Origin of the sequence: Chromobacterium sp. S0633, assembly GCF_024158805.1 — a bacterium.
Taxonomy (GTDB): domain Bacteria; phylum Pseudomonadota; class Gammaproteobacteria; order Burkholderiales; family Chromobacteriaceae; genus Chromobacterium.
Window position 1 is genome coordinate 1 of the sequence record NZ_JAMZGH010000029.1, and the last position, 57,671, is coordinate 57,671.

The 57,671-nt window shown below is 64.9% G+C and carries 46 protein-coding genes and 6 tRNA genes (1 of these 52 running past the window's edge); 21 read left to right on the top strand and 31 right to left on the bottom strand.

Annotation, left to right across the window (positions count from 1 at the left end; translation table 11 throughout):
* Positions 1–6,310 (bottom strand): DUF4214 domain-containing protein (locus NK214_RS17035; RefSeq protein ID WP_253315056.1); only part of this gene is annotated, 6,310 nt, incomplete at its 3' end.
* Positions 6,311–6,665: 355 nt separating this feature from the next.
* On the opposite strand from NK214_RS17035, the gene NK214_RS17040 reads away from it, so the two are divergent.
* The 6 genes from NK214_RS17040 (at position 6,666) to NK214_RS17065 (ending at position 7,155) form a co-directional block, all read left to right on the top strand.
* Positions 6,666–6,742, top strand: a tRNA-Arg gene (locus tag NK214_RS17040).
* A gap of 10 nt (positions 6,743–6,752) precedes the next feature.
* Positions 6,753–6,827 (top strand) — tRNA-Glu (locus NK214_RS17045).
* Positions 6,828–6,830: 3 nt separating this feature from the next.
* Positions 6,831–6,907 (top strand) — tRNA-Arg (locus NK214_RS17050).
* Positions 6,908–6,917: 10 nt separating this feature from the next.
* Positions 6,918–6,992: transfer RNA gene (locus tag NK214_RS17055), tRNA-Glu, on the top strand.
* 3 nt (positions 6,993–6,995) lie between these two features.
* A tRNA-Arg gene (locus tag NK214_RS17060) sits at positions 6,996–7,072 on the top strand.
* 8 nt (positions 7,073–7,080) lie between these two features.
* Positions 7,081–7,155 (top strand) — tRNA-Glu (locus tag NK214_RS17065).
* A 402-nt stretch (positions 7,156–7,557) separates the two neighbouring features.
* Here the strand turns inward: NK214_RS17065 and NK214_RS17070 are convergent.
* Positions 7,558–8,244 (bottom strand): 4'-phosphopantetheinyl transferase superfamily protein, encoded by a 687-nt coding sequence (locus NK214_RS17070; protein ID WP_253315057.1) that lies wholly within the window; start codon positions 8,242–8,244, stop codon positions 7,558–7,560.
* 163 nt (positions 8,245–8,407) lie between these two features.
* On the opposite strand from NK214_RS17070, the gene hemP reads away from it, so the two are divergent.
* The 6 genes from hemP (at position 8,408) to NK214_RS17100 (ending at position 14,543) form a co-directional block, all read left to right on the top strand.
* A complete protein-coding gene (hemP, locus tag NK214_RS17075) occupies positions 8,408–8,581 on the top strand; it encodes a hemin uptake protein HemP (RefSeq protein ID WP_107801622.1) in 174 nt (57 codons plus the stop codon).
* 81 nt (positions 8,582–8,662) lie between these two features.
* Positions 8,663–10,867 (top strand): TonB-dependent hemoglobin/transferrin/lactoferrin family receptor, encoded by a 2,205-nt coding sequence (locus NK214_RS17080; RefSeq protein ID WP_253315058.1) that lies wholly within the window; start codon positions 8,663–8,665, stop codon positions 10,865–10,867.
* A gap of 60 nt (positions 10,868–10,927) precedes the next feature.
* A complete protein-coding gene (locus NK214_RS17085) occupies positions 10,928–11,971 on the top strand; it encodes a hemin-degrading factor (protein WP_107798071.1) in 1,044 nt (347 codons plus the stop codon).
* The gene (locus tag NK214_RS17090; protein ID WP_107798070.1) at positions 11,961–12,752 is read left to right on the top strand and encodes a hemin ABC transporter substrate-binding protein; all 792 of its coding nucleotides are present in this window, start codon (positions 11,961–11,963) and stop codon (positions 12,750–12,752) included. The genes NK214_RS17085 and NK214_RS17090 overlap by 11 nt, the downstream gene beginning before the upstream one ends.
* Positions 12,749–13,735 carry an iron chelate uptake ABC transporter family permease subunit gene (locus NK214_RS17095; protein ID WP_253315059.1) on the top strand — a complete coding sequence of 329 codons (987 nt, stop codon included), beginning with the start codon at positions 12,749–12,751 and terminating at the stop codon, positions 13,733–13,735. The genes NK214_RS17090 and NK214_RS17095 overlap by 4 nt, the downstream gene beginning before the upstream one ends.
* Complete coding sequence (locus NK214_RS17100) at positions 13,728–14,543, top strand: ABC transporter ATP-binding protein (RefSeq protein ID WP_107798069.1); 816 nt, start codon at positions 13,728–13,730, stop codon at positions 14,541–14,543. Before NK214_RS17095 ends, NK214_RS17100 begins: the two co-directional genes overlap by 8 nt.
* Before the next feature lie 224 nt (positions 14,544–14,767).
* On the opposite strand, the gene NK214_RS17105 is transcribed toward NK214_RS17100, so the two are convergent.
* From NK214_RS17105 to NK214_RS17125, 5 genes are all read right to left on the bottom strand, one after another.
* On the bottom strand, positions 14,768–15,310 hold the full coding sequence (locus NK214_RS17105) for a hypoxanthine-guanine phosphoribosyltransferase (RefSeq protein WP_019103182.1): 543 nt from the start codon (positions 15,308–15,310) through the stop codon (positions 14,768–14,770).
* 64 nt (positions 15,311–15,374) lie between these two features.
* Positions 15,375–16,247 (bottom strand): UTP--glucose-1-phosphate uridylyltransferase GalU, encoded by an 873-nt coding sequence (gene galU / locus NK214_RS17110; RefSeq protein ID WP_107801619.1) that lies wholly within the window; start codon positions 16,245–16,247, stop codon positions 15,375–15,377.
* Between the two features lie 72 nt (positions 16,248–16,319).
* Entirely contained in the window at positions 16,320–17,744 is a 1,425-nt protein-coding gene (locus tag NK214_RS17115; protein ID WP_107798068.1) for a tetratricopeptide repeat protein, read from the bottom strand.
* 197 nt (positions 17,745–17,941) lie between these two features.
* Positions 17,942–20,353 carry an NAD-dependent DNA ligase LigA gene (gene ligA, locus NK214_RS17120; RefSeq protein ID WP_253315060.1) on the bottom strand — a complete coding sequence of 804 codons (2,412 nt, stop codon included), beginning with the start codon at positions 20,351–20,353 and terminating at the stop codon, positions 17,942–17,944.
* A gap of 127 nt (positions 20,354–20,480) precedes the next feature.
* Positions 20,481–21,659, bottom strand: coding sequence for a cell division protein ZipA C-terminal FtsZ-binding domain-containing protein (locus NK214_RS17125; protein ID WP_227106779.1), 1,179 nt, complete (start codon positions 21,657–21,659; stop codon positions 20,481–20,483).
* A gap of 583 nt (positions 21,660–22,242) precedes the next feature.
* Between NK214_RS17125 and NK214_RS17130 the strand changes: the two genes are divergently transcribed.
* The gene (locus NK214_RS17130) at positions 22,243–22,710 is read left to right on the top strand and encodes a MarR family winged helix-turn-helix transcriptional regulator (RefSeq protein WP_019103187.1); all 468 of its coding nucleotides are present in this window, start codon (positions 22,243–22,245) and stop codon (positions 22,708–22,710) included.
* A gap of 107 nt (positions 22,711–22,817) precedes the next feature.
* Here the strand turns inward: NK214_RS17130 and NK214_RS17135 are convergent, their stop codons facing one another.
* The 3 genes from NK214_RS17135 to smc all read right to left on the bottom strand — a co-directional run bounded on the left by NK214_RS17135 (position 22,818) and on the right by smc (position 28,699).
* A complete protein-coding gene (locus NK214_RS17135) occupies positions 22,818–23,543 on the bottom strand; it encodes a TonB family protein (protein WP_253315061.1) in 726 nt (241 codons plus the stop codon).
* Complete coding sequence (locus NK214_RS17140) at positions 23,504–24,880, bottom strand: nitrite extrusion protein (RefSeq protein WP_227106777.1); 1,377 nt, start codon at positions 24,878–24,880, stop codon at positions 23,504–23,506. Before NK214_RS17140 ends, NK214_RS17135 begins: the two co-directional genes overlap by 40 nt.
* A 333-nt stretch (positions 24,881–25,213) precedes the next feature.
* A complete protein-coding gene (gene smc, locus NK214_RS17145) occupies positions 25,214–28,699 on the bottom strand; it encodes a chromosome segregation protein SMC (protein WP_253315062.1) in 3,486 nt (1,161 codons plus the stop codon).
* Between the two features lie 133 nt (positions 28,700–28,832).
* On the opposite strand from smc, the gene NK214_RS17150 reads away from it, so the two are divergent.
* The 4 genes from NK214_RS17150 to NK214_RS17165 are packed head-to-tail and all read left to right on the top strand — an operon-like array spanning position 28,833 to position 30,795.
* A complete protein-coding gene (locus tag NK214_RS17150; RefSeq protein WP_107798062.1) occupies positions 28,833–29,396 on the top strand; it encodes a YqgE/AlgH family protein in 564 nt (187 codons plus the stop codon).
* Positions 29,380–29,817, top strand: a complete 438-nt coding sequence (ruvX, locus tag NK214_RS17155) for a Holliday junction resolvase RuvX (protein ID WP_107798061.1) — start codon at positions 29,380–29,382, stop codon at positions 29,815–29,817. The genes NK214_RS17150 and ruvX overlap by 17 nt, the downstream gene beginning before the upstream one ends.
* 7 nt (positions 29,818–29,824) lie before the next feature.
* Positions 29,825–30,343: a DUF3592 domain-containing protein gene (locus NK214_RS17160; protein ID WP_107798060.1), complete on the top strand. Its 519-nt coding sequence runs from the start codon at positions 29,825–29,827 to the stop codon at positions 30,341–30,343.
* A complete protein-coding gene (locus NK214_RS17165; protein ID WP_107798059.1) occupies positions 30,340–30,795 on the top strand; it encodes a DUF3592 domain-containing protein in 456 nt (151 codons plus the stop codon). The genes NK214_RS17160 and NK214_RS17165 overlap by 4 nt, the downstream gene beginning before the upstream one ends.
* A 69-nt stretch (positions 30,796–30,864) precedes the next feature.
* On the opposite strand, the gene mdcH is transcribed toward NK214_RS17165, so the two are convergent.
* From mdcH to mdcA, 13 genes are all read right to left on the bottom strand, one after another.
* Complete coding sequence (gene mdcH, locus NK214_RS17170; RefSeq protein WP_253315063.1) at positions 30,865–31,779, bottom strand: malonate decarboxylase subunit epsilon; 915 nt, start codon at positions 31,777–31,779, stop codon at positions 30,865–30,867.
* The gene (locus NK214_RS17175) at positions 31,776–32,405 is read right to left on the bottom strand and encodes a malonate decarboxylase holo-ACP synthase (protein ID WP_253315064.1); all 630 of its coding nucleotides are present in this window, start codon (positions 32,403–32,405) and stop codon (positions 31,776–31,778) included. Before NK214_RS17175 ends, mdcH begins: the two co-directional genes overlap by 4 nt.
* A complete protein-coding gene (locus NK214_RS17180) occupies positions 32,406–33,869 on the bottom strand; it encodes an amidase (RefSeq protein ID WP_253315065.1) in 1,464 nt (487 codons plus the stop codon).
* Positions 33,862–35,187: an MFS transporter gene (locus NK214_RS17185; RefSeq protein WP_253315066.1), complete on the bottom strand. Its 1,326-nt coding sequence runs from the start codon at positions 35,185–35,187 to the stop codon at positions 33,862–33,864. Before NK214_RS17185 ends, NK214_RS17180 begins: the two co-directional genes overlap by 8 nt.
* 122 nt (positions 35,188–35,309) lie before the next feature.
* On the bottom strand, positions 35,310–36,074 hold the full coding sequence (gene madM / locus NK214_RS17190) for a malonate transporter subunit MadM (RefSeq protein ID WP_253315067.1): 765 nt from the start codon (positions 36,072–36,074) through the stop codon (positions 35,310–35,312).
* 2 nt (positions 36,075–36,076) lie between these two features.
* On the bottom strand, positions 36,077–36,454 hold the full coding sequence (madL, locus tag NK214_RS17195) for a malonate transporter subunit MadL (RefSeq protein ID WP_235084565.1): 378 nt from the start codon (positions 36,452–36,454) through the stop codon (positions 36,077–36,079).
* Positions 36,448–37,278: a biotin-independent malonate decarboxylase subunit gamma gene (mdcE, locus tag NK214_RS17200; RefSeq protein ID WP_253315068.1), complete on the bottom strand. Its 831-nt coding sequence runs from the start codon at positions 37,276–37,278 to the stop codon at positions 36,448–36,450. Before mdcE ends, madL begins: the two co-directional genes overlap by 7 nt.
* Before the next feature lie 51 nt (positions 37,279–37,329).
* Positions 37,330–38,649 (bottom strand): MFS transporter, encoded by a 1,320-nt coding sequence (locus NK214_RS17205; RefSeq protein WP_253315069.1) that lies wholly within the window; start codon positions 38,647–38,649, stop codon positions 37,330–37,332.
* A gap of 75 nt (positions 38,650–38,724) precedes the next feature.
* Entirely contained in the window at positions 38,725–40,143 is a 1,419-nt protein-coding gene (locus tag NK214_RS17210; RefSeq protein WP_253315070.1) for a M20 family metallopeptidase, read from the bottom strand.
* Entirely contained in the window at positions 40,140–41,012 is an 873-nt protein-coding gene (locus NK214_RS17215) for a biotin-independent malonate decarboxylase subunit beta (RefSeq protein ID WP_253315071.1), read from the bottom strand. Before NK214_RS17215 ends, NK214_RS17210 begins: the two co-directional genes overlap by 4 nt.
* On the bottom strand, positions 40,999–41,322 hold the full coding sequence (locus NK214_RS17220; RefSeq protein WP_253315072.1) for a malonate decarboxylase subunit delta: 324 nt from the start codon (positions 41,320–41,322) through the stop codon (positions 40,999–41,001). Before NK214_RS17220 ends, NK214_RS17215 begins: the two co-directional genes overlap by 14 nt.
* Positions 41,253–42,197, bottom strand: coding sequence for a triphosphoribosyl-dephospho-CoA synthase (locus tag NK214_RS17225; protein ID WP_253315073.1), 945 nt, complete (start codon positions 42,195–42,197; stop codon positions 41,253–41,255). Before NK214_RS17225 ends, NK214_RS17220 begins: the two co-directional genes overlap by 70 nt.
* The gene (gene mdcA, locus NK214_RS17230) at positions 42,197–43,852 is read right to left on the bottom strand and encodes a malonate decarboxylase subunit alpha (protein ID WP_253315074.1); all 1,656 of its coding nucleotides are present in this window, start codon (positions 43,850–43,852) and stop codon (positions 42,197–42,199) included. Before mdcA ends, NK214_RS17225 begins: the two co-directional genes overlap by 1 nt.
* A 132-nt stretch (positions 43,853–43,984) precedes the next feature.
* On the opposite strand from mdcA, the gene NK214_RS17235 reads away from it, so the two are divergent.
* The 3 genes from NK214_RS17235 to NK214_RS17245 all read left to right on the top strand — a co-directional run bounded on the left by NK214_RS17235 (position 43,985) and on the right by NK214_RS17245 (position 47,640).
* Complete coding sequence (locus NK214_RS17235) at positions 43,985–44,926, top strand: LysR family transcriptional regulator (RefSeq protein WP_253315075.1); 942 nt, start codon at positions 43,985–43,987, stop codon at positions 44,924–44,926.
* Between the two features lie 133 nt (positions 44,927–45,059).
* Positions 45,060–46,976, top strand: a complete 1,917-nt coding sequence (locus NK214_RS17240) for a sensor histidine kinase (protein WP_253315076.1) — start codon at positions 45,060–45,062, stop codon at positions 46,974–46,976.
* Complete coding sequence (locus tag NK214_RS17245; protein ID WP_253315077.1) at positions 46,954–47,640, top strand: response regulator transcription factor; 687 nt, start codon at positions 46,954–46,956, stop codon at positions 47,638–47,640. Before NK214_RS17240 ends, NK214_RS17245 begins: the two co-directional genes overlap by 23 nt.
* Before the next feature lie 63 nt (positions 47,641–47,703).
* Here the strand turns inward: NK214_RS17245 and ylqF are convergent, their stop codons facing one another.
* From ylqF to NK214_RS17285, 8 genes are all read right to left on the bottom strand, one after another.
* Positions 47,704–48,639: a ribosome biogenesis GTPase YlqF gene (gene ylqF / locus NK214_RS17250; RefSeq protein WP_107798056.1), complete on the bottom strand. Its 936-nt coding sequence runs from the start codon at positions 48,637–48,639 to the stop codon at positions 47,704–47,706.
* 4 nt (positions 48,640–48,643) lie between these two features.
* A complete protein-coding gene (locus NK214_RS17255) occupies positions 48,644–48,856 on the bottom strand; it encodes a DUF3820 family protein (RefSeq protein ID WP_019100859.1) in 213 nt (70 codons plus the stop codon).
* 251 nt (positions 48,857–49,107) lie between these two features.
* A complete protein-coding gene (locus NK214_RS17260) occupies positions 49,108–49,446 on the bottom strand; it encodes a DUF4870 domain-containing protein (protein WP_107801617.1) in 339 nt (112 codons plus the stop codon).
* A gap of 43 nt (positions 49,447–49,489) precedes the next feature.
* Positions 49,490–50,056: a hypothetical protein gene (locus NK214_RS17265; RefSeq protein ID WP_253315078.1), complete on the bottom strand. Its 567-nt coding sequence runs from the start codon at positions 50,054–50,056 to the stop codon at positions 49,490–49,492.
* 287 nt (positions 50,057–50,343) lie between these two features.
* Positions 50,344–51,963, bottom strand: coding sequence for an electron transfer flavoprotein-ubiquinone oxidoreductase (locus NK214_RS17270; RefSeq protein WP_253315089.1), 1,620 nt, complete (start codon positions 51,961–51,963; stop codon positions 50,344–50,346).
* Between the two features lie 101 nt (positions 51,964–52,064).
* On the bottom strand, positions 52,065–54,449 hold the full coding sequence (locus NK214_RS17275; RefSeq protein ID WP_253315079.1) for a mechanosensitive ion channel domain-containing protein: 2,385 nt from the start codon (positions 54,447–54,449) through the stop codon (positions 52,065–52,067).
* Positions 54,450–54,509: 60 nt separating this feature from the next.
* On the bottom strand, positions 54,510–55,703 hold the full coding sequence (locus NK214_RS17280; protein WP_253315080.1) for a CaiB/BaiF CoA-transferase family protein: 1,194 nt from the start codon (positions 55,701–55,703) through the stop codon (positions 54,510–54,512).
* Positions 55,704–55,814: 111 nt separating this feature from the next.
* Positions 55,815–57,002, bottom strand: coding sequence for an acyl-CoA dehydrogenase (locus NK214_RS17285; protein WP_227106762.1), 1,188 nt, complete (start codon positions 57,000–57,002; stop codon positions 55,815–55,817).
* Positions 57,003–57,163: 161 nt separating this feature from the next.
* Here NK214_RS17285 and NK214_RS17290 point away from each other — a divergent pair, with 161 nt between their 5' ends.
* Positions 57,164–57,671 carry the 5' portion of an IclR family transcriptional regulator gene (locus tag NK214_RS17290; RefSeq protein ID WP_253315081.1) on the top strand. 260 nt of this gene lie beyond the right edge of the window, so 508 of the gene's 768 nt are visible here — the first part of the coding sequence; its start codon is at positions 57,164–57,166; the stop codon falls past the right edge of the window.

The window sequence follows — 57,671 nt, forward strand, 5'->3', positions numbered from 1 at the left end:
CGGTGACGGTGACGCCGCCCAGCGCGTCGGTTTCGCGGATCAGCCGGCCGAGCAGGTCGTAGTCGCGGCGGGTGGTGCGGCCGCCCGCGTCGGTTTCGGCGACGCGATTGCCTTGGGCGTCCAGTTGATAGCGGGTGGTAGCGGCCAGCTTGCCGCCGTCGCCGCGGGTTTCCTGGATCAGGCGGCCGGCGGCGTCGTAAACGCTCCGGCTAACTTGATCTTGGGCGCTGGTTTTGATTTGAGCCAGCACGCTCCAGTCGTTCAGCGCCTGACGTACGTCCAGCGCGGCCGGACGTTTGAGCGCCAAGCGCCAGCCCATCAGATATCTGGCCAACTCGCCCCGGCTTCTGCCCTTTGACCCCAGGTTTTCCTGCCAGGTGGCTTTTTCAGCCTCGGACGGGCTACGTGTGACAATCCGGCGAAACGCCCAATCTATGAAGCCGGCCTCATCCAATTTGCCGTATCGTTTTTCGAACTCTGGGCTGCTGAGCAGAGCTTGCGCCCGCTCGCTTTGACTCGCCGCTCTGGCATTGAGCTCATCCAGGTTTGCCGGAGCCCGTCCCAGGACATAAGCGTACAGGCGCTTATTGTAGTCCGCCCATTCTGCGTTGGCCGCCGCGCTGGTCTTGGCATCCGCTTCCGGCCATAGCCGCTGGGCGTAACGCCGCGTTTCCGTCACTTGGCCCGCCGCGTCGTAGCGGTAGGCGGTCACATAGCCGCTGGCGTCCACGCTATGGCTCAGCCGCCCTGCCGCATCGTATTGCTGGCGGCTGACCTGGTCGCCATTGTGGTAGCCGGTGCCCTCCGCCAGCACGCGCCAGTCGTTCAAGGCCTGGGCAATGGCGGCGGACGGCGCCACCTGCTGTACATCGGCCTGCTGCAGCAGGCTCCAAAAAACGCCGCCACGGCTTTCGCCCTTGTCCAGCCGCGCTTTGGCCTCCTCCAGTTCTTGCGCGGTGCCGGCTCGGCTGTACACCGTCTGGTAGATCCAGGCGGCGAGTTGGGCGTTGTCTAGTTTGCCCACTCGCTTTTCGAATCCGGCGCTCGCCATCAGTTCGCTGGCCCGCGCCGCTGGGTCCGCCGCGGCTTTGTCGTGCAGGGCGCTGGGCGAGTCCGCCGCCCGACCGTACAAATAGGCGTACAAGGCCTGATTGAGCTGCATCCAGGCCAGGTTGGCTATGCTCCGGTTGGCGTGCCGACGCGTCTCCACGATATTGCCCAGCCCATCGTAGCTGCGGCGGGTGGCGTAGCCTTCCGCATCCACGCTGAATACGGCGCGGCCGGCGGTGTCGTAAGCGAAGAATTCCTTGCGGTCCGCGGCGGAGCGCAGAATGTAGCCGCGGCCATCCGCGGGTGCCTGCTCAATGAGGTCGATCCGCGCCGGCATCTGATTGGTGCTGGTCTTCTTTTGCACCGGGTTGGCGTATTGGGTCCGCTGCTGCAACTGGCCGGCCGCGTCGTACTGGTATTCGGTGGCGTAGCCGCGCGCGTCCCGGCTCAGCTGAAGCCGCCCAAGCGCGTCGTACAGCTGAAACTCTCCCCGGTCCGCACTGCCCGTCAAGAGATAGGCGCCGGCCGGCGCGCCGCTATCCGGGAGGCTGCCCAAGCGGGCGACGAGCTGGCCGTCGATGAACGTCCCTTGCACCGCATTGGCGAAGCGCGAGACCCAGGCCAGATTGCCGCCTTTGTCGTAACTGTATTGGGTCAGATAGCCTTGAGGGTCTATCCGCTGCAGCAGCCGGCCGGCTTTGTCGTAAACCCGCCGTTCGGTTTGGTCCGCCGCGCTGGCCTTCAGTTGCGGGCCAAGATCGGCCAGGTTCTCTACTGAGGCGAGAACGCCTGGTTTGAGCGCCTGGGCGTAACGGGTGGTGCGCAGTATGCGTCCCTCGGCGTCGTAACGGGTTTCACTGACATAGCCCAACGGATCGACGCTATACGTCTGCCGCTGATTGGCATCGTACGCATAGCGCGTCACCTTGCCGCCGGCATCGGTCTTGGACGTCACATTGCCGTTGCCGTCGTATTGGTAGCGGGTGCTGAGTTTGAGGCCATCGGGGTCCACGGTCTCTCTTACTCGTCGGCCGGCATTGTCGTATTGGTATTCGGTGGTCTTGGCCTGAGGGCTGCCGACGGCTTCGGTCACGCGGATCCGCCGTCCCTGGCCATCATAATGGTAGGCGGTGAGGAGTTTGAGGCCGGTGGCGTCGCGCACGGTTTCAATGACGCGGCCATTGCCGTCGTAACGGGTCTCGCTCACGCTGCCGTTGGCGTCGATCTGTCTCAACACCCGTCCGCGGCTATCGTATTCCGTACGGGTGCTTAGGTTCAGGCCAGTCGGGTCAATCGTACGCTGCAAAACACGGCCCACTGCGTCGTAAACGTAGGCGGTGCGGACGCCGTTGGCGTCAAGGCTTTCAAACAGGCGCCCGGCGCTGTTGTAACGCCATTGTTCGCCGTAGCCCAGCGGGTTGTTTTGACGGATGAGACGGCCGTCGCGGTCGTATTGGTAGGTGGTGGCGTGACCGCGCCCATCGGTCACGATGACGATCTCGCCGTGGCCGTTGCGCTCTGTGACGGTGGCGATGCCGTTGGCGTCGGTGACGGTCAAGCGGCCGGTCTTGTCGTCATAGACGGTGGTGGTGACGGCGCCCAGCGCGTCGGTCTGGGTCAGCGCGCGGCCGAAGGCGTCGTAGACGCTGCGCCGCCGGCCGCCCAGAGCGTCCTGGCTGACGATTTGCCGGCCCAGTTTATCGTATTCGCTGCGCTGAACCTGCCCTTGCGGATCGGTCTGTTCCAATGCGCGGCCAAAGGCGTCGTAGCGGGTGTGCCGCAGCAGCTTCAAGCCGTCTGCATCGTCTTGCTGCTGGATATTGAGGCCGCGGCGGTCGTACAGCAATTGCTGGCGGCCGCCGTCCAGGCGGGTGTGGTCCTGGCGTTCGCCAAAGGCGTTGTAGCTCCAGCGATCCGTCACGCGTCCCAAGGCATCGGTCTGGCTGGCCAACTCGCCGCGCCGGTCGTAGCCATAGCTTTGGCGGCTGAAGCCGGCTTGGGCGAGTGAGGCCAGCAGCGGAGTGAGTTGGGATTGCGGCCCGCCGTTCAGGCCGGCCAGCTGCGCCGCGCTAAGCCGGCGCTCATAACTCAGTTGTCCTACGATTTGGCCGAAGGCGTCGTAGCGGGTGTCGCTGACTTCGCCCAGCGCATTGACGATGTGGGTCTGGAGGCCGGCTGCGTTATAGAAGTAAAGGGTGCGTTCGCTCTGGCCGTCTGCCCCGTTGGGGCGAAGGGTGGCGATGCGTTGGCCGGCGGCGTTGTAGTAGTGGCGGCTGCCCCAACGTTCCCACACGGCGTCCACCCTGGCTTGGCTGGGCGCTCCGCCCAGCGCCGCCAGCGCTTGGGCGCCTTCGCCGGCCAGTTCGGCGGTCAACCGGCCCTGTTTGTCGTAACGTTGCAGTTGGCTGCGACCATCCGTCCCCGCCTGGCGGGTGGTCCGGATCAGCCGGTCTTGGCTATCGTAGGCGTAGCTGGTGATCAGACCATCGGGTTGCCGGACCTGGCGAGTGAGCCGGCCGGCGGCATCGTACTCATAGAGCAAGCCTTGGTCGTTGCCATGGACGGCGGGACGGCGCGCGGCCAGGGTGGCCCCGGTTTTAGCTCGGTTGGCGTAACGGATTTGTTGTTGGACGCGGCCGGCGGCGTCGTAGCGGGTTTCGCTCAGATAGCCTTCGGCGTCGACTTCAGCCACTTGCTGACCACGGCCATCGTAATAATAGGAAGTGGTCTGGTCTTGGGCGTGGGTCTGCGGCCGCAGCGCGCTCAAACCGCCGGCCGCGCGTTCTGCGCCGGCGGTCGCGTTGGCGTAACGAATGGAAGCAAGCCGTTGACCGACGCTGTCGTAACGATGCTCGATCAGATAGCCTTCGCCATCCAGTTCCGCCTGCAGCCGCCCCGCCGCATCGTAGAACCGGCGTTCGGTCCTATCTTGCCCGCTGGCGGCAACGCGGGCATTGGCCTCATCAAGGCTCAGCTCGCCGTCACGGGCTTGCAAGGCTTGTTGTTTCTTGGCGCCCAGCCACGCGGCGTAGCGAGTTGTGCCGATGATCCGGCCGCTGCCGTCGTAATGGGTGTCGGCGACCGCTCCGCTGGCGTCGATGCTGCGCGCCAGACGCCCGGCGGCATCGTAGAGCAGGTGTTCAATGCGGTCGTCCGCGTGACCTGTGGGGCGCAAGGCGTCCAGCGTCCATTGCGACGGATCGGCGTTCAAGCGGCTCAAGTCGATGCGATTGGCGTAGCCGGTTCGGCGGATGAGTTGGCCTGCGGGGTTGTAACGGTATTCAATGAACGCGCCGGTGGGATCGATGTCCGCCTGCTTGCGCCCTTGCGCATCATAAAGCTGGTATTGCCGTTGACCGGTGGGATCGGTGCTGCGCAGCAGCCGGCCCATGGCGTCGTAGAGATAGTGGGTGCGGCCCAGCGGGCCCCCGGCGTCTTGTTCGGTTTGGGCGATCAGCCGGCCGGCGCTGTCGTACTGCCTTAGCGTGCTCAGGCCGTTGGCCAGGGTGACCTGGGTTTGCCTTTGCGCGTCGAGGTAAACGGTAACGGTGCTGTTGCCCAGCGCATCGGTCTGCCGCGTCAGGCGGTTAAGGCCGTCGTAACGGTATTGCACGCTGGCGCCGCGGCCATCCCATTGTTGCAGCACATTGCCGTTCTGGTCGTATAGATAACGGACTCTTTGCTCGCTGCCGTCGCGCAGCCCCTGGCCCTTGGCGTCTAGCTGGGCATAACGCACGGTTTCACTGACCAGGCCTCGCAAATCGTAAACGCTGTCGCTGCGTTGGATCTGCGCCGGCGGCTGGCCGGCCGCCCAGGCCGTCAGTTTGGCGGTGTCGGCCTTCTGCTGACCTGCGCTGTTCAGATAGCTCAGCTGGCTGACAGGCCGGCCCAGCGCGTCATAGCGCCATTCGGTGACGCCGCCGGCGGGGTCGATCCGGAAACGCAGCCGGCCCTTTTCGTCGTAAGCGTAGCGCGTCGTCTGCGCGCCGTCCGGGACTTGCGGACCCGCGCCGTCCGGGTCCAGCCCGGTATGGCGGGTTTCGCTGAGCAGCCGGTTGGCGGCATCGTATTCCCGGAGCACGGTCTGGCCCAAGGCGTCTCGCTCCAAAATGCGGTTGCCTTGTCCATCATATTGGTAGTGGGTGGCTTGTCCGCGCGCGTCGGTCAGGCGTAGCAAGCGCCCTTGGGCATCATAGCTTGCGCGCAATTGAAGCTGCCCGCCTCTGCCGGCTTCCAGCAAACGGCCTTGCGCGTCATAACGCCAAGTGCTCTGCAAGCCGGCTGCATCCGTGATGGTGGTCTGTTGCTTGCCCACGTCGTAGTCGAAGCGGGTGCGGCGCACCACGCCATCGCGGTCGATATCGCGCACCTCCGCCACCCGCCACTCGTCCTTGACCTGGCTGTAGCCAAACTCCAGGCGGCTGCCGTCGCTCTGACTCAGGCTGGCCAGTCGGCTGGAATTCCCGTCATAGGCATAACGGGTGATGTAAACCTTGCCGTCATTAATACGGCCGTCTTCCGGGCTCAGGTCGACGCTGACGCTGCTAAGCCGCTGTTGCGCATCGTAGCCATAGCGCACCCGGGTACGGGTCTGGCTGGCGCCGTTCTCGGTCCACAAGGTCCGCAACTGCGTGATATTGCCTCGGGCATCGTAGTCTATGGCCAGTTGCTCGCCGCCCGAGCTGTCCAGCCGCACCACCCATCCGGCGGCGTTGTAAACCACCTGCAGGGTTTTGCCGTCGCGGTCGCGCTGCAGCAGCAGCCGTCCGCCCGCCGCCGCGTCGTAGGTTTCAGTGGTCTGGCTCGCGCCATCGGTCCAGGTCCATTGCTGACGCGCGGCATCGTAGCGCAGCAGATCGTCGGCTCCTGGTCCGTCCTGCCCCACATACGCCTGGCGGGCGACATCGTAGCGGTAGGTCACGGCGGAGCCGTCTTCGCCAATACGGCGCACGGTGCTGCCCGCTTGGTTGAATCCGCCTTGGCGGCCGGTCACCTGACGCGCGGCGCCCAATCTCCAGACGCCGGGGTCCTCTCCGACCTGACCTTGGCTGTTGTAAGTGCGCAGCAAGCTCAGATCGAGACCGGCGCTCTTCAGGAATTCGTCGCGTTGTTGCAGCAGCAGATTGCCGTTGCCGGCGTTGACATAGACCTTCTCGCCGCTGCGGCCAAAGGCGGCCTCCCCCAATTGCCCCTGCCCGCCCAAAGCCGCCAACGAACCATTCTGCAGCCCCAACCCCGCCCCCAGCACCATTGCAACCATGTTCGATCTCCCGAAATTGGCCTACTCAAGGAGTCTTATCTGAGGATTCCGGAAAAAGTTTAGATATAAATTAATAAGTTTACAAAATTCCGCCTTTCCGGCTACACGCCACCGTTAGCAGCTGGCCCTCACAGCCAAGTTCAGACCCCATGCGCGGAGCGGCAACAACCGGCTTTCAGACTTTGTATCAAGACAACGGCCAACTATGTCTGACCGGTATCCCTGTTGGCGCAGCACGACAGCGGCAGCCGGACCGAGCACGGCCCTGTAAAAAAACTTTCAAAAACGATTGACACTCAAAAAGCGAATCTATAGTATTCCGCTTCTCGCAAGACACAACGTCTAGCGAGACAGCGCACCCGTAGCTCAGTTGGATAGAGTATCTGGCTACGAACCAGAGGGTCGGGCGTTCGAATCGCTCCGGGTGCGCCACAACTTAAGTGTCCCTATAGTTTAGCGGTTAGAACACCGCCCTTTCACGGCGGTAGCCGGGGTTCGATTCCCCGTGGGGACGCCACTAGCACCCGTAGCTCAGTTGGATAGAGTATCTGGCTACGAACCAGAGGGTCGGGCGTTCGAATCGCTCCGGGTGCGCCACAACTTAAGTGTCCCTATAGTTTAGCGGTTAGAACACCGCCCTTTCACGGCGGTAGCCGGGGTTCGATTCCCCGTGGGGACGCCACTAGCACCCGTAGCTCAGTTGGATAGAGTATCTGGCTACGAACCAGAGGGTCGGGCGTTCGAATCGCTCCGGGTGCGCCACAATTTAAGTCCCTATAGTTTAGCGGTTAGAACACCGCCCTTTCACGGCGGTAGCCGGGGTTCGATTCCCCGTGGGGACGCCAGCATTAGCAAAAGCCCGTCATGGCGACATGACGGGTTTTTTGTCGTCCGCGCAAACCACACCGCAAAGACAAACGGCTTGCCGCGCAAGCCGTCCGCAATAGCCACCTGGTTTGCATTGATTCGTACAAGACCATTCTCACGCAAACCCATAACCCCTCCTCCGCTTGCGCCTGGGAACCCAAGCCTCGCGAGCCAAGGCGCACTCACCGAGTAAAGCTCCACAAGGCGCAACAGATCGTGAACAGCTTCAGAGCCTGCTCAAAGTCTCGTGAGCAAGGGCGAGACAAGGCGAAAACAAGCGAAAAAGCGGAGTGTACATACGGTACATGAGCATTTTGAGCTCGTTTTCAACGCCCCTTTCTATCCATCCCGCCGACGCGCAGCAGATCGTAAACAGGTTCTTAGCGCTCTGCCCAAGCCAAGGTCGCCTTATACCCGTCCGGCGCCTCCAGCGCCCAGGCTCTTGTCGTCGGCCAGCGCTCGGGCGCGGCAATCCGCAACGGCAGTTCCTTGTTCGTCAGTTCCAAGGCCTCGAACGCGGACAGGTGCTGAGCAATGCCCACGCCCCAGGCTTTCAGCACCGCCTCCTTGATGGTCCACAACTGGAAGAAAGCCGCCACGTCCCGCCCGTGTCCGCATAGTTCCAACTCACCCGGCAGCAAGGTCTGCTCCGCCAGCGCCGGCACGTCGCGCATGGCTTGCACCGTTTCGATGTCCACCCCCACCTGCCCGCCGCGCGCGATGGCGATCAACGCGTAAGCGCCGGAGTGAGACACATTGAAGACCGGCGCGCCGGTCAGGCTCAAAACGGGTTTCCCATGGGCGCCCAGCTCAAACCTCAGCGCATCCGGCGCCAGGCCGGTTTCTTGCGCCAGCAGCCGCCTTAAGGCCAGCCGGGTCAGGGCGAACTGCAACTGGTTGATGGTGCGCAGATAGCGCAGGCAGCGCTTGCGCTCGTCCTGACTCAAGCCCGCCAGCAGCGCCTCGTCCACCGGCCAATCCACATCCAGCCGCACGCGGTACAGCCGCAAGGCCTGCGGCGCGCCCGCCGGGCAAGGCAAGGGCTTGATCAAAGCGTTCAGTTCCATCCGCCTCTCCGCGCAAAAACCGCCATTATCCCTAGCCTGCAGCACGGCAACCAGGCTATTTGTGACCATCCCGCCACAATTTGGCACTTTTCATGCGTAATAATCACATTCCTTGGTTGAACTCGATAATGAGAATCGTTACCATTTGGCTATGGATAAATTCATGCATGCCCAAAACGCAGCCAAACTTGGCAACGGGGCCAGCGCAGCCAACCTGTCGCCGGTGCTGCGCAGCTGCGAGCTGTTCGCCAAAGGCAGAGAAATCCTGATCGAGCATCAGGGCGAAATGTATCGCTTGCAACTCACACGCAACGGCAAGCTCATCCTAATCAAATAGGTCTCTGACCACACACACCGCAAGCCAGCCAAGACTAGCCAGCCAGCGGAAGCACCCAACCTTAGGAAGTTTGGAGTTTCCATGGCCTTATTTCGCGCCACCCCCTTGGTTCTGAGCCTGGCCGCCGCCTGGCCCGCGCTGGCGGCGACGCCGGCGGAACTGGAGACCGTTCAGGTCACCGCCCACCGCAGCAGCAAACCGCTGGCGGAAACCGCGCCCAACGCCAGCGTGATCTCGCGCCACAAACTGGACGATCAACTGGTGCGCGACATCGCCGACGCGGTCAAATACGAGCCCGGCGTGGAAGTGGCCACCGATCCGGCGCGCCGCGGCAACGCCGGTTACACCATCCGCGGCATCGACGGCAACCGCATCCTGATGCTGATCGACGGCATCCGCCTGCCGGAATCCTATGCCGGCGGCGGCAGCAATAACGGAGCCGTTTCCGGCCGCGATTACGTGGAACTGGAAACCCTGCGCGCCATCGACATCGTCAAGGGCCCCACTTCCAGCCTGTACGGCTCCGACGCCATCGGCGGCGTGGTGGGCTACCGCACCAAGACCGTGGACGACTTCGTGCCGGAAGAGCAAGGCGTGGGCGGCAGCGTCAAGGGCTTTGGCGGCACCGCCAACAATGGCTGGGGCAGCAGCGCCGGCGTGGGCGTCAAGGGCGAGCGCACCGATCTGATGCTGCTCTACACCCATCGCAACGGCCACGAAACCGACAACCAGGGCAATAACGACAGCAGCAGCACGCTGCGCACCAAACCGAATCCGCAAAGCTGGGACAGCGACAATGTGCTGGCCAAGCTGGGCTTCAAGCCGGCCGCCAACCAGCGGCTGGAACTGACGCTGGAGCACTACCAGCGCAATGCCGACAGCAATCTGTTGAACTCGCTGGGTCCTGTAGTCAATCAACGCGGAATGACGCTTTACACCATCACGGGGAAGCAAGCACAGGATAGAACGCAACGCGACCGTGCATCCTTGACTTGGGAAGGTCGTCAACTCGGGGCCTTCGACCGGCTGGCAATCAGGGCTTATTACCAGAAACTGAATAATGCCGACAATGATACCGAGTGGCGTGATAACGGCCAGCGCATACGTTCCGACTACGGTTTTAAACAGGACAGCTATGGCCTGACCCTGGAAGCCGAGCACAACTTCCAGGCCCTCTCCGCTGAGCATCAGCTCTTGTGGGGCGCGGACTTGAGCCGCACCGACACCAGCCGTCCACGCCTCAAGACCCAGTACAATCCGAACGGCAGCAGCAGCAATATCGTCGACGGCGAAACCTACCCCAACAAGACCTTCCCCGACAGCCGCTCCGAACGCATCGGCCTCTTTGTCCAGGACGAGATCAAGTTCGGCAACGGTCTGGTGGCCTCGCCATCGCTGCGCTGGGATCACTACAAGATGACGCCGCAGCCGGACCAGGCTTTCGCCAACGGCAACCCCAACAACTACCAAGTGCCCGCCTTCAAGGACAGCGCCTTCTCGCCCAAGCTGGGTCTGAGCCTGCCGTTCGCCGATCACTACACCGGCTTCCTGCAGTTCTCCTCCGGCTTCCGCGCGCCGCCGTTCGACGACGCCAATATGGCCTTCACCAATCCGGTGCAGCGCTATCAAGTGCTGCCCAATCCCAACCTCAAGTCCGAAAGCAGCCGCGGCGTGGAGTTGGGCCTGAAAGGCCAGTGGGACAGCTTTGACTTCGGCGTCACCGCCTATGCCAACCGCTACAAGGACTTCATCGACCTTGCATCTCTCGGCACTATCAACGGCTTGTCCGCCTACCAGTACCAAAACATAGGCGAAGTCGAGATCAACGGTGCTGAAGGCCGTGCAGCTTGGCGCTTCGCTCCCGCTTGGCGCGCCATGGCGTCCATCGCCTACGCTCAGGGCCGTGACAAGCAACGTAACCAGCCATTGGCCAGCCTGACGCCACTCAACGCCACTCTTGGACTGCGTTACGACCAAGCCAACTATGGCGGAGAAGCGTTCTTACGCTTGGTCACCGCAAATACCCGCATTCCCGATCTGCGTCCCGACGAAGCACGCGGCCAAAGCACCATACCGTTCAAGGCCCCCGGCTACGCAACGCTGGACCTGACCGCTTATTGGAAGCCGGCCAAGAACACTATTCTGCGCGCCGGCGTGTTCAACGTCTTCGACCAGAAATACTGGAAGGCAGCCGATGTGCGCGGCAAGTCCAGCAGCGTGCGCACGCTGGACCTGTTCACCCAGCCTGGCCGCAACCTCAGCGCCAGCGTCGAATACACCTTCTAACCGCGAGCGCCCGCCCCATGGCGGGCGCCCGTTTTTGATCGTTCCAAGGAGAATCCAAACATGACCGACTTCAGCCAGCTGTGGGATCGTTACCAAATCCTGAAAGCCAGCCAGCCGAAACTGCGCGTGCGCGACGCCGCCGACGCCCTGGGCGTCAGCGAGGCCGAACTGGTGGCCGCGGACCCGGCCAGCCAGGCGCTGCAACCGCATTGGAACGACATTCTGGGCCAGATCGCCCAGTTGGGCCCGGTGATGGCGCTGACGCGCAATCACGCCTGCGTGCATGAAACCACCGGCGATTACCGCAATGTGCAGATCGACGGCAAGATCGGCCTGGCCATCAACCCGGTCATCGACCTGCGCATCTTCCTGTTCCATTGGCAGCACGCCTTCGCCGTCACCACGGCCGGCGCGCGCGGCGAGCAGCGCAGCCTGCAGTTCTTCGACCGTTTCGGCGAGGCGGTGCACAAGATCTATCTGACCGCCAATAGCGATGCGGCCGCCTACCAGCGCCTGGTGGAGACCTTCTCCGCGCCCAAGGCCGCGCTGAGCATAGACCCGCAGGAAGCCGAGGCGAAGGAGCTGGACGACGAGGCCATCGACAAGGCCGGCTTCCAACAGGAATGGCAGAGCCTGCAGGACGTGCACGCCTTCCATCCCTTCCTGCGCCGCTGGGGCGTGTCCCGGCAGCAGGGCTTCCGCCTGGCGCCGGAAGGCCAGGCCTGGCGCGTGCTGCCGGAAGCGGTGGAGCAGCTGCTGCGCCGCGCCGCCCATATCGAAGCCCCCATCATGGTGTTCGCCGGCAACCGCGGCATGATCCAGATTCACACCGGTCCGGTGCGCAATGTGCAGATCGTCGGCAACTGGCTCAATGTGCTGGACCCGCACTTCAACCTGCATCTGCGCACCGATCTGATCGCCGAAGCCTGGGTCACCCGCAAGCCGGGCGATCACGGCGTGGTGACCTCGCTGGAACTGTTCGACGACAAGGGCTTGTCGCTGGCCACTTTCTTCGGCGAGCGCAAGCCGGGCCAGGCGGAACGCGTGGAATGGATCAAGCTGCTGGGCGAGCTGCCGGCACTGGAGCGCGCCGATGTCGCCTAAATTCGCCTTCGCCGCCCTGCTGGGCCTGGCCGCCGCACTGCCCGCCTGGGCGGCGCAACGCATCGTGGTGATGACCCCCGACATCGCCGACATCGTGGTGGCGCTGGACGCCGGCAAGGAAGTCGTCGGCCGCGACCGCTCCAGCAAGTCGCCGGCGCTGGCTCAGGCCCAGGTAGTGGGCTTTTCCCGCGCGCTGAACGCTGAAACCATCGCCCGGCTCAAGCCCACTCTGGTGCTGGGCAGCGCCGAGGCGCAACCGCCGACGGTGTGGACCCAGCTGCGCCAATTGCAGGTGCGCGCCGAGGAAGTGACGCGCCGCGAGGACGGCGCGGACTTCGCCGACGCGATCCGCAAAGTGGGACAGCTCTTGGGCCGCGACGCCAACGCCCAGCAACTGGCCAGCCGCTGGCAACGCGAGATGACGCCGCGCCCGGCGCGCGGCGTGCGCTATCTGGTCAGCTACGACGGTCAGCTGGTGGCCGGCCGCGACACCGCCGCCGACACCCTGATCCGCGCCGCCGGCGGCGTCAACGTCGCCAGCCAGCTGTCCGGCTTCAAGCCGATGGCCCGCGACGCCTGGCAAAGCCTGCAACCGGACGTGATCATCCTGGGCAGCCACACCGGCGCGGTGCACGGCGGCAAGGAGGCCTTCTCCAAACGGCCGGAAATCGCCTCCACGCCGGCCGGCAAGCAGGGCCGCATCTACCTGTTGCCGGCCAAGGACGCGATGATGGTGGGACTGAACAGCCCGGCGGTGGTCGAGCAGATGGTGAAGATGTGAGCGCGCTGAGCATGGAAACCGCCGCGCCCAATCGCGGCCGCTGGCTGCTGCTGGGTCTGATCGCCGCCAGCCTGCTGTTGCCGCTGCTGGCCTTGTCCAGCGGCGGCAGCGGCCTCGCCTGGCCGGACTTCAGCGATCCGCTGCTGACCCAGCTGCGGCTGCCGCGCATAGCCGCGGCGCTGGGCGTGGGCGCGGCGCTGGCCGCCAGCGGCGCGGCCTTGCAAGCGTTGTTTCGCAATCCGCTGGCCGACCCCGGCCTGATCGGCACGTCCAGCGGCGCGGCGCTGGCCGTGGTCAGCATGCTGGCCATCGGCGCCGCCGGCCTGTCCTTGCCGCTGGCCGCCTTCGGCGGCGGCCTGCTGGCCACCTGGCTGATTCTATTGCTGTCGCGGCTGGTGCGCGGCGGCCTGGCCGGCCTGCTGCTGATGGGCCTGGTGGTGGGCGCCTTCTGCGGCGCCATCACCAGCCTGATGATTTTCATGTCCGACGACCTGACGCTGCGCGCCGCCACCAGCTGGCTGGCCGGCAATCTGTCGTCGGCCTCGTCGGAACGGCTGCTGGCCTGCCTGGGCGTGGCCGGCCTGGGCTTGCTGATCCTGATCGCCGTGGGCCGCGATCTGGACTGCCTGCTGCTGGGCGAAGACGCCGCCCGCTCGCTGGGCATCGATGTGCGCCGCACCCGCCGGCTCACCGCCGTCGGCGCGGCGCTGGCCACCGGCGGCGCGGTGGCGCTGTCCGGGGTGATCGGCTTTGTCGGCATGATGATTCCCAACGCGCTGGCGCTGCTGCTGGGCGGCTGCCGCCGCCGGCTGATCCTGCTGTCGGCCTGGGCCGGCGCCTTATTCCTGCTGGCGGTGGACACGCTGGCGCGCACCATCGCCTGGCCCATCGATCTGCCGGTGGGCTTAATGGCGGCCTTCGCCGGACCGCCGTTCTTCGTATGGCTGTTCCGGCGGCAACAAAGGAGTCTGATCAATGGCTGATACCACTACCCTGTGCGTGCGCCAGCTGGCCTACGACATCGGCGGCAAGCGGATTCTGGACGACATCAACCTGGACTTGCCCACCGGCCGGGTCAGCGCGCTGCTGGGCCCCAACGGCGCCGGCAAGACCACGCTGATGCGGCTGCTGGCCGGTTTGAACACGCCCGGCGCCGGCGCGGTGCGCCTGGCCGGACAATGCGTCGGCCGCATGGAGCCGGCGGTGCGCGCGCGCCGCATCGCCTGGGTGCCGCAACACATACCGGCCGGCATTCCGCTGACGGTGCGCGAATTCGTGATGCTGGGCCGCGTGCCCTACCTCGGCGCCTTCTCGCAGCCGCGGGTGGAGGACAAGAGCGCGGTGGCGGACGCCTTGGGCACGGTGGAGCTGGACGATTACGCCGACAAGCGGCTGGACCAGCTGTCCGGCGGCGAGCGCCAGCGCGCGGCCATCGCCCGCGCCTTGGCGCAGCAGGCGCCGGTGCTGCTGCTGGACGAACCCACCAATCACCTGGACTTGCGTCACCAGCACCGCTTGCAGCAACTGCTGCTGGAATTGTCGCGCCAGGGCCGCACCGTGGTGCAGGTCTTGCACGACCTGGCGCTGGCGGCCAGCTACGCCGACCACGTGGCCTTGCTGGAACAGGGCCGGCTGGTGGTGGCCGGCGCGCCGGAACAGGTGCTGACGCCGGAGCGGCTGCTGGCGGTCTACCGCTGGCCGGTGCGTTTGCAGCGCAACGGCAACGACTGGCAGGTCAACGCCGCCTTGGCGCAGGCGCAGAAGCCCGCGGCGCTGGCGGCCGGCGCCTGAGAGCCTGTTCATAGTCTGCTGCGCGTCGGCGGGATGGATAGGTAAAGGGCGTTGAAACTGGTTTCGAAATGCTCATATACCACTTGAGCATTCCGCTTTCTCAGCCGCAACGCCTTGTCTCGCCTTAGCTCGCGAGATCGGAAACACGTTCTTAGACCAGGTCCAAAAATAAAAACCCCCGGCTTGCTGACGCGAGCCGGGGGTTTTTCGCGATCTGGCCGCGCTTATTTCAGCGCGTAGATCGCCGGCAGATTGCGCCAGGCGCCGCGCACGTCCATGCCGTAACCGAACACGTAGCGGTCCGGCACGTCCAGGCCGACGAAGTCAGCCAGCATCGGCTTTTCCTTGCTGATCAGCTTGTTGGCGAACACGCCACTGTAGAAGGCCTTGGCGCCCATGGCCATCACTTTGTCGCGGATCGCCGCCATGGTGTGGCCTTCGTCCAGGATGTCGTCCAGCACCAGCACCACGCGGTCGCGCACGTCTTCCTTGGGGGCCTGTTTCCATACCAGTTCGCCGCCCTGGGTCTTGTCGCCGTAGCGGGACACGTGAACGTAGTCGAAGTCCAGCGGGAAAGCCAGGCGCGGCAGCAGCTGACCGGTAAACACCACGGCGCCGCCCATCACGGACAAGACCAGCGGATAGGTTTCGCCCAGTTCCTCGGTGATTTCCACCGCCATGCGGTCAACGGCCGCGCTGACTTCCTCGGCGGTAAACAGCACGTCGGAGCTGTTGATCAGGCCACGGGCCTCGGCAATATTGGGCATGATGACTCCTTGATTCACACACGCAAACGCCGCTTTGAAGCAAGCGGCGTGATTGAAAAAATGATTAGTTCTTGGCCAGCGACCGCAGATAGGCGGCGAACTCGGCGCCCACCTCGTGATGCTGCAAGCCGTAATTGACCGTGGCTTTAAGATAGCCCAGCTTGGAGCCGCAGTCGTAACGCACGCCCTTGAACGGCAGCGCCAACACCGGCTCGTCCTTCATCAGCGCCGCGATGCCGTCGGTCAGCTGGATTTCGCCGCCGGCGCCGGCCGTGGTGTTGACCAGCTTGTCGAAAATGCGCGGGGTCAGGATGTAACGGCCCACCACCGCCAGATTGGACGGCGCCGCTTCCGGGCGCGGCTTCTCCACGATGTGCTCCACCTGCTGATGGCCGCGCGCGTCAGGCGCCACCTTGACGATGCCGTAAGAGCCGGTCTCCTCCGGCGCCACGGTTTCCACCCCCAGCACCGAGGTGTGGGTTTCGTCGAACAGCTTGACCATCTGTTCCATCGCGCCCGGCGCGCCTTCGATCAGGTCGTCGGCCAGGATCACCGCGAACGGCGCGTCGCCCACCACCGGCCGCGCGCAGAGCACGGCGTGGCCCAGGCCCAGCGCCTCGGTCTGACGGATGAAGATGCAGGACACCGACGGCGGGATGATGCCCTGCACGGTTTCCAGCAACTTCTGCTTGTTCTTGTTTTCCAGTTCGGTTTCCAGCTCGTAAGCCTTGTCGAAATGGTCTTCGATCGAACGCTTGTTGCGGCCGGTGATGAAAATCAGCTCGGTCATGCCGGCGGCGATCGCCTCTTCCACCGCGTACTGGATCAGCGGCTTGTCCACCACCGGCAGCATTTCCTTGGGGCTGGCCTTGGTGGCCGGCAGGAAGCGAGTGCCCAGCCCGGCGACGGGGAAGACCGCTTTCGTGATTTTTTTCATGCCCATTCTCGTTAACAAGCGTTGACAGCCGCGCATTCTACCGCGCCGCGGCCCGCTGGTGAAAGTCCCGCCTCACAAAGCGGCGGCAAAACGCTGAGCCAGCGCCTGCGCCGCGCCTTCCAGCACCGGCCCCCAGACGCCGGCCTCGGTCTGGCGCCAGACCCGCATCGAGTCGTACCACGGCGCGCGCTCGCCGGCGGCCAGGAAGAAGGGCGCGCTTTCCGCGCGCATCAACACCCAGACCGGCTTGCCCATCGCACCGGCCAGGTGGGCGACGGCGGTATCGACGGTGATCACCAGATCCAGCTCTGCCACCCAGGCGGCGGTGTCGGCGAAATCGTTCAAGGCCGGCGTGCTCAACAAACCTTGCAAAGCCGAAGGCGTCGTTCCCGGCTGCAAGGACACGAAATCAATGCCGGGCAGCCGGCACAAAGCGGCGAAGTCCTCCGGCGGCACGGATTTATGGCGGCGCCAGTGATCGGCCTTGCCCACGCCCCATTGCCCGCTCTCCCACACCACGCCGACGCGCGGCCGGCCGCCGTCGCGCGCCGGGACCGCGGCCGGCACCGCGCTCAGATAAGGCTGGCCGGACAGATTGTCCAGCGTCACGCCCAGCGCGCCGGGCAAGGACATCAGCGGCAGTTGCCAATCGAAAGCCGGAGCGGCCTCCGGCTCCAGCAATTCCACGCCGTCGAATTGGGCGAACAGGCGATGAAAGGTTTTGGGGCAGGCCAGCAGCAGGCGCGCCCGCGGATGCTCGGCCCGCAGCCGCGGCAGGAAGCGCGCCATCTGCAGGCTGTCGCCCAGGCCCTGTTCCGCCCACAGCAGCAAGGCGGACGCGTCCAGCGCCTGGCCCTGCCAGCGCCGTTCGCGGTGACGCGGCTGCAGGATGGCGTCCCAGCGCGCCTCGTAATACGGCCAGGCCTCGGCGTAGCGCCCGGCCAGCAATAGCGCGATGGACAAGCTGAAGCGCAGATTGGCGTCGTTCGGGTCCAGCTCCAAACCGCCTTGCAACACGGCGATGGCGTCGTCCAGCAGCAAGGCGCAGGTGCAGGCGTAGCCCAGGTTGTTGCAGCGCGCCGGGCTCGCGCCGGCCAGCTCGATGGCGCGCAAATGGCAGGCGATGGCCTCCTGGTATTGCAGACGATGTTGCAAGACCACGCCCAGATTGCTCCAGGCGTCGACATGCTCGGGCTCCGCCGCCAGGGCCTCGCGCAGCAGCGCTTCCGCCAGTTCCAGTTCGCCCAGTTCCTTGAGCAGCACCGCCAGATTGCACTTGATATTGACCGACTGCGGATTGAGCGCGGCGGCGGCCAGGTAGTCGTCCAGCGCGCGCGCGCTGTCGCCCTGGCGCAGACGGGCGTTGGCGCGGTTGGCCAGCGCCTGCCAATCCTTGGCGTTCCGCCTCAGACATTGATCAAACGCCTGCTCCGCCTCGCGCCAGCGGCCCTCCGCCGCCAATCTATTGCCTTGTTCGAAAGCTTGGTCCGCCGTCATCTGTTCCGTTCCTTCTTAAATTCCTGCCACGGAAAAACAAAAACCGATTTAGCCACGGAAGCGCACGGAAGGGCATGGAAGGCAAACCCTTTAGCCACGAAATCCACGAAAATAACAGCAGCCTTTGGTTTGGTCCGTGTTTTTCCGTGTGCTTCCGTGGCAAAAAACATTTCCCGCCAAGGCTACAGGCTCTTCAGTCACTCTCCGGCCAGCAAGGCTTGCAAGCCGGCCTCGTCCAGAATCGCCACGCCCAGCTCTTCCGCCTTGGTCAGCTTGCTGCCCGCCTCCGCCCCCGCCACCACGTAATGGGTTTTCTTGGACACGCTGCCGGAGACCTTGCCGCCGGCGGCTTCTATCAATTCCTTGGCCTGGTCGCGGCTCATCGTAGGCAAGGTGCCGGTCAACACCAGGGTCTTGCCTTCCAGCACGCCGGCCGCCGCCGCTTGCGCCGGCAGCGCCGCCAGCATCTCGTCGACCAGGGCGGCGAGCGCGCGCAGGCTGTCGCGCTTACCCGGCAGGTCCAGCCAGTCGGCCAGCGCGTTGATCACCTCGGCCGGCAATTCCAGATCCAGCAGCGCGCGCCGTTCGCGCCCGGCCAGCGCGGCCAGGCCGTCTATCTGCGCCGCCAACTGTTGGCTGCGCACCTCGGTCAGACGCGGAATGTCCAGCCTCGCCAGCAACACGGCTGGCTGAAGACGCTCGGCCAGGCGCGGCGACGGCGCGTGCTCGTCGGCCGGCGCCACATGGCTCAACAAGGCGTCCAGCGCGGCTTCGTTATTGGCTTCGGCGAAGAAGTCCGCCAGCGATTCCGCCACCACGCCGCCGATGTCCGGCAGCGCGGCGAACAAGGCCGCCGGCGAACGACGGATCAAGGCCATCGTCCCCAGCCAATCGGCCAGGGTCTTGGCGGTGGATTCGCCGACATGGCGGATGCCCAGCGCGAACAGCAGCCGCGCCAGCGGCGGCCGCCGGCTGGCGGCGATCGCCTCGATCAGGTTTTCCGCCCATTTGCTGGCCACCTTGCCGGCCTTGACGGTTTCCGGTGTCGCGTCCTCGTCCTCGTCGGCGCGGCGCTTCATTTCCAGCAAGTCTTCCAGCGTCAGCCGGTACAGATCGGCCACGCCGCGCACATAGTCGTACTCCACCAGCTTGTCGATATAGCGTTCGCCCAGACCGTCGATGTCCATCATCCGGCGGCCGGCGAAATGCTGGATCGCCTGGCTGCGCTGCGCGCGGCAGGACAGGCCGCCGGAGCAGCGCGCCACCGCCTCGCCCTCTTCGCGCACCACGTGGCTGCCGCATACCGGACAGGCGCCGGGCAGCCGGTAGGCCGGGTATTGCGGTTCGTCGAACAAGCCGCCATCCGCGGCCGGCTGCATCGGTCGGCGCTCCATCACCACGGACACCACTTCCGGAATCACGTCGCCGGCGCGGCGCACGATCACGGTGTCGCCCACGCGCACGTCTTTGCGCCTCGCCTCGTCCTCATTGTGCAAGGTGGCGTTGGTGACGGTGACGCCGCCGACGAACACCGGCTTCAGCCGCGCCACCGGGGTGATGGCGCCGGTGCGGCCCACCTGCTCCTCGATCGCCTCGACCTGGGTCAAGGCCTCCTCGGCCGGGAATTTGTGGGCAATGGCCCAGCGCGGCGCGCGCGACACAAAGCCCAGCTCGTCCTGCAAGGCGCGCTGATTGACTTTGTACACCACGCCGTCGATATCGAAAGGCAGGCCGGGGCGGCGCTGCTGTACTTGTTCGTAATAGGCGATCAAGCCGTCCACGCCGCGCACCACCGGCCGCAGGTCCTCGGCCACCACCGGGAAACCCAGCGCACGCAACCAGGCCATTTCCCCGCTGTGGCTGGCCGGCCAGTCCGCGCCCTCCACCTGGGCGATGGCGTAGGCGAAGAAGGACAGCCGGCGCTGAGCGGTGATGCGCGAATCCAATTGACGCAAGCTGCCGGCGGCGGCGTTGCGCGGATTGGCGAAGGTCTTGTCCCCGCGCGCCGCCTGCTCGCTGTTGAGCTTGTCGAAATCCTGCTTCAGCATCAGCACTTCGCCGCGCACTTCCAGCAGGCCGGGCGTGGCCGCGCCGGCCGGCAGCCGCAGCGGAATCGCGCGCACGGTGCGGATGTTCTCGGTGACGTTCTCGCCGGTCACGCCGTCGCCGCGGGTGGCCGCCTGAACCAGCACGCCGTCGCGGTAAAGTAGGGAGATCGCCAGGCCGTCGAACTTGGGCTCGGTCGCGTACTCCACCTCGGCAAGATCCAGCCCTTTGCGCACCCGCTCGTCGAACTGCAGCAGCTCTTCATGGCGCTGCTCGCGCTCGCTCAGCTGCATATCGGAAAACGCGTTGGACAGCGACAGCATGGGCACGCTGTGGGTCACTTGCTGGAATTCGTCCAACGGCACGCCGCCGACGCGGCGGGTGGGCGAATCCGCGCTCGCCAGTTCCGGATGCTCCTGTTCCAGTTGTTGCAGCTCGCGGAACAGGCGGTCGTATTCGGCGTCCGGCACGGTGGGGGTGTCCAACACATAGTATTCGTGGCCGTAGCGGTTCAGCAGTTGATGCAGTTCGGCTACGCGCTGTTGCGGAGTTTGGGCGGTCATGTTCAGTCGGACTCAAACAGAAAAAGCCGGCGTGGCGCCGGCCTTGGAAACGGAGGATTATCGAGCGGGCTTATCACCCCAGTGTAGCGGCTGGACAGCAAGGCGACACCAGGGCTTCCCGCCGGTTTCAGGCAAACAGTCTCAACGCGGCCACGCTGCCGGGGGCGATGCCGCGGTCGTCCATGCTGCCGTAGATGTGCAGCAGCTGGTCGCGGATGCGGGTCAGGCCGGCGTCGGACAGCGGACGGCGGTTGTCGTCCACCAATTGGGCGTCGAACTCCTGCGCCAGCTGGCGCGCGAAGTAAACGGCGCGGTCGAACACCTCGACGCCGCCGGCCACGCGCGGCACGTCGAACAACAGCGTCAGCGCCGGGAAGGATTTGTCCAACAAGGTGTGGAAGGTGAACGGCATCTGGTCGGCCGCCATCAGCGAATACAGGGTGTTGCCGGAGTCCGCCAGATAGTGGAAGGCGCCGTCCGGCTCCAGCTGCAGGCCGGCGGCCTCGGCGAAGCTGCGCAGACGCGTGCCTTCTATCGGCCCCTGCGGCACGATGTTGATGCCGATCAGCACGTCCACGTCGGCGCAGAAGCGGTCCAGTTCGCGCGCCGCCACCAGCTTCTGCTGGCGCTGCGGGAAGCTGACCGCGGCGTCGTGCTCCTCGGCGAAGCGCGACACCTGCTGGCAGAAACCGGCCAGTTCCTGTTCGGTCACCGCGCCGCTGCGGTCCACCATCTGCATGCTGACGTTGATCTGCTTGTAACGGGTGCCGGGCAAGGCCTCGGCCGGCTTCCACAGGCCTTTTTCGGTGCGGCCGATCAACTGTGTGCGCTTGCCCACGTTGAAGCGCGGAATCGCCGCCAGCTCGTGCGGCGCGTGGAACACCACCTCAGCGATGAAGTCCAGCGACGGATCCAGCATCGCCACCACCAGCGCCTGGTGATCGGCGGAGTCCATCTGCGGGATGTCCTCCTCTTCCTCCACCACCGGCACCGCGTCGAAAACCGCTTCGCGCGGGCGTTCGGTCTCGGCTCGCGCCGGCTCCGCGGGGATGTGCGGCTCGAAATAAGCGGCGGCGTAATCGTCCGGCTCCGGCGCGGCGTCCACCAGCACCGGTTCCATCCTGTCCTGCTTCACGCCGTCGCGCACATTGTTCTTGGGCACGTCCAGCAACACGTCGTCGTGGCCGCGCGTGAAGGCCTGGCGAGTCTTCTTGCGAAAACGCCATTCCTGGAAAGCATTGAATCCGTAAACCAGGGCGATCACCGCGCCGCCCAGTATCAACACACCAATCTGTAATTCGCTCATCAGCCAGTCCGCATTAAGGCGAATAATCGAAGCCGTCGGCAGCTCCCTCGCCGCGCGCCGGCGCATCTTTCAATGCGCGATGCGGCGTCTTTCGGCAATAGCCAGGCCGACAGCCTCCCTTTAAGTATTCGGCAACAAAACCGTTCGAATCTGGCGTTTCGGCCAGTCGAGAACGGCGATAGACCACGGTTATTATAACGAAAGCCTCAGCTTGCGCACCATTTGGCGGCAATTTAGCCGTAAATGCCTTGCCGCCAGCCTAAATCAAGCCGAGGCGATAGCTGATGCGGGCAATTTGGCGCTTCAAACCGGGTTCGCAACCTGAATTGGATGCCGAATCGCCCCTGCTGGTTCCATCGGACCGCGTCGAACCGCCCCAGTCGGCAGTTCGGCGCCGCGAGTCAGGCCCGCCGCAAGCGAGCCAAATGGAAGCGGAACGTCATTTTCAGGCCCATAAGGTCCGGTAGATGACATTTCTGACAGGGGCGCTCTGAAATATCTCGTGCCAGAATATTTCGTGTTCATGCAAATGAATGATTCCAAATCGTCTTAAACACTGCTTAGGAAAGCAAGGGATAGATCGATGAAAAACACTTCTCAAGCCAGTTTCCTTCCGGTGGTCCACGAGCTGGCGCGCACCTACCAGGCATTCGAACAGTTTGCCAGCCAGCACATTCGTCAGCTGGGCCTGACTCCGCCGCAATTCGACGTGGTCGCCACGCTGGGCCACAGCAAGGGCATGAATTGCAAGGAGCTGTCCGACCGCACGTTGATCACCAAAGGGACGCTGACCGGCGTCATCGACCGGCTGGAAGACAAGGGTCTGGTTACCCGCACCATGCAGCCCAACGATCGCCGCAGCGTGTTCGTCTCCTTGACCCAACACGGAGAACGCCTGTTCGACCAGGCCTTCCCCGCTCATATCGACTATATGCAGATCGCCTTTAAACGCTTTGGCGAACACGACCTGTCCGGTTTCTGCCAGGAATTGGGCCGCCTGCGCGAAGGCTTCAGCCTGGCGCTGGAAGAACAGGAAGAAGTCACGGCTTAGGATTCCTCCAGCCGTAACCGCCTTTACCCGGCGGCGAGGCGCGCGGTCCCACAATGCGGTCCGCCCCTCGCCGCCATTGCGTTTTCAGCGCCGGCCGCGCACGCGGCTCAAGGGCTCTGAAACCGCACCGGCACCGTCAACACCGAATCCACCGCCTGGCCATTGCGCTTGGCCGGCGCAAAGCGCCAGCTTTCCACCGCGGCCTTGGCCGCGCGGTCCAGCCGCGGATAGCCGCTGCTGACCGCCACCGTCACCTCGCCGGCGCGGCCGGCGGCGCTAACGCTGACCCGCAGCAAGACCGTGCCCTCTTCGCCGTTCTCCCGCGACCGCTCCGGATATTCCGGCCGCGGATTGTTCAAATATTCGGCGCGATACAAGGCCACGCTGTCCTGTCCGCCGCCCCTTGGCGCGCCGGAAGCGCTTTGCGTCGACGCCGAGCCGGCCGGCTCGCCTTCCACGACGCTGGAGCCGCCTCCAAGCGCCGTCGGCAACGATGGACGCTGCGGCGGCGCGGCCGCAGCCGGCGGCGCCGCAATAGCCTTGGCAATGGGAAGGCGCTTGGACTGCGGAGATTGGCGGCGCGGGGCCGGCGACGCTTTGGCCGCTTCCGACCTAGCCCCTACGCCATCGGGAACGCCGGCGGCCCGCGGCGCCGGCAGGCTTAGCGTCAGTACCGCGGCGCGAGCAGAAGGCCGCGGCGCGAACGGCCGCCAGCAAAACAGCAACAAGGCGTGCAGCAGCAAGGACGCCAGCAAGGCCCAAGCCCATCCAGGCCGCGCGCGCATCGCTCGCCTCAGCAGCGCATCCGGCTGCCCGGCCGGCTGTATTGCCACCAGGCCACCAGCATGGACACCAGATAAAACACAAAGAACATGCCGAAGGCCGGCAGGAAGCTGCCGAAGGCGGCCAGCGCGCTGCCGAAGGACTTGGGAATCACGAAACCGCCGAAGGCCGCCATCACCGAGCTGACGTTCATCGCCGACGCGCCGCGGCGGCCGCCGCGCGCATAGGCCTCGGCGATGTCCAGGCCGGCGGCCTTGGCCCCTTGGCCGGCCTGCAACAGAAAGACCTTGGGCGCCAACTGGAAGGAAGAACCATTGCCGACGCCCGCGGCGAAGAAGATCAGCTGGAACATGGCGAGGAACAACCAGAACGAACCGCCGTTGCCGGCGGAGGGCATGCTCAGGTAGACGCCGACGGTGGCCAGCGCCATCACCCCGTTGCTGAGCATGGTGGCGATGCCGCCGCCGATGTGATCGCCCATCCAGCCGCCCAGCGGCCGCGACAAGGCGCAGACCATGGGGCCGATGAAGGCGTAAGGGGTGACGTCGACCAGCGGAAACATATTGCGCGCCAGCAAGGGAAAGGCGGCGGCGAAGCCGAGGAAAGTGCCGTAACTGCCCATGTACAGCAGGCAGATATACCAGGTGTGCGGGTCGCGCATCGCGTCCAGCTGGTCATGCGGCGTGATGCGCAGCTTGGGCAGATCATGCGCGTACAACAGGCAGGCCAGCGCGATGACCACGATGAAGGGCAGCCATAGATAGCCGGCGTTCTGCAGCCACACCGGGTGAACGACGCCGCCGACGCCCCAGATCTGCGGCCCGCCCGCCTCGCCGAACAAGGGCAGCAGAATGACCACCGGAATCGCCAGTTGCGCCACCGACACGCCCAGATTCCCCAAGCCCGCGTTCAGCCCCATCGCCAGCCCCTTGGCCGCCTTGGGAAAGAAGAAACTGGTATTGGACAGATGGGAGGCGCTGGCGCCGCCGCCGATGCCGCACAGGCCGGACACCAGCAGCAAGATGGGAAACGGCGTAGAAATGTCCTGCACCACCGCGGCCACGCCCAAAGCCGGCAGCAAGAGCAGCAAGGTGGAAATGCCCAGCCACAGGCCGCCGCCCACCCAGCTCCAGATCCACGAGTACAGCAGCCGCATCAGGGCGCCGACCAGCGGCGGGATAGACACCAGCAGGAATTGCTGCTGATTGCTGAGCGCGAATCCGACCGCCGGCAGATTGACCACCACCATGCTCCACATCATCCAGATATTGAAGTTCAGGTGCAGCGACAGGATGGACAGCCAGAGATTGCGATTGGCGATGCGCCGCCCGCGGCGCAGCCAGAAGATAGGGTTTTCAGGTTCCCAACGCTTGATGCTTACGGTCATGCCCATTCATCCAGCAATGATATCGCCCGACGGCCGCTGCCGTCGGGAAGCTGCGCAGTATGCCATCCGCGCGCGCGGCCCGGTTTGCGCGCCGTCAAACTGTAACTGACGACAATAGTCCTCACCAGCCTGTTTAAACGATGACTAACAAAAACCTGGCCGACGCCAAGCGGACTTTGCCATTGCGCCAAGCGCTTGTTCAAAAGCTCGCCAGCGAGGGCGAGGCAAGGCGTTGCGGCTGAGAAAGCGGAATGTACGTGTGGTACATAAGCATTTCGAAGCGGTACTCACCGTGTAACGCTCCACGACGCGCAGCAGATCGTAAACAGGTTCTTAGGCGGTTTCCCGCATTTTCAACGCTTCCACGATGTCCACCGCCACAATGCGGCTGACGCCCTGCTCCTGCATGGTGACGCCCACCAATTGCTCGGCCATTTCCATGGTCAGCCGGTTATGGGAAATATAGAGAAACTGCGTGCGCTCCGACATCTGCTTGACCAGATCGCAGAAGCGGCTGGTATTGGCGTCGTCCAGCGGCGCGTCCACCTCGTCCAACAGGCAGAACGGCGCGGGATTCAGAGAGAACAGCGAGAACACCAGGCTCATCGCCGTCAACGCCTTTTCCCCGCCGGACAGCAGGTGAATGGTGCTGTTCTTCTTGCCCGGCGGCTGGGCGATGATCTGCACGCCGGCATCCAGCAAGTCCTCGCCGGTCAGCACCAGTTCGGCGCGGCCGCCGCCAAACAGCGTGGGGAAGAACTCGCGCATCTTGGCGTTGACCGCGTCGTAAGTGGCTTGCAGCATTTCGCGGGTTTCGCCGTCTATCTTGGCGATGGCCTCCTCCAGCGTAGCCATCGCCTGATTCAGGTCCTCGGACTGAGCCGCCAGGTAATCGCCGCGCTTCCGGGCCTCATCCAGTTCTTCCAACGCGGCCAGGTTGACCGCGCCCAGGCCTTCCAGCGCGCGCGCCAGCCGCGCGATCTCGGCCGCCAATGCGTTCGGTTTCACCGCCTCGCTCAAATCGGCCATCAGCGCGGCCTCGTCGGCGCCGGCGCTGGCCAGTTCTTCGGCGAAGCGCTCCATCGCCAGCCGCGCTTCCTGGTGTTTGAGCAACCAGTCCGAGCGCGCTTCGCGCAGCGCCGGCAAAGCGGCGTTGGCTTGCTGTTGTTGATGGGTCAGTTCGCGCAGCTTCTCGGTCAGGCCGTTTAGCCGGTCGCGCACCGCGCCCAGACTGTGTTCGCGTTGTTCCCGCTCGGCCAGGGCCAGTTGCAAGGCCTCCTCCGGCACCGCCTCCTCCACCGCCTCGGCCTCTTCGGCCAGGGTTTCCAGGCGCTCGGCCAGTTGCTGGTCGCGCTCGTCCAGTTCGCGGCCGCGCCGCGCCAGCTCCGCCACCTTCTGCTCAGCGGTGCTCATTTCCAGCTTGATCTCGTGCAGCATGCGCTCGGCGTCGCGGGTCTTGTTGCGCGCCAGTTGCAAGCCGGTTTCGGCGTTGAGCCGGTCCACGCGCATGTCTTCCAGCTGCACAGTCAGTTCTTCCAGCGTCAGCGCCGTCTCTTCGCCCAGCATTTCGGCCTCGGCGATGCTCTGGCGCGCCAGTTCGCCCTCTTCGGCGATGCGGCCGCGCTCGGCCTCTATCGCCGCCAGCCGCGCCGCGCCCTGCCGCGCGGCCTGATCCAGCTTGACGTGTTCCAGCGTCGCCGCGTTCAGCTCCGCTTCCAAGCGGGTCAGCGCGCCCTTTTGCGCGCGCACCGCCTCGGCCAGCATGCCGCCGCGGCTTTGCAAGGATTCGCGGCGCCGCTGCAAGGCGTCGATTTCCGGCGACAAGGCGTCCAGCCGCGCCTGCGCCGCTTCCAGCAGCGCCTTGCGCGCCATCAGGCCGTCGCCGCTGGCTTCGGCGTGCAGGCAGAGGCTGGCGGCGTAAACGCGGTGGCCTTCCGGCGTCAGCAGGCAGGCGCCTGCCGGCAACTGCCCGCGCATGGCCAAGGCCTCGTCCAGCGAGCCGGCCAGGTAGACGCCGGCCAGCCAGTCCTGCAAGGCCGCCTGGAAGGGCTGGGCGGCGCGCACTTGCTGCAGCAACGTCGGCCACGGACGCTCGGCCTGCCAATCGCGCGCCGCCGCGCCGTCCGCCAGCGCCAGCGCCGCCGGCGGCGGTTCTCCTTGCAGCGCGGCGGCGCGCGCGGCAAGACGCTCGCCCAGCGCCGCCTCCAGCGCCGGCTGCCACTTGGGCTCCACCTGCAGGCTTTGCCACAGCTGCGGCGCCTCGGCCAGGCCGCGGTGCTGCAGCCAGGCGTCCAATTGTTCGCTGGCCGCCTCGCGCGCCAGCATGCCGGCCAGCGCGGCGGCCTCGGCTTCGGCCCGCGCCTGTTCGCTGCGCAGCCCGGCCAGTTGTTCGTCCAGTTTTTCCCGCTCTGCCGCCAGGTCCGCCTGCTTGGCCTCGTCGGCCACCAACCGGCTGCGCACCGTTTCCAGCGCGCCGCGCGCGCGCTCCGCTTCGGCGGCGGCGGCTTGTTGCTTCTCTTGGTCCGGCAGGTTCAGATCGCTCAGCTCGCGCCGCAATGCGTCTTCCCGGCCGGACAGTTGTTCCAGGTTGCGGCGCTGATGCTCGCCGTTCTGGCGCGCCAGGTCGCGATCGCGGCCGAGCTTGGCCTGCTGCGCGGTCAATCCGTTCAATTGTTGTTCGATGGCGCGGTATTCCGCCTCGGCGGTGGGCAGTTCGTCGGCGCCGTCCTCCAGCGTCATCTGCGCCTCTTCCAGCCGCATCTGCGCTTCTTCCCGCCGCGGCAGCCAATCGTCCAGTTCGGCCTTCACCTGGCCGCGGCTTTCGGCCAGCACCTGGCGCTCGGTGCGCACGGTGCCCAATTCGCGGTCGACGCGGGCGCGGTTCTGCTCGCGATGGCGCTGAGCCTCTTCCAGCCGCGCCAGTTGGGCGTTGGCCTCGAACAAGCGCTGTTGCGCCTCGTGCACTTCGTCGCTGGCGGCGAAATGGCTTTCGCGCACGGTTTCGGACTCGGCCTCCACATGGGTGACCGCGGCCTCCAGCGCCGCTTCCTCGGTTTCTATGCGCGCCAGTTCCCCGCGCGCCGCCGCCTCGTTGCGCGCGGCCTCTTCGCGCCGCGCCAAGGCCAGCAGGTTTTGCTTGTGCGTCAGCGCGCCGCGCAGATCGTGGTATTGGGCGGCCACTTCGGCCTGCTCGGACAGCCGCTCCACCTGGCGCTCCAGCTCTTGCCGCAAGTCGGCGATGCGTTCCAGATTGGCGCGGGTGTCCGCGATGCGGTGTTCGGTCTCGCGGCGGCGCTCCTTGTACTTGGACACGCCGGCGGCCTCTTCCAGATAGGCGCGCAGTTCTTCCGGCCGCGCTTCGATGATGCGGGAGATCATGCCCTGCTCGATCACCGCGTAGCCGCGCGCGCCCACGCCGGTGCCCAGGAACAGATCGGTGATGTCGCGGCGGCGCACTTGCTGGTTGTTGATGAAGTAGCTGGATTCGCCCTGGCGGGTCAGCACCCGCTTGATCGACACTTCCGCGTACTGGCCCCAGGCGCCGGTGAGCGCGCCGTCGCCATTGTCGAACACCAGTTCCACCGAGGCGCGGCTGACCGGCTTGCGCGTGGACGAACCGTTGAAGATCACGTCCTGCATCGATTCGCCGCGCAGCTGCTTGGCCGAGGATTCGCCCAATACCCAGCGCACCGCGTCTATCACATTGGACTTGCCGCAGCCATTGGGGCCGATCACCGCCACCAGTTGGCCGGGCACGGCAATGCTGGTGGGATCGACGAATGACTTGAAACCGGCAAGCTTGATGTGGGTGAGACGCAAAATGTCCTCGCAATGGCTGGGCGAAAATCGGCATTTTAGCAGTTGCCCGCCTTCGCCGCGCGTCGCGCGCGGACCTGTTGCGCGTCGCGCAGCCGCATCTACCCGGCCCGCCGACTTATGCCATAATGGCCGCATGGAACCGCTATCGTTGTCCAATCAATTCTTGATCGCCATGCCCAATATGGCGGACCCGCTGTTCTCGCGCTCGCTGGTCTTCGTCTGCGAGCACGGCGAACACGGCGCCATGGGCCTGATCGTCAACAAGCCTTCCGGCATCGCCATGGCGCAGTTGTTCGATCAGATCGATCTGCCGCTGGACGGCGACTCGCTTCGCGCCGAGCCGGTCTACTTCGGCGGACCGGTTCAGCCGGACCGGGGTTTCGTGCTGCACATGCCGGTGGGCAATTGGCAATCCAGTCTGCTGGTCACCGACGACATCGCGCTGACCACATCCAAGGACGTGTTGATCGCGGTGTCTGAAAACCACAAGCAGCCGGACCGCATGCTGATCACCCTGGGCTATTCCGGCTGGAGCGCCGGCCAGCTGGAGCAGGAGATCGCCGACAACGGCTGGCTGACGGTGCCGGCCCGGCCGGACATCATCTTCGGCCTGCCCTGCGAAGAACGCTACGACGCCGCGATGGCGCTGCTGGGCTTCGATCCCTCGCTCTTGTCCACGGATGTCGGCCATGCCTGAAGGTTGTGCTTTGGCATTCGATTTCGGCGAGCGCCGCATCGGCGTCGCCGTCGGGGACACCCTGCTCGGCATTCCCCACCCGCTCATCACCATAGACACGGAAATCAACGACGCGCGCTTCGCCGCCATCGCCGCCTTGATCGCGGAATGGCAGCCGGCGCAGCTGGTGGTGGGGCTGCCTATGCACATAGACGGCACCGAACACCAGATGACGCAGCTGGCGCGCCGCTTCGCCAACCGGCTCAAGGGCCGCTACGGCCTGCCGGTGTGGCTGGTGGACGAACGGCTGACCTCGGTGGTGGCCGAATCCATGCTGGAAGAAGCCGGCGTGCGCGGCCGCAAGCAAAAGCCGGCGCTGGACCAGGTGGCGGCCCAGGCCATTCTGCTGACCTGGTTCGAGCATCCCGGCCAGGCCGTCTGAGCCCATCATGAAATTCTCGCCGCAAGCCCGGGTCAGCGCGCTGATGCTGGCCTTTCTCGCCAGCCTGCTGGGCTTGATCGCGGTCTTGCTGACGCCCAGCCATCAATTGCGCGAATGGCGCAACGCGCCGGGCCACGTGGAAAGTAGCCGCATGCTGGTGGTGTCCAGCGACGAGCATCCCGATCAGCTGTACTGGCAGCCGCATGTGCAATACCTGTACACGGTGCGCGGCCAGGTCTACCACAGCGACCGGCTGTTCGCCGTCGACGGCGCTCTGCCGGGCGACCGCAGCAACGCCGACGATCTGACGCGGCGCTTCCCCTCCGGCAAGGCGATCACCGTCTACTACAATCCGCGCAGCCCCGCCGAATCCGTGCTGATCAAAGGCGGCGACAGCGATATCGGCAGCGCCAAATTCATCCTGGCGGCGCTGAGCGCGCTGTTCGGCTGGGCGCTGCTGTACCGGCTGCGGGCCAAGCTGCCGCTGCCGCGCCGGCGCATTCACCGAGGCATCCGCGCCCCATGAGCGAAAAAGTCATCGCCCTGCTGGTCATCGCCATCGGCGTGGCCGTTTCCGCCTATCTCTGGCAGCAGTCCGCCAAGGCCCAGCAAGCCGCCGGCTGGCCCAGCGTCGCCGGCAAGATCGTCTCCAGCGAAGTGGACTGGCGCCACGCACGCGGCGGCGACAGCTCGGACCGTCGGGAATACCGCGCCATCGTGCGCTACGAATACCGCGTGGCCGACGGCGTCCACCGCGCCGAGCGGCTGCGCTTCCCCAACCCCGGCTACGGCAGCAGCGACGAGCAGGCGCGAGAGATCGTGCAACGCTATCCGGCGGGCAAGACCGTGCCGGTGTTCTACAACCCGCAGAATCCCGAAGAAGCCTGCCTGGAGCCGGGCAAACACTGGTCGGCATGGCTGGCCCAGGCCGTTGGCGCGCTGGTGGTCCTTGTCGGCCTGTTCTTGCTGCGGCGCTGACGCGCGTCTCCTGACGACCCCATAAGCGCGCCCTTCCCACACACCCAGAAATCAATCCAGGCAGCGATCTCATCGATACGCGGGGCTAAGCGCGCTTAGATCCATGGCTTCGCAAGCCATCACTTTTCCATCGCGAAACGTCTCGCGACTCAGCTCGCCTAATACCCGCCCCGGCGGGAGTTCCAACAAGGTCCGCATGCCGCGTTCCCAAGCGTGGCGCGCCGCATCGGTCCAGCGCTGCTGTCGCGCCATATTGCAGGCCAGATCATCGGCCAAAGCCTCGGCGTCGAACAAGAGCCGCGCGCGGCTCACGCTTAGATAGGGCACCGCCGGCCGGCATATTGCCACCCTGGCGATAGCGGCCCGCAGCTCCTGAGCCGCCGGCTCCAGCAGCGGGCAGTGCGACGGCACGCCAAGCTCCAGACGTCGGCAAGCCCGCGCCCCCGCCGCTTTGGCCGCGGTCTCCAGTTTCGCCAAGCCATTTCCGTGTCCGGCGGCCACAAACTGGACATCGCCATTCAGATTCGCCAGATACAGCGGCGTAGCCGCGCAGTGTATCGCGGCGATCAAGCCTTCCAGCCGCATCTGGTTCAATCCGGTCACCGCCAGCATGCCGTAGCCCATCGGGAAAGCCGTCTGCATCAATTCTCCGCGCAAGGCCACCAAGCGCAGGGCGTCGTCGAAACCCACCACCTGCGCCGCCACCGCCGCCGGCCAAGCGCCAATGGAAAGTCCCGCCACCATCGCCGGCCGCCAGCCTGAAGCCGCCAGCAAACGCGTTGCCGCGACGCCGGCGATCAGCAGGCAAAGCTGGACCGCGCGGGTGGACTGCAAAGCCTCCACGCTATCCAGGGTCAGCGGATTGACGGCCAGGACTTCGCCCGCTTGCTTCAAGGTTTGCGCCACCGACGAGTGCTCAGGCAAGCAATGCAACATGCCGGCGCGCTGCGCGCCCTGCCCGGGGAAAGCAAACAACACGCTCACGACATCGCCTCCTTCAACCAGGGATCGCCAAACAAACGAGGGCCCTGTTCCGTCTTCAACAGCACCGCACCGCGCGCCGCCAGCCATTCCGCCAGCGCGAAGCCACCGTGGCCGACATCGATCTGGATATCGAGCCGGCACCCAGGCCATGAACTCAAGCGACGCAAATCATCCCGCTGCGTCCGGCCAGGCCGCTGCGGCAGCCGGATTAGCAAATCCAGGTCGCTCTCCTCTCGCAGCAGCGGCAAACCGCTGGCCAGCGCGAAACCGCAACTGCCAGTTGGCCCCCAGGCCCAGCCGCGGGCGTCCATCCAGGGCCGCAGCGCGGCCAATGCCAGCAAGGCCAGCGGCCAAGGTCCGTTCCAATCATCCAACCTCGCCAGCAGGCTTTCCGGGCTCAAGCGTTCCGCCACCGCCGCCGGGGCCAACCAGGCCGCCAGCCGCTGCTCCCGCCGCCAACCGCGCAGGCCCACAGGAATATCACCGCCGGCTCGGACATCGCGCCGCACCACCGCCAGATCGGCCAATGGCCGGTCTGCTGCCAGCCAGTCCGGCCGCTCCGCCGGCAAACGCAGGCCGGCAGCATCGCCCACCCGCAGCAGATCATGCGCTTGCCAGCAAGGCACTCAGACCACGCCAAGCGCCGGCGGCGGTCGCCGTCGGGTCCAGGCGGTACGCAGATCATAGCCATGGGCCAGTTGCAGCACCTCCATATCCGCGCGCGGCCGCCCAATGATCTGCATGCCCATCGGCAGCCCTTGCCGATTAAAGCCCACCGGCACGCTGGCCGCCGGCAAGCCGGCCATGGTGGCGGCCAGCACGACTTCCATCCAGCGGTGGTAACTGCTCATCTTCACGCCAGCGATCTCTTCCGGCCAGCGCTGCTCCAGCGTGAACGGAAACACCTGGGCGCTGGGCAACAGCAGGTAGTCGTAGTCCTCGAACAGCGCCAGCATCGCGCGATACCAATCGCTGCGCACCTTGGACGCCTGATAAACCTGCAGCGCGCTCAACCCAAGCCCGCCCGCGATTTCCCATTGCAGTTCCGGCTTCAGCAAGCGCCGCTGCTCCGGATCTCGATAATGGTGTTCCAAGCTGCCGGCCACCAACCAGTGGCGCAAGGTTTGCCAGCTCTGCCATAGCGCGCTCATGTCGAAAGCCGGCGACGCCGGCGTCACCGTGCAACCCAGCGCTTCGAAATCCGCCAGGGCGGCGCGGCACAGCGCCAGCACACCATCTTCCATCGGCAGATAGCCATCGTAGTCACCCAGCCAGCCCAGCCGCGCGCCGCGCAGATCACGCTCCAGCGGCTGCCGCAAATCCGGCGAATCGTAGGCCAGCGGCGCGCGCGGGTCGGCCCCGGCCTGAATGCGCAGCAGGGCCAGCAGGTCCGGCACCGACCGCGCCATCGGCCCCACGGTGGCCAGTTGCTGAAGGTAGAGCTCCGGCGAGGGGCCCAGCGGCGCGGCGCCGGCGCTGGGACGGAAACCAAAGACATTGTTGAACGCCGCCGGGTTGCGCAAGGAGCCCATCATGTCGCTGCCGTCTGCCACCGGCAGCATGCGCAAAGCCAGGGCCACCGCCGCGCCGCCGCTGCTACCGCCGGCGCAGCGCGCCGGATCATAGGCATTGCCGGTAGCGCCGAATACCGGGTTGTACGTATGGGAGCCGGCACCGAACTCCGGCGTGTTGGTCTTGCCGATGATGATGGCCCCCGCCGCGCGCATGCGCTCCACCATGATGTCGTCCTGCGTGGACACCTGGCCGCGATACAGGGGCGAGCCCATGCTGGCGACCAAACCGCGCGCGGCGGCCAGGTCCTTGACCGCCAGCGGAAAGCCATGCATCCAGCCACGGCTGTGGCCGCGGCTCAGCTCGGCGTCGCAACGCGCGGCTTCAGCCAGCAGGGCGTCGGCGGGTTGTAGCGACACCACGGCCTTGACCGCCGGATTCAGGGCTTCAATCTGTTGCAGATAAGCCCGCATCGCCTCCTGGCAGGATACACGCCGCTCATGCAGCGCCGCGGACAGCGCGCAGCCGTCCAGTTCAACAATCTCCCGCGCGCCCGCAGGCGTTTCGATCTTAAACACGGCCCGCTCCTTCGCTGAGGGACGCCGCGCCGCGGCTCTCGATGCCGGCGTTCTGGGCCGGCGCACGCAGCCGGTAAGCGCCCAGCAGTCCAATTGGCAAACAGAACATCAGATAGAAGGCCGGCGCCAATGAGGAGCCGCTGCGCTGGGTCAGCAAGGTAACGATGAAGGGCGCGAAACCGCCAAACAGCATCACCGCCAGATTGTAGGAAATCGACATCGCCGTGGAGCGCACCTTGACCGGGAACAATTCGCTGACCGCGGCCGGCACCGGTCCGTTGCACAGGCCTTGCAACACACACATGATCACTTGCACCGCCAGCAAGCGCGTAATGCTAGGCGTCTGCTCCAGCCACCAGAACAGCGGATAGACCAGCAGCAGCATCATCCCCTGCGCGCCCAGCAGGATCGGCCGCCGTCCAATTCGGTCCGACCACCACCCGGACAAAGGCGTCATCAGGGTCAGCACCGCCACCGCAACGGTCTGGGCCGCGAAAGCCTGTTCCAGCGGCAGGCCAAACTGACGGCTGGCATAGCCAGGCATGCTGATCAGGACCACATAGAACACCGCGGTGCCCGGCACGATCAGCGCCAGCGTCGTCCACATGCCGCCCATATTGCCGGCCAAGCCCAGCACGAGCGGCTCGGCGGCCGGCTGACGGCTGGCGTGGACGAAGGCTTCGGTTTCCTCCATATGACGCCGCATCCACAGCCCCACCGGCACAATCAGCAAGCCAAAGACAAAGGGCAAGCGCCAAGCCCAAGCCTCCAATTGCGGCGGCGTGAAACCATAGCTGACCAGCGCACCCATGGCGGCGCCGGTCAGCACCGCGAGCGACTGGCCGAACAACTGCCAAGAACCGTATAAGCCACGCTTGCCAGGCGGCGCCATTTCCACCAGAAAAGCGGTGGAACTGGCGTACTCGCCGCCGGTGGCGAAGCCCTGGATCAAGCGCGCCAGCAGAATGAGCGCCGGCGCGGCCACGCCGATGGCGGCATAAGGCGGCGCCAGCACAATGATGAGAATGGCCAGGCTCATCAATCCCATGATGAGCTGCAACGCCGCCTTGCGGCCCTTGCGATCCGCGTAGACGCCCAACAGCACCCCGCCCACCGGCCGCATCACGAAACCGGCGCCGAAAGTGGCGGTGGCAAGCAGCAAGGAGATGTATTCATTGCCATCCGCCGGGAAGAACAGCTTGGAAATCACTCCGGTCATGAAACCGTAGATGATGAAGTCGTACCATTCCAAGGCATTGCCTATGATGGCCGCCGCCACCTGTTGAATGCGAGAACGGGAAGAAGTCTCAAGCGACATAGCAGCCTCCTGCGATCGGGTGGGTACCCAAGAATCTGTTCAATGCCCGCCGTGCAGCGTGGAGCGCCGCCACGGCGAGCGCGCCTCGCCTCACTCTTGCCCGCGCAATGGTGAACCGGCGCTCAAGCCATCAGCCCACGCACGGCGAGGTACAACAAGGACGGCCCCAGCAGACAGCCAAGACCGGTATAAAACGTGGCGGTCATCGCGCCATAAGGCACCAGCTTGGGATCGGTGGCGGCCAGACCGCCGCACACGCCGCTGGTGGTGCCCATCAGGCCGCCGAAGATCATCGCGGTACGCGGGTTGTCCAGGCCGATGAACGGCGCAGCGAACGGCGTCGCCACCATCACCAGCATCGACTTGACCAGGCCCGCGGCAATGCTCAGCGCCATGGCATCCGAACTTGCCCCAATCGCCGCGCCGGTCACCGGACCAACAATATAGGTCACCGCTCCGGCCGCGATCGTGGTCACGCTCACCGGATCGTCATAACCGAAAGCCAAGGCCACCGCCGCGCCCGCCGCGAACGAAACCAGCACCCCCAGCAATAAGGCTGCTCCGCCGCTCGCCCCCGCTTGCCGCAAAACCCGCACATCCACGCCAAACGCCGTCGCGGTAATGGCGAAGTCGCGCAACATCGCGCCGCCAAACAAGCCGATGCCCGCCAATACCGGCACATCGGCGGCCCCCTTGTCGCCGCCGGTCCAGCTGCCGCAGACATAGGCCAGCACCAGGCCCAGCAAGATGGCGATGGCCGAACCGTGGATCCGCCCGGCGCATAAACGCGCCGACAGCCGGTAGGACAGCAGCAGGGTCAGGCCAATGACGGCGAAGGCGGTCAGCAAGCCATTGCGGAGCAACACCTGCTCCAGCAACGCGCCCATGCTCAAGGCTCCGCCGCCGGCTCGCCGGAACGGCCGCGGCGGTCCAGCAAGGGGATCAAGACGCCGCAAGCCAGCACCGCCAGGCCCCCGGCCAATACCGCCGCCAGGCCGCCCCGCAAAGCAGCCGCCACGTTTTGCAAGGCGGCCATCGCCACCACCACCGGGATATAGATAGCGCTCCAAAAGGCAATGCCCTGTTGCGTGGGCGCCGTCAGCGCGCCGCGCCCGCGCAGCCACTCGCTGCTGGCGATCAGCAGCAGCATGGCGAAGCCCACGCCGCCGACATTGGCTTTGACGCCAATCAGCCACCCCAGCGCATCCCCCAACAGCAGGCCGCACAATACGCAGGCCGCCAGTAAAGCCGTGCCATAGATCACCATGATGTCAGCTCCCATTGCTCGCACAGCCGTTGCCGTACCAGGCGCGACGCCCTCTGCGCCATCGCCGCGCCTTGTCGCCGCCCCTGGTCGCCGGCCTGGCGGATATCGGTCAGGGCCTCGCCCAAGGCCGCGCGAACCCGCGCGATATCCGCCGCCGTGGGAGCATGGATGGCCTCCACCGGCAATAAACGCCACAACAATCCCAAGCTGGCATAACTGCGGATGTCGTAAGCCATAGGCGGCAGTTCCGCCGCCAACGCCTCCAACGCCTCAAGCGAGCGCATCGTCACCTGGGCCGCCGCCTGCTTGCCCATCGCCTGCGTCGTCACCTCGGCGGCGTCCAGCGCCAGCAGGCGATTGGCCTGGTGACCGTGGGCGAGCAAACCTCCGGACATCGCCTGGCCAACGATCAGGCCAATCACCGGGTGGCCGACCAGCCTCGCGCTGGCATAAGCGTCCACCGCCGCAGCCAAGGCCAAGTGAATACCGTAAGCCTCCTCGCGTCGGCCATAAGCCTGACCTGGCGTATCGATCAGCGCGACAATGGCGCGTTTGTCCGCACAGCCGGCATCCGCCGCCATGCAATCCCGCACCGCCTGCGCCAGCGCCCAGCCCTGTTCCAGCCCCGCCTCGCCCCGCCTCGCACGGACGAAACGATTACCTGGGTCTGGCGCCAGGGCGATGTAGCGCGCGGCCTCCCCAGCCAGGCGCGCATCGACCACCCGCACGGCTGGGCCATAAGGGCCGCCGCCCGCCGCTTGCGCTCCGCTCAGCGCGGTTAGCCAACGGCTGGCCAGATTCTGCAATGTCGAATGCTCTCCCATCTCCTCATGCCTCCATCACACTGTTGCCGGCCAAAGGGCATGCATAGGCCGTCAAGTTCCTGCCTGACTGAAATCGGCGTCGGTTTTTTTCTGTCCAATACTCTTTCTTGCTTGATAAACCGCCATCAAGCTGAACACCCCCAAGACCACCAGGTAATAACTGGGAGCCAAATTATCGCCGGTCAATTTAATCAGCCAAATGCAGATCAGTGGCGCAAATCCACCAAACAGGGTAACGGCTATGTTGTAGCTCAAGGCAATACCTGTGGCCCTGGTGGTAGATGGGAATAGATCCGCCATCACGGAAGGAATGACGGAAAAGTACAGCGCCTTCAGCAAGGCCAACCACATCACCAACAATATCAAATTGAATTGACTGGGCTGCTGAGCCAATAGATAAAAACCAGGATATGTGGTGAGCACCACAAGCAGCACCGACCATTTCATCAAAGAAATGCGCCCTATTTTTTCCGCCCACAACCCAGCCAACGGCGTTACCACGGTTAAGATTACGCCACCGACAAAGGCAGAGGTATAGGCGCCAAGACTCGGCAACTTCAAGTTTTGGGTGGCATAAGTGGGAATATAACTAATGACGTAATTAATGGCGGTGGAAACCATCATCAGCCCGATCGCAGTGAAAAACCAGGTTTTTTGCCTTACGAATATTTCCTTCGCCGGCAGCTCCTGTTGAAGGTCGCGTTGAAAGCTGGGGGGCTCATGGATATAACGCCGAATATATAGCCCAACCGGGCCAATCAGCAGGCCGAAGAAGAAGGGAATGCGCCACCCCCACTCTTGTATCTCTTGCTCGCTCAAAACACTCGCCAGCCCCATACCGAACGCCGCCGCCAACAAAGTGCTCGCCCCCTGCGTGGCAAACTGCCAACTGGCGATAAACGCCTTGCGTTCGGGGAAGTGCTCCACCAGAAAAGCGGTGGAACTGCCAAACTCGCCTCCCGCCGAGAAGCCCTGAATAAGGCGCGCCAGCACGATCAACACCGGCGCGGCCATGCCTATCGTGGCATAGCCGGGCATCACAGCTATCATCAAACTGCCCAACATCATCAGCGAGATCGACACCAGCAAAGAAGCCTTGCGACCGGCCCGATCCGCATAAGCGCCCAAGACAATCGCGCCTAAAGGACGAATGATGAAAGACACGCCAAAGCTGGCGAATGTGATTAATAAGGAACTACTGATATCCTGACTGGGAAAAAAGGCGCGTCCTATATAGCTGGCGAAAAACACATAAATGGCAATATCAAACCACTCCAGGCCATTGCCAATGCATGTGGCCAGCAAGGTGCGGTATAAATTAGGTTTGTCCATTACTTTTTCATCCGGCGTAGCTATAGCTGAATTAACCATGCTCTCTCCTCTTTGCCCGGCGAAGCGCATTCGCGAGCAATATATTGTTAGCCATGCCTGAAATGACCCTCTATTTCACTTCCCAGCCTCCTTTCCCAGTAATTGCAGAACATGCTCGCCCGACTCGCCCAGCTCCCAATAGAGTCGCGTCATGATTTGCAAACCCTCTCTGGCGATGGACTTCAACATATGTTCATTAGCACCATGCTGACCACAAGCAGGATAAGAGTGAGGAACCCATAAGGTGGGCAGTTGCAAGATATCGGCGAACACCTCATTCGGCAGCGAGCCGCCGATATTGGGCAGCAATACCGGTTTTTTCCCGGAGGCTTGTTGCATGATTTGCAAAGCCCATGCCACCAATGGGCTTTCCGGATCAAAACGCGTGGCGAGGGAACTGCTTAGCACTTCAACCTCCACCTGTTCAAAACCATGCGAATCCAAATGCCGGCGCAAATATTGGCCGCAGGCTTGCCAATCCGTGCCGACGACAAAACGCAGTTGGCAAACCGCGGTGGCGCAAGGAGGAATCGCATTGACGGGCTTTGCCGGATCCCCGGCAAGGAAGGACAACACCTCCAGGCTATTCCAGCCATACACTCTCTCCACCGGACTTAAACCAGCCTCGCCCCAGTGCGGGTCAATCGGCGGGTCTCCCGGCTGTGGCTCAAACGGAATATCGCTTAACAGCGCCTTCAGGCCAGCGCTTAGCGCCGGGGGCTTCAAAGCGTTTACCTGGATCTGCCCTTGCTCATTCACCAGGCAGGCGACGGCGTTGGCCAATTGAATGGCGGGGTTGCTCAATAAGCCTCCCCAGTTCCCGGAGTGGTAGGCCTGCTGGCGCGCCTGCAAGCTCAGTCGAAAGTTAATGCTGCCCCTGGAACCCAAAAACAGGGTGGGCCGTTCCGCGCTTAAACGCGGACCATCCGAGGCGATGAAGATATCCGCGGCCAAACGCTGTTGATACTGCCGGCAGATTTCCGCCAGGCCGGGAGAACTGATTTCCTCGCCCATCTCAAACAGGATTTTGCAGTTAAAGCCCAAACGTCCGCCTCTGGCCTGGTACACCTGCTGCAGGGCGGCGAAGTTAATCGTATGCTGGCCCTTGTTGTCGGCGCTGCCTCGGCCATACCATCGGTCGCCTTCTTCAAGCAGCGCCCAAGGCTGCAAGCCCTCGCGCCAATGTTCCGCCTGCCCAAACACCACATCGCCATGCCCATAACACAGCAAGGTTGGCAGGCCATCCCCTTCCTGCCGTTCCGCCAACAAAAACGGGCAATCGGCTTGCACCGGATTGCCGAGTAATTCACACGTAAAACCCATGGCGCTTAAGGCGGGGGCGATTTCAGTTTGCAAATACCGCAGCAAGCTCTCCCTGCCCTGTGGGTTTTGGCTTTCGGTCGCCATCGCCACCCGCCGCGCCAACGCTTGCCGCAACTCACCGCGGTCAAAGAAGGCCTGCGCCTGATCGGCGACTTGTTGCCCAGTCATCATGACAATCCTCCCTCTATGGCATCGCCTTGCGCCAAGGAGAGCGCAAGCCGCGCTCGCCCCGCATCCGCCTGCGCCTTCGCATCCAGCTGCGCCAGCCTCGCACGGTAATAGTCAATGTGCTCGCTACGGTGCCGAGGCGGCAGCCCCAAACGCAGCCAGTCCTGCACTTGTAGGCGGATCGCCCTTAGGTCATCGACGCAGCACGCATCGGCCAAACCGGTGGCATGACGTTGCTCGCCTCCGCTCAAACTCCAGATCAAGGGCCGATCGCTGGCGTCGTACTCCGCCGTCCCGGCTTCCTGCTCGATCACCGCCGGCCCGTTCAGCCCCAGGCGCGCTTCGCGAGTCAACAGTAAGTAACTGCATAAGCCGGCGGCGATGCCCATGCCGCCAAAACAGCCCACCGGTCCAACGCTAAGCGCGATCACCGGCCGGTAGCGGCGCAGATCGACAATCGCGGCATGGATGTCGGCAATCGCGGCCAAGCCCAAATTGGCTTCCTGCAGTCTGACCCCGCCGGTTTCCAACAACAGCAAGGCCGCCGTCGGCCGGCCATCGCGATTGGCATCGGCGGCCAGTTCCAGCATGCCGGCGATCTTGGCTCCGGACACTTCGCCCAGACTGCCGCCGAGAAAAGCGCCCTCTATCGCCAACGCGACGACTTCATGGCCGTCCAGCCTGCCGCGCGCGGCTACCACGCCGTCATCGGACTGGGCGACGATGCCCTGCTGCTCCAGCCATGGCGACGCCAAGCGCTGAAAGGGATCCAACAATTCACGGACGCTGCCGGGATCCAGCAGTTTGTGCAGCCGCTGACGCGCGCCGCACTCGCTCAGGCTGTCGCGTTGCAGAATGTCAGCAGCGCTCATCGTTTCCTCCTATCTTCCGGCTGGCTGCCAGCGCTTGCTCCAGCCGCAAGCGGATCACTCCGGGACTGGCGCCAAAATCATGAATATCCAAACGGACCGGCGGCCACGCCGTCTCGGCGAACACGCGCTCCAACACCCGCCACCAGATCTGCTCGGTGCCGGCCAAGGCGGTGCTCACCGTAACCAGGGTGTCGCCGGACGGCGCCGGCTCCAGCAATACCTCCAGATCTCCGGACCCCACTACACCGGCCAGCGCGCGCCTAAGGCCATGATTGGCCGTTGCGGGGTAAGAGAATGTGTAGCGTTCCATTCCAGGCCCTCCTTTGCCGGCGCTTGCGCCAGGCCATCCAACATTAAGGTTGCCGCCAGCAAGTCCGCGGCGCCTCCCGGCGATAAACGCCGGCGGCGCAAGCTCTGGTCCAGTTTCAACAAGCGCCGCCATCCCTCTCGGTTGGCGCAGCCTCCGGCCCGCAGTACAGCAGCCGCGCCACCTTGCGCCAACACCAGACCGCGCCGGCCTCCGCGGGCCAATAGGCAGGTATCGTCCAACTGCCGCATGATCGCTAGCAGCGCATCCAGCCGCGCCAGTCCCTCGACGACACCGCGCCGGCGCGCTGCTTGCAGGGCAGGCAGACCATGGTCGATCACCTGCGGAAAGCCGGCAATCGCCTGGCGGCGCGCTCCACCCACCCCATAGCGGGCGCAAACACGCCCTCCCGGCAAGGACAGCGACGGAGGCGCCGCGGGATCCTCTATCCGCGCTAAGCCACCCGCTCTCAACGCCAGGGTCCGCAACGTCAGCCCGGGCCAGGCGGCGGCGGCGGTCACCAGCAGGCCCAAGGCCCAGATCGCGCCGCGATGGGTATTGATGCCGCCGCTGGCGGCCAGCATCGCCGCCTCGGCCTGCCTGCCCGCCAAGCCGATACGGGCGCGCAGCCTCGGCAAGTCGCCGCTCCCTCCTTCTTGCGCCCCCGCCTCCGCCATCGCCAGAAAACCCGGACGCAAGGCCTGAGCCGAACTGCGCAGCAAAGCCCAATCCATGTCTTGATGCGCGCCGCCGCCGCGCTGGTCCACCAAACCCGGCTTGGGCGTCAACGCCGCCTCCGCCAGCAAGGCTGCTACGGCGGCGTCGGCCAGCGCCTCCGGGGACAAACGCCTCGCTCTCCGCTCGGTCCGGCTCGGCATCATCCGCTCCGAAACCGCGCAGGGGGGCGATACAAACCACCGGACCATTCCACCAGTTCGGCCATGCTTTTGGCGGCCAGCCATTCACGGCCAGCCTCGCCAGGAGACACGCCCAGATCTTCAGGCAAAGCCACCAAGCCCTGCCTGCGCATCCAGGCCCGTTGCGACGGATCGCTGCGCAGTCCTATCGGCGTGACGCCGGCCACCGCCGCAATCATCTGCCGCCGCTGTTCCAGGGATTCCGCGCGGTAGAGATAAGCGATGCCATCCTCGGTCAGCAGATGGGTGACGTCGTCCCCATAGATCATCACCGGGGCCAAGGCCATGCCGCTGACGCGCCCCACCGCCAACGCGTCCAGCGTTTCGACGAAAGTCGGCTGCATGTTTTCCTGGAAGGTTTCCACCATCTGCACCACCAGCTTGCGGCCGCGCTCCAGCATCGGTTCCGGCGCGGGGGGCCGCATGTCCAGCCAGGCCGGCGTGGGGTGGCGGCGGCCGCGCGGGTCATGGCCCATATTGGGCGCGCCGCCAAAACCGGCCAGCCGGCCGCGCGTCACCGTGGAGGAGTTGCCGTCGCCGTCGACTTGCAGCGAGGCGCCGATGAACAGATCCACGCCGTACTGGCCGGCCAATTGGCACAGCAGGCGATTGGAGCGCAAGGCGCCGTCGCGGCCGGTGAAGAACACGTCCGGCCGCGCGGCGACATAATCCTCCATGCCCATTTCGCTGCCGAAGCAATGCACGCTGTCGACCCAGCCGCTCTCTATCGCGGGAATCAGCGTCGGGTGCGGGTTCAATGCCCAATGCCGGCAAATCTTCCCCCTCAGTCCCAAGCGCTCGCCATAGGTGGGCAGAATCAATTCGATGGCGGCGGTATTGAAGCCGATGCCGTGATTCAGCGACTGCACCTGATGCCGCTGGTAGATGCCGCGGATCGCCAACATCGCCATCAGTACTTGCAAAGGTTTGATGTGCCGCGGATCGCGGGTGAACAAGGGCTCCATGTGGAAGGGCCGGTCCGCCGCCACCACGAAGTCGATCCAATCGCCGGGAATGTCGACGCGCGGCAGATCGGAAACATCGTCGACCACTTGATTAACCTGCGCGATGACGATGCCGTTGCTGAACGCGGTGGCCTCCACCAGAGCCGGCGTGTCTTCGGTGCTGGGACCGGTATAGAGATTGCCGGCGCGGTCGGCGCTGAAACCGGCCACCAAGGCCACATTGGGCCGCAAATCCACCACCAGCCGCGCATACAGCTCGATGTAGGTGTGAACTGCGCCGATCTCCAACAAGCCGTCTTCCAGCAACTGGCTGATGCGCAGGCTTTGCGGCCCGGCAAAAGAAAAATCCAGCCGCCGGGCAATGCCGCGCTCAAACACGTCCAGATGCTCGCTGCGGCTGACGCAGGGCATGATCATGTGCAGATCGCACACCCGTCCTGGCTCCAACTGCGCCAGAGCCCGCGACAGGAAATCAGCCTGCTTCTGGTTATTGCCCTCCAGCACGACCTTGTCGCCCGATTGCAGCAAAACATGCAAAGCGGCAACGATGTCGGCAGCGGCCAACTGCTTGCCCGACGCCATCCCCCTCAAGCGCTCAATCCGCCGCTGCTTGTCCTGCCGCCGCAGTCCCCAATCGCGAGTTTCACTCATGAGGTCCTCCTCCAAGCCCTCACGCAATGCGACTACCATACGGACTTGGCAATGCGGCCATCAATCAAGCACACTGGCGCATCATTACTAATAAGTTAACGATGGGCTTCAGATCACCCGCCTGGAGGTCGCATGTGGACTTATGACGAAGTCACGCTGAAAAAACTGAGCGTGTTCCTGACCTTCATGCGCCTGGGAAACATGAGCCGCACGGCGGAGGCTTTGGGGCAAAGCCCGGTCAGCGTGCACCGCGCCCTGCACTCGCTGGAACAAGCCTTGGCCTGCCCGCTGTTCCAGCGCAGCGGCCGTCGGCTCGTTCCGCTGGAGTCCGCTCAGGCTTTGCTGCTTAGCGCGGAGCGGGCCTTGCTGGAATTGGAGGACGGCGTGCGCCAAACCCGGGAGGCGGCCGGTTTCGGATCGGCCAGGCTGCGAGTGGGCGCCCTGTACTCGCTGACCGCCGGCGCACTCCCGCATATTTTGGCCGGTCTGAAGACGCGCAGGCCGCAGCTGGCCGTGGATCTGACGCTTGCGTCCAATCAAGAACTGAGGCAGAAGTTGCTTGATGGCGCGCTGGACGCCATCGTCATCGTTGAGCGGGAGCCTAGCACCGGATTGGCGTGCTTAAGCATCCCCATGTTTGAGGACGAAATCTGCTTCGCCGCACCGCTGAACTCACCTTGGAGTCAATTCCAAAGCATTGACTTGGCGACGCTGCGCGACCTGCCTTTCGTCACCTTGCACGACACCTTTGCCACCGGCCAGGACTTTGCCCAGGCTTTTGCGATAGCAGGCATCCAGCCCAATGTGGTGATGCGCGTAGCTGACATTTTTTCGCTGAGCAATCTGGTGTGCGGCGGCATAGGCTATTCCTTGCTGCCACGCCGCGTGGCCTTGTTCGGCCCGCAGTTGCAGTTGATTCCGCTGACCGCTCAGTATCGCCGAACCCAGCGCATTCATTTGCTCATGGCCAGCAAACGCGAACGCGACCCTAATTTGCTGGCGCTTGCGGCGGAATGCCGCCTCTATGGCCGCCATCATTCCCCACAGATTTCACACTCGAACACTAGGGTATAAGCAACAACCCAATGTCATTTTTGCTATAACTATACGGTATTAAATTTTCCAAATAACCACCAATAGTCACTGACAAGAAATGACATTGCCGTCACAATGTCGCCCCAATCCCGAACTTCGAGCCGTTGACCCGATGACACGCGCGCTGTCGACATTGCTGCTGCTGTGCCTGCTCTTGGCCGGCGGCGTCGCGCATGCCGGCTTCCGGACCTTCAGCGAACGGGACGCCGCCGTCTATTGCAGCGCCGACGCCGGCCTGGACATAGACCGCGTCGCCAGCGCCGGCTGGCAGACGCGTTTCCAGCCGCTGCCGGACGGCAAACTGGCGCGCGGCTACGGCCACGACACCTGCTGGCTGCGGCTCAAGCTGAGCGATGTGCCGCCCCGGCCCTGGCTGGAGCTGATTCCCAGCTATTTGGCGCGGCTAAGCCTGTATCAGCGGCTGCCGGACGGCGGCTGGCAACGGCGGGACATCGGTTCCTGGCGTCCGGTGTCCGCGATGGAGCTGCCGCTGATCGCCGCCAGCTTTTCCCTGCTGCCGCATGAGCAAACGGTCTTCGTCAAAGTCCAGTCGCTGGCCTTGAACGCGCAGCCGCGCCTGTGGAGCGAGGCGGAACTGGCCGCCCACAACAATCAGCGCCTGCTGCAATTGGGTCTGATATACGGCTATATGCTGACCATGGTGCTGATCGCGCTGGCGGCCTGGCTGATCACCCGTCGGGCGCAGCACGCCAAGCTGTTCGGCTACATCCTGGCGGTGGCCTGCCACCGCTTCGCCACCGACGGCATGGCCCGCCTGCTGCTGTTTCCGGAGCAGCCCCAGATCGCGCTGCTGTGCAATTACGTCGGCCTGGGCGCCGCCGTCATGCTGGGCTGCGCCTATTTCGCCCATCTGCTGGAGCTGAAGCGCGACTATCCCCGCACCTACCGGCTATACCAGCTGCAGGCCGCCGCCGGCGCCGCCACCGTGCTGTGCGCCTTGTTCTGGCCCTTTGGCCTCGCTTACAGCATTCCGGTCACCCTCTACGCCATCATCGTCATCAATCTGCTGACCCTGCCGGTCTGCTGGCGGCTGTGGCGGCGCAACGACAGCGGCGACCGCCTGATCGCGCTGCATCTGCCCACCAATCTGGCGCTCAACATCCCCGCGCTGCTATTGCATCTGGGACACATCCCCTATCAATCCTGGATCCAGGAATACGGCCGCCTGGCCGATCTGCCGCCCATCACCCTGCTCTACATCGGCCTGTTCCTGCGCATGCGCACGCTGGAGCGCGAACGCATCGAGGCGCTGCATCAGGCCAGCCAGGCCCAGGCCGACAGCCTGCGTCAGCGCGAGGCGCGCGAAGAGCAGGCCGATCTGCTGGCGATGATCACCCATGAAATCCGCACCCCTGTGGCCATCATCGACGCCGCCAGCAGCAGCCTGCGCCTGCTGGAAGAGGACGCGCCGGCGCCGCCGGTGCTGGCGCAGCGGCAGGCGCGCCACGAACGCATCCAGCGCGCCTTGCAGCGGATGCAGGAATTGATGCGGCTGGCCGAGCAACACGGCCGCGCCGATGTGAGCGACGCCGGCCTGCACAGCCGCCCGCTGGATTTGCTGGAGCTGACCCGGCGCAGCCTGGAACAACTGGACGCGGACGCGCAGCGGCGCTTCTGGCTGCAAAGCGGCGGCGCGCGCATGCCGCTGTGCGGCGACGACCAATTGCTGACGATGCTGCTGCAGAACCTGATGGAAAACGCCCTGAAATACGCGCACCCGGACACGCCCATCCAGATCGGCGTCCACCGCCTCGCCGACCGCATCGTCTGGCAAATCAGCGACTACGGCCCCGGCATCGCGCCGGGCCAGGAAGAAGCGATTTTCCAGCGCTTCACCCGCTTGGCGGAAACCAGCAACCGTCCCGGCCTGGGACTGGGCCTGCACCTGGCGCGGCGCATCGCCGTCCAACACGGCGGCGAGCTGGGCCTGGACCCTCACTGGCCGCACGGCGCCAGCTTCATCTTGCATCTACCGAAAGCCGCTCATGACGCACATAGCCTTGCTTGAAGACAACCCGGACCTGCGCGAAGAGCTGCTGTTCCAGCTCAAGCGCTGCGGCTACCAGGCCACCGGCCTCGCCTGCGGCCAAGAGCTGGAACGGCATCTGGCCGAACATCCCTGCCGGCTGCTGATACTGGACCTGGGCTTGCCCGATATCGACGGCATGGCGCTGAGCCGGCGGCTGCGCGCCAGCCACCCCGGCCTGGGGCAAGTCATGCTCACCGCGCGCGGCGCGCTGGACGACAAGGTGCAGGGCCTGCAGCAAGGCGCCGACGCCTATCTGGTCAAACCGACGCCGCTGGCGGAATTGCTGGCCACGCTGGCCAGCGTGCTGCGGCGGCTGGACGGCGACGCGGCGGAGCGCGCCGACGGCTGGCGTTACCACGCCGCCAACCGAACGCTGACCGCGCCCAACGGCCAGCAGCTGCACCTGACCCATGCGGAACACCAGGTGATGAGCGCGATGCTGCGGCGCGCGCCGGAACCGGCGCACCGTCGCGAACTGGCGGAGGCGCTGGGCGCCAATTATCTACACTACGACGAACGCAGACTGGAAACCCTGATCAGCCGCCTGCGGCGCAAGCTCAGCGCCATCGCGCCGCAACACAATCCCATCCTGGCGGCCAGGGGCGTTGGCTATGGTTTCAGCGAGCCCTGCCAGCCGCTTTGAGGCGGCAAAAAAAACGCGGCCCGCAATGGGCCGCGCTTGGGCGGAGCAAGAAGGGACGCAGGCTCAGCGGCGGCCGGACTTCTTGCTGTCCCGCTCCTGTTGCCGGGCTTCGCGTTCGGCGGCGCGGATGGCGGCCAATTCCTTGGCGCGCTTTTCCCAGGCCAGCCATTCTTCCGGCCGTTCCAGCGTGATGCGGCCGATATTGCCGTCGCGGAAATCGGTCAGCACGATCTCGGCCGCCTTCTGCACATTGATCTTGCCGCCGGACTGCACCGCGCCGCGCTTGCGGCCTATCATTTCCAGCACCTGCCAATCCTGCTGACCGGCGATGTCGTCCAGCTTGTAGCGCGCGCTCAGCTCCGGCGTGTAGTGCTGCATCAGATACTTGAGCAGCTCCAACGCCACTTCCTCTTCATCCATCGCGTTGCGGCCCACCGCGCCGCTGGCCGCCAGATTGTAGCCGCCCTCTTCCACCTCGATCTTGGGCCACAGCATGCCCGGGGTGTCGAACAACTCCACGTCGTCGGCCAGGATGATGCGCTGCTCGTTCTTGGTGACGCCGGGCATATTGCCGGTCTTGGCCACCTTGCGGCTGCTCATGCTGTTGATCAGCGTGGACTTGCCCACATTGGGAATGCCGCAGATCAACACCCGCAGCGGCTTTTCCAGGCCGCCGCGCGTCGGCGCCAACTCGCGGCAGGCGGCCACCAGCTTTTGCGCCGGCGCGCGCTCACCGGCGTCCATGCCCAGCGCCTGGGTGTTTTTCTTGGCGCGATACCAGTCCAGCCACTGCTGGGTGGCGGCGGCGTCGGCCAAGTCCTGTTTGTTCAGGATCATCAGCCGCGGCTTGCCCTTGGCCATGCGCGCCAGCATGGGATTGGCGCTGGAAGCCGGCAGCCGCGCGTCCAGCATTTCAATGACCACGTCGATGTCTTTCAATCGCTCGGCCACATCCTTGCGGGCCTTGTTCATATGGCCGGGGAACCATTGGATTGCCATGCTTCTAGCGCTTTCTTATCGGATCAAGTAGATAGGTTAGGCCATTATGGTCCAGCTCCTGCATCAATTGCAGCAGGCGGCCAATTTCGCCGGGAGGAAAGCCTTCGCGGGCGAACCAGTTCAGATAGTTGCCGGGCAGATCGCAGATCAGCGTGCCCTTGTGTTTGCCAAACGGCATGGCCCGGGTCACCAGGCTTTGCAAATCATCGGCTTGCATTGCGCCTCTCGTTCAAACAGCCTGCGCATTGTGCCAAAACCGCGGCCCGCTGGCCATGCCCGCGCCCCTGGCTTGACATGGCGCAAGCGCCGGCCGGGTTTTGCTGGGGGCGGCCAGGCGCGCGGTTTAGCATGTAGGCGGCTTTCAAAAACCAGCGGCTCGCCGGCCGCCCATTTTCCGGTTCGCGCAGAACCTTGCCGGGCGCCGGGCATTGCATATGCCCGCGCCCGCTCTTTTTGTCCGGAAACCGCTCACTCCGGCATCGGTTTGCCGTCGTTGAAATTCAGGAAACCGCGCACGATGCGGTACACGTACCACACCCAGGTAACGCCCAAAATCACGAAACCCACCAGGATCCAGGCCAGCGCCACGCCCAACACGGTGCCGAGCAAGGCCCACCAGAAGGTGCGGATCTGCCAACTGAAATGGCTTTCATAGCGCGTGCCGCGCACATCGTCGCGCTTGACGTAGTTGATGATCACCGCCACCAAGCCGGTCAGGCCGACAAACAGGCTGATTGCCTGCAGGATATAGACCACCAGGGTCAGATTGTTCAGTTTGCGTTCGTCTTCTTGCGTGATCACGTCCATGGACATCATGCCTCCCCGGCTCAAAATTTATGCGAAACAATTATCAAGATACCCTAGCCAGCAGCGCTTGCAAGCGCTGTTCGCAATGCCGCGTCAACGCCGCTTCCCCCCTGCCGCCGGCCAGGGCCAGCGCCACCTCGGCGCTGCGGCTCCAGGCCTGCAAACACGATTCGCCGCCGGCGTCCGCCACCAGAATGGGCAAGGCCGGCGCGAACGGCAGGCCGATCTGTTCCGACCAGGCGCGGCAGCGGCGGTTCGCCAGATCCAGCCGGGCAAAGCTCTCCGCCGTCACCAGCACGTGGCTGAGGCCCAGCAGCAGAATGCGCGCGGCCAGCCAATCCGCCGCGTCGGCCAGCCGCGCCGGCGTCTCCCCGCTCCGTTCGCGCCAACGTTGCGCGGCCAGCAGCATGGCCATCGCGCGCAGCTGCGGCAGCCGGCTTTCCAGCACGCCGCCGTCGCGCCGCGCGGCGGCCATCCACGCGGCATCCGGCGCCGGGCGGTTGGCGTAGCGTTCGCCGTCGGTCAACACTTTCACCGGAACGGCGTCGCTGGGACACAGCAGGGACCAAGACTGGCGCGCGATTTGCGCGGCATCGCTGACTTCATTCATGGAACGGACCTCCTGGGGTCTGGCCTGGCTTCCGGAGGTCATGTATTTCGGGGAGGAAAAACAAATGCCGCCGGTAGCGCGGCGGCATTTATCGGGAATCTTTACTAGTGCTGGGTCAATCTTTCAGTCCACAGCCATCCCTTGGCGCCGCCGGTGTGCGGTACCAATAAAAATAGCTGTTGAAGAAGGCGAAAGATTGGGTCATGTCGTGCATGCTGCCAACAATAGGCCCGGCTTGTCAAGAAAAACCCCGGAGCATGCTCCGGGGTTTCGCCAGACCATCCCGCTTACATATTGGGATAGTTGGGGCCGCCGCCGCCCTCAGGCACGGTCCAGACGATGTTCTGGGTCGGGTCCTTGATGTCGCAGGTCTTGCAGTGCACGCAGTTCTGCGCGTTGATCTGCAAGCGCGGCTCGCCCTCTTCGCGGCCGACGATCTCATACACCCCGGCCGGGCAGTAGCGTTGTTCCGGCGCGTCGTACTTGGCCAGATTGAACTGCACCGGCACGCTGGCGTCCTTCAGCTTCAGGTGCGGCGGCTGGTCTTCGCCGTGATTGGTGTTGGAAATGAACACCGAGGACAGACGGTCGAAGGTCAACACCCCGTCCGGCTTGGGATAGGCGATGGGCGCGCACTCGTCGGCCGGCTTCAGGCTCTGATGGTCGGCCTGGTGGTGGCGCAGCGTCCACGGCGCCTTGCCGCGGAACAAAAAGGTGTCCAGCGCCGAATAAATCATCGCCGGCCACAGACCCCAGCGGAACGAGGGCCGGATATTGCGCACCCGGTGCAGTTCCTCGTGCAGCCAGCTTTGCTTGAATTTCTGGCTGTAGGCGGTGGCTTCGCGCGCCGGCTGCTCCTGGCCCAGCAGTTCGAACACCGCTTCCGCCGCCAGCATCGCCGACTGCATCGCGGTATGGGTGCCCTTGATCTTGGGCACGTTGAGGAAGCCGGCGGTGTCGCCCACCAGCAGGCCGCCGGGGAAGGTAAGCCGCGGCAGGCTTTGCAGGCCGCCCTCGGTCAGCGCGCGCGCGCCGTAAGACAGCCGGCGGCCGCCTTCGAACACCTTGCGGATCGCCGGATGGGTCTTGAAGCGCTGGAACTCCTCGAACGGCGACAGGTAGGGATTCTGGTAATCCAGGCCGATGACGAAGCCCACCACCACCTGATTGTTCTCCAAGTGGTACATGAAGGAGCCGCCGTAGGTGGCGGTGTCCACCGGCCAGCCCACGGTATGGGTGATGCTGCCCGGCTGATGCAGTTCCGGCCGCACCTCCCACAATTCCTTGATGCCGATGCCGTAGGTTTGCGGATCGGCGCCGTCGTGCAGGCGGAAGCGCTCGAACAGCGTCTTGGTCAAGGAGCCCCTACAGCCTTCGGCGAAGATGGTCTGCTTGGCCCACAGCTCCATGCCAGGTTGCCAGGCGTCGGTTTTCTCGCCGTCCTTGCCGATGCCCATATCGCCAGTGGCCACGCCCTTGACCGAGCCGTCCTCGTGATAGAGCACTTCGGCCGCGGCAAAGCCGGGGTAGATTTCCACGCCCAGTTCCTCGGCCTGCTGGCCGAGCCAGCGACAGAAATTGCCGAGGCTGACGATGTAGTTGCCGTGATTGTGCATCTGCGGCGGCGTCGGCAGCTGAATGGATTCGGTTTCGGTCAACAACAGGAAACGGTCGGACTTGGCCTCGGTGTTCAGCGGCGCGCTTTTTTCCTTCCAGTCCGGGATCAGCTCATTGAGTACCCGCGGTTCGATCACCGCGCCGGACAGGATGTGGGCGCCGATTTCCGAGCCCTTCTCCAATAGACAGACGCTGATCTCCCGGCCCTGCTCCGCCGCCAGCTGCTTCAGGCGAATCGCCGCGGTCAGCCCGGAGGGGCCGCCGCCGACGATCACCACATCGTATTCCATGTAATCGCGTTCCACTGCATCTCCTTAATCGCGCGCCGGGTTCAAAAGCCCCGCTACCGCATGCATGTTGCATGGCGCGCGATCAAAAATCAAACAACCGTTTAAAAACTGTCAGACGCCCGACCGCCGGCCGCCCGTCTGACTTCAATCTGTAAAGGCTCACCCTGTTGCAAATGCACATCGCGCTGCGGGAAGGGCAGCTCGATGCCGGCCTTGGCCAGCGCGCCGTCTATCATGTGACGCAGATCGCTGGCCACCAGCACGGAATCGGCGTCGCCGATGTCCAGCCAGTACTCCAGCTCGAACTCCAGCGCGTCGGCGCCGAAGTTGCTGAACAACACCCGCGGCGGCGGCTCCTTGAGCACCAGGCCGTGACGCTCCGCCTCCGCCAGCAATAGATTGCACACCTCGCGCGGCGGGCTGCCGTAAGCCACGCCGATGGCGATTTTCCGGCGAATCCGCCGGTTGCTGTAAGTCCAGTTGGTCACCGCGCTCTCCACAAAGGTGGAGTTGGGGATCAGCGTCTCGATGCCGTCGCCTGCGCGCACCACCGAAGAACGCAGCCCTATGCTGCTGACGGTGCCGCTGATGCCGCCGACCTGGACGAAGTCGCCCACTTTCAGCGGCCGCTCCACCAAGAGCATCACGCCGCTGATCAGGTTCTTCAGCAGGTTCTGGGTGCCGAAGCCGATGCCGATCGCCAGCGCGCCGCCCAGGAAGGCGAACACCGTCAGCGGAATCTTGACCAGATTGAGCGCGAACACCACCAGCAGGGCGATCACGCAGACATAACTCCAGCGCCACCAGATATTGGCGGCGGCCTCGCTGAAGCCCAGCCTATGCGTGGCCAAGCGCCGCAAAGCGCGCAGCAGCGCGGTGCTGGCGGCGTAGCCTATCAGCAGCACCAGGATGGCGCCCAGACTCTTGCCTATGGTCACGCTGCGGGTGGCCTGCACTTTCTGGCCGTTGATCTCCACGCTGTCGTCGGCGCTGAACAGTTCATAATTCCACAGCGCCCGCGCCGCCTGCAACACGCGCTCGCTCAGCCGGCGGGACACCTCCTGCGGCGTGCCCTCCGCCGGCGCGCCGACGTCGAACTCCTGCTGCAACAGCAGAATGCCGGTCAAGGCCGCCTGCACCGGCTGTTGGGCGGCGTTGACGATGTCCAGCCGTTGGCGCAGCAGTTGCAGCATCGCCAGCGCGTGGCCGCCGCCGCGGTCCAGGCCGACTTCATGCTGCACGTCCGCCATCTTGGCCATGGTCAGCTCCGCCTCTTTTTGCAGGTAATCGCGCACCGCGCCCAATTCCTCGCCGGCCTGACGGCTGGCGCTGGCCACCTCGGCCAGATTGGCCGCCTTGCCGGCGTACAACTGGTAGCGGTACTCCCAGATGCCGCCCTCCTGCGAGTTCGCCTCCTGACGGATGCGCATCAGCTGCACCGCGAGGTCGCTATTGTCCAGAGCCTGGCGCTGCTCGACTGTGCGCTGGGTCAAATCCTGTAACAGCGCGGCCTGCGCCGGCGCGTCCTTTTTCTGCTTCAAGGCCGCCAACTGCCGCTCCAGTTCCTCCAGCTCGGCCTTGACCCGGCGGCGGCGCTGCTCGTGCGCGCTCATCTCCCGCTCCAGGCGCAGGCGTTCCTCTCCCAAGCGCCGTTGCACCCCGTCCAGCTCCGCCGGCTGGAAACGGACCTGTTTGCCGACGCCGTCCAGTTGTTTCCGCCACAAGTCCAACTGCGCCTGCAAGGTCTGCTGACGGATGCGCAGCACCTGCCCCAAGGCGTCGAACTGCAGCAATTCCGACGCGCTGATGTCGCGGCGCCAGCGCGCGCCGTCCATCCGCCAGCGCAGCGCCTCGGCCTCGCCGGCCGCGGCCCCTTCCAACTGCTCCCGCGCCTGGCGCAGACTCACCTCGTTGAGCTTGAGGCTGTTGCGCATCGCCTCCTGCATCTGCGACAACATCAGTTGCTGCGCCTGCTGGGTATCCTTTTCCCAGCCGCCGGTCTGCAGGCGGCTGCGCAAGCCCTCCACCAAGGACACCGGATAGGGGCCGGCTTGCGCAAAGCCGCTCCAGCTCCGCAAGGCCTCTTCGGCCTCGGCTTGCTGCCTCAGCCTCTGATCGCGTTCCCCCGCAAGATCCAGCTGCCAGGCGTAAGACGCCACCAAGCGTTCCAGCAAGGCGCGGCGAAACAACAGCTCGCCCGGGGTGACGCCGGCCGGCAACTTGTCCAGCTTGATGGTTTCCAATTGATCCAGCGCCTGCTGCGCCTCGGACAGCTTGTCCGCCACGCTGACCGCGGGCGCCGAAGCCGCCGGCTTGGCCGCGGGTTTGGACGCGGCCGGCAAGGCGGCGTAAGCCCCGGCGCAGGACAAGAGCCCGGCAAACAGGCAACAGACAGCAAAGAAGCGGCTCTTCACGCTAGGCATTTCATTGAACAAGCGGTGGACCTTGCCCCGGCGCAGACCGCCGGCGGCAACTCGACGGCGCATTTTCGCACGAATCCGCGCGCGGCACCCAGGCCCAAACCATGCCAAAGGCATTGCCTCGCCTCAGATCACGCCCGCCCCGCGCAGGCGGGCAATGTCCTCGGCACCGTAGCCGGCCTTCTCCAGCAAGGCGTCGGTGTGCTGGCCCAGCCGGGGCGGCGCCTCGCGATATTGCGGCGGCGTGTCCGACAGTTTGATCGGGCAGGCCACCAGGGGCACGGCCTGGCCGTCCAGACCCGGCAGTTCGATCTGCATCTGACGATGCCGGATTTGCGGATCGGCGAAGGCCTCGTCCACGGTATTGATCGGTCCGCAGGGCACGCCGGCCTGATCCAGCCGCGCCAGCCAGGCGTCGCGCGGCTGAGCCAGGAAGCCGGCGGCCAGCAAGGGCACCAGCTCGTCCCGGTGCGCGACGCGCTGCGGATTGCTGGCGAAACGGGCGTCGTCGGCCAGTTCCGGCCGGCCTATCAGCTCGCACACCGAGCGGAACTGGCGGTCGTTGCCGCAGGCCAGGATGAAGTGGCCGTCGCCGGCGCATTTGAATACTTGGTAGGGCACGATATTGGGATGGGCGTTGCCCAGGCGCGGCGGCACCGCGCCGCCCACCAGCCAGTTCATATTGACGTTGGCCAGCATCGCCAGCGCGCAGTCGAACAAGGCCATATCGATATGCTGGCCGCGCCCGCTGCCTTGCCGCGCCCACAGCGCGGCCTGGATCGCGTTGGCGGCGTAGAGTCCGGTGAACAGATCTGTGACCGCCACGCCCACCTTGTGCGGCTCTCCGTCGGCCGGGCCGGTGATGCTCATCAGGCCGGACATACCCTGCACGATGTAGTCGTAGCCGGCCATCTGCGCGTACGGCCCGTCCTGGCCGAAGCCGGTGACCGAGCAATACACCAGCCGCGGGTTGAGCTCGGCCAGGCTGGCGTAGTCCAGCCCGTACTTGGCCAGCCCGCCCACCTTGTAGTTTTCAATCAGCACGTCGGCGTCGGCGGCCAGCCGGCGGACGATCTCCTGCCCCTCCGGCTTGGCGATGTCCACGGTCAGCGATTTCTTGCCGCGGTTGGCGCACAGAAAATAAGCGGCGGTGCCGTCCGGCAGGCTGGGCGGCGCCCATTGCCGGGTATCGTCGCCGCAGCCCGGGCGCTCCACCTTGATCACTTCCGCGCCCAGGTCGGCCAGCAACTGGCCGGTCCACGGCCCGGCCAATACCCTGGACAAATCCAATACCTTGATGCCTTCCAGCGCGCCCCTCATCTGCGTCTCCCGATACATGCAGCCCATCGAAAAAAAAGCGGCCCGGCAAGCCGGGCCTCCAAGGACAGACAGGAATAACGGCGCGGCCGGCCTCCCGGCCGCGCCGGCTTATCAGGCAAACGCCTGAATACCGGTCTGGGCTCGGCCCAGAATCAAGGCATGCACATCGTGCGTGCCTTCGTAAGTGTTGACCGCCTCCAGGTTCATCACATGGCGGATCACGTGGAATTCGTCGGCGATGCCGTTGCCGCCGTGCATATCGCGCGACAGCCGGGCGATGTCCAGCGCCTTGCCGCAGTTGTTGCGCTTGATCAGCGAGATCATTTCCGGCGCGGCCTTGCCTTCGTCCATCAGGCGTCCCACGCGCAGCGCCGCGTGCAGGCCTAGGGCGATCTCGGTCTGCATATTGGCCAGTTTCAGCTGGATCAATTGATTGGCGGCCAGCGGACGGCCGAACTGCTTGCGGTCCAGCGTGTACTGGCGCGCCGCGTGCCAGCAGAATTCGGCGGCGCCCAGCGCGCCCCAGGCGATGCCGTAGCGCGCCTTGTTCAGGCAGCCGAACGGCCCCTTCAAACCCTTGACGCCCGGCAGGATGGCGTCTTCCGGCACCAGCACGTCGTCCATCACGATCTCGCCGGTGATGGAGGCGCGCAGCGAGAACTTGCCGTGGATCTTGGGCGCGGACAGCCCAGCCATGCCCTTCTCCAGCACAAAGCCGCGGATTTCGTCTTCGTCGTCCTTGGCCCAGACCACGAACACATCGGCCTGCGGGCTGTTGGTGATCCACATCTTGCTGCCGTTGAGCAGATAGCCGCCGTCCACTTTGCGCGCCCGCGTCTTCATGCTGGCCGGGTCCGAGCCGGAATCCGGTTCGGTCAGACCGAAACAGCCCAGCCATTCGCCGCTGGCCAGCCGCGGCAGGTATTTATCCTTCTGCGCGTCCGAGCCGTAAGCCCAGATCGGATGCATCACCAGGCTGGACTGCACGCTCATCGCCGAGCGGTAGCCGGAATCCACCCGCTCCACTTCGCGCGCCACCAGGCCATAGGCCACGTGGTTGAGGCCGGCGCAGCCATAGCCTTCTATGGTGCAGCCGAGCAGGCCGAGCTCGCCCATCTCGTTGATGATTTCGCGGTCGAAGCGTTCTTCGCGGTTGGCGCTCAACACCCGCGGAAACAACTTGTCCTGACAGTAGTCATGGGCGCTCTGCTGCACCATGCGTTCTTCTTCGCTCAGGCATTCGGCCAAAAGCAAAGGATCGTCCCAGCTGAACGGCGCGCGACTGGAGGGGGCTGCCATAGGTTCTGTCTCCGCGTTACTTGTTCCGCATTGCGGAACTTGGTTTCACATTGCAGAATAGGCTAATCGTCGCCTGGACGGATGTAAAGCGTTTTTGCGAAACTCGACGCCCGCCCCCGGCGCGCAACCCAAGCGGAGGCTCACGAGACAAGATGGATTCAATGGATTTGGAAACGGACAAGGACAGGCTGTTCGTCACCGCGCTGGCGCGCGGACTGGAAGTACTGGCGGCGTTTCGCCCCGGCGAACTGGCGCTGTCCAATCAGGAGCTGGCCAAACGCACCGGCCTGCCCAAATCAACAGTGTCGCGTTTGAGCTACACTCTGACCCGCCTGGGCTATCTGGCGCAGGACGAAGCCAGCGGCCACTACCGGCTGGGACTGGCGGTGCTGGCCTTGGGCTCCACGGTGCTCGCCAGCTACGACATCCGCCAGATCGCCGGGCCGCTGATGCGCGAGTTCGCGCTGGAGCAAGGCCTGTCCATCAGCCTGGCGCTGCGCGACGGCAGCGATATGGTGTATCTGGAAACCTGCCGCAGCCCGGCCCGCATCTCGGTGCAATTGACCGTGGGCTCGCGGGTGCCCTTGGCCACCACCGCCATCGGCCGCGCTTATTACGCCGGCTTGCCGGCGGCGGAGCAGCCCAAGCTGCAAACGCTGCTGGCCGCGC

Coding starts and splice junctions, on each gene's coding strand:
- NK214_RS17240 (WP_253315076.1), top strand. CDS start 45,060: ATGACACGCGCGCTGTCGACATTGCTGCTGCTGTGCCTGCTCTTGGCC.
- NK214_RS17140 (WP_227106777.1), bottom strand. CDS start 24,880: ATGACCGTAAGCATCAAGCGTTGGGAACCTGAAAACCCTATCTTCTGG.
- NK214_RS17205 (WP_253315069.1), bottom strand. CDS start 38,649: ATGGTTAATTCAGCTATAGCTACGCCGGATGAAAAAGTAATGGACAAA.
- NK214_RS17270 (WP_253315089.1), bottom strand. CDS start 51,963: ATGGAATACGATGTGGTGATCGTCGGCGGCGGCCCCTCCGGGCTGACC.
- NK214_RS17185 (WP_253315066.1), bottom strand. CDS start 35,187: ATGTCGCTTGAGACTTCTTCCCGTTCTCGCATTCAACAGGTGGCGGCG.
- NK214_RS17245 (WP_253315077.1), top strand. CDS start 46,954: ATGACGCACATAGCCTTGCTTGAAGACAACCCGGACCTGCGCGAAGAG.
- NK214_RS17085 (WP_107798071.1), top strand. CDS start 10,928: ATGACCGACTTCAGCCAGCTGTGGGATCGTTACCAAATCCTGAAAGCC.
- ylqF (WP_107798056.1), bottom strand. CDS start 48,639: ATGGCAATCCAATGGTTCCCCGGCCATATGAACAAGGCCCGCAAGGAT.
- NK214_RS17220 (WP_253315072.1), bottom strand. CDS start 41,322: ATGGAACGCTACACATTCTCTTACCCCGCAACGGCCAATCATGGCCTT.
- NK214_RS17130 (WP_019103187.1), top strand. CDS start 22,243: ATGAAAAACACTTCTCAAGCCAGTTTCCTTCCGGTGGTCCACGAGCTG.
- ruvX (WP_107798061.1), top strand. CDS start 29,380: ATGTCGGCCATGCCTGAAGGTTGTGCTTTGGCATTCGATTTCGGCGAG.
- NK214_RS17275 (WP_253315079.1), bottom strand. CDS start 54,449: ATGCGCCGTCGAGTTGCCGCCGGCGGTCTGCGCCGGGGCAAGGTCCAC.
- NK214_RS17260 (WP_107801617.1), bottom strand. CDS start 49,446: ATGGACGTGATCACGCAAGAAGACGAACGCAAACTGAACAATCTGACC.
- NK214_RS17165 (WP_107798059.1), top strand. CDS start 30,340: ATGAGCGAAAAAGTCATCGCCCTGCTGGTCATCGCCATCGGCGTGGCC.
- ligA (WP_253315060.1), bottom strand. CDS start 20,353: ATGACCGCCCAAACTCCGCAACAGCGCGTAGCCGAACTGCATCAACTG.
- NK214_RS17225 (WP_253315073.1), bottom strand. CDS start 42,197: ATGCCGAGCCGGACCGAGCGGAGAGCGAGGCGTTTGTCCCCGGAGGCG.
- NK214_RS17090 (WP_107798070.1), top strand. CDS start 11,961: ATGTCGCCTAAATTCGCCTTCGCCGCCCTGCTGGGCCTGGCCGCCGCA.
- NK214_RS17160 (WP_107798060.1), top strand. CDS start 29,825: ATGAAATTCTCGCCGCAAGCCCGGGTCAGCGCGCTGATGCTGGCCTTT.
- NK214_RS17100 (WP_107798069.1), top strand. CDS start 13,728: ATGGCTGATACCACTACCCTGTGCGTGCGCCAGCTGGCCTACGACATC.
- NK214_RS17265 (WP_253315078.1), bottom strand. CDS start 50,056: ATGAATGAAGTCAGCGATGCCGCGCAAATCGCGCGCCAGTCTTGGTCC.
- galU (WP_107801619.1), bottom strand. CDS start 16,247: ATGAAAAAAATCACGAAAGCGGTCTTCCCCGTCGCCGGGCTGGGCACT.
- NK214_RS17210 (WP_253315070.1), bottom strand. CDS start 40,143: ATGATGACTGGGCAACAAGTCGCCGATCAGGCGCAGGCCTTCTTTGAC.
- madM (WP_253315067.1), bottom strand. CDS start 36,074: ATGGGCGCGTTGCTGGAGCAGGTGTTGCTCCGCAATGGCTTGCTGACC.
- NK214_RS17105 (WP_019103182.1), bottom strand. CDS start 15,310: ATGCCCAATATTGCCGAGGCCCGTGGCCTGATCAACAGCTCCGACGTG.
- NK214_RS17280 (WP_253315080.1), bottom strand. CDS start 55,703: ATGAGGGGCGCGCTGGAAGGCATCAAGGTATTGGATTTGTCCAGGGTA.
- NK214_RS17215 (WP_253315071.1), bottom strand. CDS start 41,012: ATGAGCGCTGCTGACATTCTGCAACGCGACAGCCTGAGCGAGTGCGGC.
- NK214_RS17125 (WP_227106779.1), bottom strand. CDS start 21,659: ATGAGCGAATTACAGATTGGTGTGTTGATACTGGGCGGCGCGGTGATC.
- NK214_RS17080 (WP_253315058.1), top strand. CDS start 8,663: ATGGCCTTATTTCGCGCCACCCCCTTGGTTCTGAGCCTGGCCGCCGCC.
- NK214_RS17070 (WP_253315057.1), bottom strand. CDS start 8,244: ATGGAACTGAACGCTTTGATCAAGCCCTTGCCTTGCCCGGCGGGCGCG.
- NK214_RS17150 (WP_107798062.1), top strand. CDS start 28,833: ATGGAACCGCTATCGTTGTCCAATCAATTCTTGATCGCCATGCCCAAT.
- NK214_RS17285 (WP_227106762.1), bottom strand. CDS start 57,002: ATGGCAGCCCCCTCCAGTCGCGCGCCGTTCAGCTGGGACGATCCTTTG.
- mdcA (WP_253315074.1), bottom strand. CDS start 43,852: ATGAGTGAAACTCGCGATTGGGGACTGCGGCGGCAGGACAAGCAGCGG.
- NK214_RS17235 (WP_253315075.1), top strand. CDS start 43,985: ATGTGGACTTATGACGAAGTCACGCTGAAAAAACTGAGCGTGTTCCTG.
- NK214_RS17115 (WP_107798068.1), bottom strand. CDS start 17,744: ATGACGGCGGACCAAGCTTTCGAACAAGGCAATAGATTGGCGGCGGAG.
- madL (WP_235084565.1), bottom strand. CDS start 36,454: ATGGTGATCTATGGCACGGCTTTACTGGCGGCCTGCGTATTGTGCGGC.
- hemP (WP_107801622.1), top strand. CDS start 8,408: ATGCATGCCCAAAACGCAGCCAAACTTGGCAACGGGGCCAGCGCAGCC.
- NK214_RS17255 (WP_019100859.1), bottom strand. CDS start 48,856: ATGCAAGCCGATGATTTGCAAAGCCTGGTGACCCGGGCCATGCCGTTT.
- mdcE (WP_253315068.1), bottom strand. CDS start 37,278: ATGGGAGAGCATTCGACATTGCAGAATCTGGCCAGCCGTTGGCTAACC.